The following is a 57671-nucleotide window of genomic DNA, read 5'->3' as shown; positions in this document are numbered from 1 at the left end:
ATTATTTGATGATAAATACCAGATAAAACCTATATTAAAGCTTGCTGGACAGTTAATACCAGCAACGATATTAATCACATCTGGCCTAATTATCGAAAAGATTACGTTACCATTTTTTGGCGTAATCGATCTGGCTGGCCCTTTTAGTATTGTTATTACGTTCTTATGGATAGTAGGAATAACTAATGCAATTAATCTAATCGACGGATTGGACGGCCTTGCATCTGGGGTATCAACGATCGCACTTATTAGTATTCTTATAATGGCGATAATGGACCAAGAAATACTTGTAGTCTTTTTAGCTGTTGCGCTAATAGGAAGTAATCTCGGCTTCTTATTTCACAATTTTCACCCAGCGAAAGTCTATATGGGAGATACAGGTTCCTTATTTCTCGGTTACATGATTTCTGTTATATCGATTTTAGGTTTATTTAAAAATGTAACATTATTCAGTTTTATTATTCCGATTATCATATTAGCTGTTCCGATATTCGATACTATTTTTGCCATCATACGAAGACTTTTAAACGGTGAGAAAGTTATGAGCGCTGATAAAAAACATATTCACCATCAACTACTTGCAGCTGGATTCAGTCATCGGACAACGGTTTTAATTATATACGGGTTTAGTATTATATTTGGTGCCTTGGCTATTACTTTTTCCAATTCAGGTTTAGGATTTAATTTAATTATTGCTTTTATCATCTGGTTTTTACTACACCTCTTTGCAGAACTTGTAGGCTTAGTTGGTAAAGGTCAACGTCCAGTACTTCGGTTGATGAAAAAACTTTTTGGTGAAAGAAGGCAAAACAAACAGCAATCCTAACACACAAAAATTAGGGTTGCTTTTTTTGAGGCTCAATAATTTTAGGTTCAACCGTCAGAAAAAATAGGTATCATAAGAAGTATTATAAATGGCAGCGTCCAACACTTAATTTTTATCACACATTGCTTTTTGGGACAGGGGGACAGGTTCCTTGTCCCAGGGACAAGGAACCTGTCCCCCTGTCCCAACCAAAAGTCTGTCCCAAATTTATATAACATATTGCTTTTTTAAAAAATTTCCTTATAATGAGATAGGAAAAATATTAAACAATGAAACTTTTAAAATGTGTTTTTCGTCTAATAGATTAGCAATGCTGTGAATAACTGTCATGAGTTTAGGAGGATCAAAAATGACTATAATTGCACTAGTCATTACATTTGTTTTATCACTAATATTAACCCCAATCGTAAAAAAGTTTGCATTTAAAATCGGGGCTGTCGACCACCCCAATAGTAGAAAAGTTCATCAAAAGGTAATGCCAAGACTAGGTGGGTTAGCTATCGTGGTCAGCTTCTTGGCCGGAGTTTTAGTCTTTTTACCTGACACCATACAGGCTTGGCCAGTTATAACTGGTGCCCTAATTATTGTGTCTATTGGTGTTCTTGACGATATTAAAGAAATATCTCCGCGTACTAAATTAGCTGGTCAAATAATAGCAGCCACCATTACGGTAGTTGGTGGTATTCAAATTGACTATATTACGTTACCGTCTGGAGAAGTTTTACAATTTGGATATTATGCTATACCAATTACAATGATTTGGATTGTTGGTATTACGAACGCAATTAATTTAATTGACGGTTTAGACGGATTAGCGGCAGGTGTATCGTCTATTGCACTTTTGACTATATCCGGTCTTGCACTTTCGATGGGAAATCCATTAATCGCATTACTCGCTTTATTAGTCTTAGGTAGTACATTAGGATTTTTAGTATTTAACTTTTACCCGGCAAAAATCTTTATGGGTGACAGTGGTTCATTATTCTTAGGCTATATGATTAGTGTTTTAGCTGTTATGGGGCTATTTAAAAATGTAGCGATGTTTTCATTGATAGTTCCGATTATTGTACTTGGCGTACCGATTCTGGATACGACATTTGCAATTATCCGTAGAATTGTAAAGAAAAAACCATTATCAGCTCCTGATAAGTTCCATTTACATCACTGTTTAATAAAACTAGGATTCTCACATCGCCAGACAGTTGTTCTTATTTATACATTAAGTGCATTGTTTGGAGTTGCAGCACTGATCTTTACACGTGCTACCCTTTGGGGGTCTACATTACTACTGATTGGTATCCTAATACTAGTAGAATTAATCGTTGAAGTAACTGGATTGATTAGTGATAAGTATAGACCACTCTTGCATTTAATTGATGGACGTAAGAAATAAAAGTGATAAGTCAACCTCTAAAAAATTATATATTGCGGGTTGACTTTTTCTTTTTTTGCAAAAGAGCTTATATCACATAAAAGAGTTTGCACGTGGTACAATATAGAAAATAATGTTTTTCCTAAAAACACATGTGTATAAAATTGCTAGTTCTTTCTTTACTATGATAATATAGTCTAGCAATAAGAAAGATTACCGAAGTATAGTGAAGTGAGAGTTTTTTCAAAAGGAGAGAATAATATGCTTGTAAAAAAAGCTATAATTCCAGCAGCTGGACTAGGGACAAGATTTTTACCAGCTACTAAAGCACAGCCAAAAGAAATGTTACCGATAGTAGATAAACCGACTATTCAATATATTGTAGAAGAAGCAGTAGCTTCCGGGATAGAAGACATTATTATTGTCTCTGGTCGTGGAAAAAGAGCGATTGAAGATCATTTTGATATTTCATACGAATTAGAAGAAACTTTAGCTAAAAAGGGGAAGACGGAGGTTTTAGAAGAAGTCCGTGCAATTTCTAATTTAGCTAACATTCATTACATAAGACAAAAAGAACCTAAGGGACTAGGGCATGCGATTTCGGTAGCTAGCAGGTTTATTGGGAACGAACCATTTGCAGTACTTCTAGGTGATGATATTGTTCAATCCGAAGAACCATGCTTAAAACAATTAATTGACGTTTACGATAAACATCAATGTTCGGTTGTTGGTGTACAAGAGGTTCCTGAGGAAATGGTTTCTAGCTATGGAGTAATAGATCCGAAAGAAATACATGCAGATGACCCGCATACCGTCGTAGTAAAGTCATTAGTGGAAAAACCTTCTGTTGAGAATGCGCCATCTAATTTAGCAATTATGGGAAGGTATATCTTAACACCGGAAATCTTTGCAATCTTGGAAGACTTACCGCCTGGTAAGAGTGATGAAATTCAATTAACCGATGCAATCGCTAAGTTGAATAACATTCAGCCAGTATTAGCGTATAATTTCTATGGTAAGCGATTTGATATCGGAAATAAACTTGGATTCGTCAAAGCTACTCTAGACTTCGCTTTAGAACGTGATGATTTAAAAGATGATGTATTTGCTTATATTGAACAACTATACAGTAGTAAAACTAATGGGAGGAAGCTTCAATGAAAATCGCAGTAATTGGGACAGGCTATGTTGGCCTTGTTACCGGTGTTTCCCTAGCTGAAATCGGGCACGAGGTTACATGTCTTGATATAGATGAAGCAAAAGTAGACCTATTACGTAGTGGTAAGTCTCCAATCTATGAAGAAGGATTAGAAGAGCTATTACGTAAAAATATAGATAATGGAAGAATTAACTTTACAACAAGTTATGAAGAAGGACTAAAAGATAAAGAAGCTATTTATATAGGTGTTGGTACACCACAATCCGAAGATGGCTCAGCAGATTTACGCTATATTCACGCCGCAGGAGACAGCATAGGAGAGCATTTAAAGAATGATGCTATTATTGTGATAAAGAGTACAGTTCCTATTGGTACAAATGAATATATTCGTGACTATATTACAAGTCGCCTTAAACATAATGTATCGATTCAAATTGTATCCAACCCAGAATTTTTACGCCAAGGGTCAGCAGTACATGATACCTTCCATGGTGACCGAATCGTGATTGGTTCAGAAAATCAAGATGCACTAGAGAAAATCGAAGAAGTTAATAAGCCATTCGGTATTCCAATTTTAAAAACAGACCTAAGAAGTGCAGAGATGATTAAATATGCATCAAACGCATTTCTCGCAACTAAAATTAGTTTTATCAATGAAATTGCCAACCTTTGCGAGCATTTAGGAGCAAACATTGAGAATGTTACGAAAGGAATGGGAATGGATAAGCGCATCGGGGAATTTTTCTTAAATGCTGGAATCGGCTATGGAGGCTCTTGCTTCCCTAAAGATACGAATGCTTTAATATCCATTGGAAAAAGTGTAAACTATCAAATGCCTATATTACAGAGCGTTGTAGACGTGAATGAAAATCAAAAACGGATTATCATTGACAAGCTTAAGAAACGCTTTGGTTCATTAAACGGATTAAATATTGCATTGTTAGGTCTTTCATTCAAACCGAATACAGATGATATGCGTGAAGCACCTTCTATTCCTGTTTCTAAAGCATTAATCCAAGAAGGAGTAAATGTGAAGGCATATGATCCGGTAGCGATGGATAATGCGAAAAAAGTAATTCCTTCAGAAGTACAATTCCAAGATAGTATTGAATCTGCAGTTGAAGGAGCAGACTGTCTAGTAATTTTAACGGAATGGAAAGATTTCATAACGTTTGGTTTAGAAAATTACAAAGTAAAACTAAAGAATCCTATTATTTTTGATGGTAGAAATTGTTTTAATGTACAAGATGCAACTTCTTTAGGAATAGAATACTATTCCATTGGAAGACCGTCCGAAATTAATAATTAATACTATTTAAAAAAACACTTCAAAACCGCTAATAGAGGGTGTTGAAGTGTTTTTTGTTTGCGACTAGTTATATTGGGTGAAATGTGAAAGAGAATTTATAAATATTGATAGTAGAAATCCTCGAAATTTAGCGTAATTCGTTGTATAATAACGGAGTATGTATTCGAAATTGAAATAATGAATGTATCTAATGAAAAAGAGAAATCATAAGGGCGAGAGATAAACAGGAGGAAGTTAGATGAACACAAATGGGAACTATTGGCAGAAAATTACAAATAAAATAGAAATATTCTTCCTTATTTATATATTACTTCAACCATTTTTAGACCTTGTATCTTACTTTGGTACATCCGTATCAACCATTGTACGAGCATTGATTATGGTGGTAGGATTTGTATATTTATTGCTTTACCCAAACAAGAAAATTAGATGGGGAACAACTATATATGTAGTATTCCTAGGGATTTTTATGGTGATTCATACGATTAATAATTATATGATAAAAGATCCATATAATTTAATGCAGGAATTCACGTATGCTGTTAAATCAGCCTATGTCGTCGAAATGTTAATTGTGTATGCAGCAGTGTTTTTATCTCTTTCCAAAAAGATGGACTGGCAAAAAATTGTCCAACGTAATATGTTTATTAACTTTGTCATTATCAGTTTGGTAATGTTAATGGCTGTATTAACAGGTACTGGTAAACAGAGCTATGAAAGATACGAAAAATGGGATTTCTTCCCAACTGAAGGACATTCTGGCTGGTTTTACTCAGCAAATGATTTAGGAGCATTGTTAGCAATCGGGTTTTCTGGAATGTTACTGTACGTTCTTAATACGAAAGATGTGAAGAAGAAATATCTTCTCGCACCATTCATTCTATTAGTTGCTTGGGCTATGCAAGAAATCGGGACTAAAGTGGGTATTGGTGGAGCATTAATACCACTTACTATTGGTACGGTAATCGCTTTAATATATGCGTTGTTTACTAAGAAAGGATGGGCAAACGTCCTAATATTAGCAGTGTCAACCGTACTATTATTTGTATATCTACCTGCTTCACCTGCAGGCGAAAATATCAATATTAGCTATTACAAAGAAGTTCCAGTTGACCCAGAAGTACCAATTGATGAGGATGACTCAGTAGAAAAAGAGCCTGAATATGAATTAGATACGGAAAACCTTCCACAGCGTTTATTAAGTGGTCGTGATCGATATTTAGCTGATATTCAAGAAGACTGGGCAGTTGCACCAACCTCACAAAAGATTTTAGGAATGGGTCCAGGTGGTAACTATGAAGAAAGCTTAAAAATCATTGAAATTGACTACTTTGATTGGTATTACAGCTATGGTATTTTAGGAAGCATTTTATTATTCCTTCCATTACTATATTTTGGAATTAGAGTACTCTATTCCTTTATAAAATATAGATTGAAACAAATTACACCGACCTTACTTATGGTAGGTGTAGCAGTCTGTTTAAGTCTTGGAATTGCCGCTTTTGCAGGTCATATTTTACTAAACCCTGCATCAGGAATTTATTTTGCCATTTTCTATGCATATCTGTTGGTTATTAGTGCGTATCCAAAAGATAACTTATTATAATTATGATGATTGATAAATTAGGTTTCACAGTGTATGCTTTGTTATAATAAGAATGATATCAAAGCATACATACATAATGTGGGGATAGCTAGGTTTAACTTTGTCGCCTGCGAACGGATTGGAGCATTTACCATGAAGCAAAAGAAAAAACTCCTAATGATTTCTTCAGTGGGGGGTCATTTGACTCAACTTCTATCGCTGGAAGAATTATTTAAAGAATATGATTATCATCTGGTTACAGAGAAGACCGATGTTACGTTAAAGTTAAAAGATAAATATCCTGTATCATTCCTTGTGTATGGTGCAAGAAATTATCTTTTTCGCTATCTATTCAAATTTTCCTATAACATTATAAAATCATTAATGATATTCCTGCGTGAGAAACCTGATATTATCATTACGACTGGCGCTCATACTGCTGTTCCGATGTGTTATATTGCAAAGTTGTTTAGAAAAAAGGTCATTTTTATCGAAAGTTTTGCGAAATCAAAAAGTCCTACTTTGTCTGGAAGAATGATCTATCCTATTGCCGACTTATTTATCATCCAATGGGAATCGATGAAAGAGTTCTATCCTAAAGCAGTATATGGGGGGACAATCTATTGATACTGGTATTGTTAGGAACACATGAACTTCCATTTCCTCGTCTCTTAGAAGAGGTTGAACGTATTAAAAAAGAGGGTAAAGTGGATGATGAAATCTTGGTACAAAATGGTCATACGAAATTCAGTAGTGATTATTTAACCTTAAAACCTTTTGTTAGTTATGATGAAATGGATAAATTATATGATGAAGCTCGAATTATTATTACTCACGCTGGTACAGGCTCTGTTATAACTGGACTCAAGAAGGGAAAAAAAGTTATTGCTGCACCGCGTTTAAAAGAATATGGAGAGCATAATGATGACCATCAGCTTGAACTAGTTCAAGCTTTTGAATCTGCTGGTCATATTTTGACATGGAATGATGGGGATAAAATGGAGGATGTGATAGAGGCTTTAAATGAATTTGAGCCAAAGCCATTTGTATCCCAAAAAGAGAAAATGCTAGGACTATTAAAAGAATTTATTGATAACAACTGATTATATCAGCATAGAGGTGTAAGACATGGATTCACCTTTCGTAACGGTTTTTATGCCAGTATACAATTGTGAAAAGTATATTAAAGACTCCTTGGAGAGTATTTTGAATCAGACCTATAAGAACATGGAGATTTTGTTGGTCAATGATGGCTCTACAGATAACACAGTTCATCTGATTGAACAATATGATGACAATAGAATTAGGCTTATTCACAATCCGCAGAATATGGGAATTCCATATACGAGAAATATCGGACTAAAAGAAGCTAAAGGAAAATATATGATGATCATGGATTCTGATGATATTGCCTTGCCAAATCGAGTAGAGAAGCAAGTAGAATATTTAGAATCCCATCATGATATAGATGCAATTGGCACGAACTATATTCGCTTTACTGGCTCTTCGGAAAAGAAAATAGCACCAACTTTCACTTCACCAGAAGCAATGAGGATCAAGCTATTATACTTTAGTCCAATTTCCAACCCATCTTCTGCCATTCGATTGGAGACATTAAAAAAACACAATATCACGTATAATGAAGAATTTTTTGTAGCACAAGATTATGAACTATGGACGCAGCTTTCGAAAGTTGGAAAGCTCACGATTTTACCCGAGTTTCTACTTTATTATCGAACTGGGCATGAAAATATAACGAAAAAGTCCAATGAAGAGAAGCTTCAGAAACGGAAGGAACTAATCTCTAAAATCCGCGGAGGACTTTTAGCGTATTATGGGATTCATTTTACAGATGAGGAATTACTAGCTTATAATGAATTTTTTGTACATAATTATGGTGCAAAGATCAGAAGTAAAGAGACAGTGATTCAAACGATTAATAAAATGAAGCGATGGAACGCAAATGAGAATACCTCTTTAGATAGGGGATTATTTATTCAGATATTAGACGATTCTATACGCATTGCATTATCTAATCATGATATTTCTTTTATGGAAAAACTAAAGCTTTTCCGAGAATTAGTAACGAATAAAACGATAAAAAATATAGGGTATATCTTAGTTAAGCATGTCTATTACCGATTAAAAGCAAAATAAACCTTGAGTCTCTGCATCCGCGGAGATTCTTTTTTTGTGTAGATGACTTTAGGACCATGTTCTTAGAACGACGCCCATTCTTGAATGTTATATTAGAAGAAAGTATAATTGAATAGTTAATAATGGGCTGTTTTTTAACGAAGAAAAGGCAGTTAGGAGAAGGTATTATGGAAAATCCTCTAGTTTCGGTAATTATACCGGTATATAACGTAGAACATTATATAAAAGAATGTTTAGATTCAGTTTTGAAGCAAACGTATAATAATATTGAAGTCATTTTAATTGATGATGGTAGTAAAGACGGGAGCACGGAAGTACTAAAGGAATATGCAGAAACAAATGAAATCTTCAAGCTTTACGTTCAAGAAAACGCCGGACAATCTGCTTCAAGAAATAAGGGTATAGAGCTAGCAAAAGGCAAATATGTTTACTTTCTTGATGCCGATGATTTCATATTACCGGAAACAATTAGCAACTTAGTAACGCGTGCTGAAACCCATGAATTAGATATTGTACTGTTTGCCGCAGAGCCGTTTACCGAAGATGAAAACGTAAAAATCTTTAAATGGCAGTATGATTTAAGTAAATATTATCATTCTAGCAAGGTCTATCAAAAGAATGAACATCTAGAGTTGTTACAAAAAGGCTTTAATGTATCACCATGTCTATATCTAATCAAAAAAGATGTGTTAATTAATCATAATTTACGTTTCAAACCAGGCATTCAACATGAGGATGAGCTTTTCTCATTAAAGCTATATTTAAATGTTAATAAAGCAATGTATGATCCGTATTTTTATTACAAGAGAAGATATCGTAGTGACTCTGTCATGACTACCCATCAAAATAAGAATATGCAGCGTTCGTTTGATTCCTACTGGGTCGTGATAAAAGAAATGGAGAAACTATTACTTAATTATACCAAACCATTAGAGCGAACGTTGATTAAAAGAAGAATTGGAAAGCTCTATAGTATACTTGCCAAATCGGATCTTGATGCAAGCTATAAAAAAGTAAAACTAAAGGAAATTAACGAATTAAATCATTTAGAAAAGCTTTATTATAATGTAAAGGGAAATATGAAAAAAATGATTAAGAAAATAATTGTACGTTAGAGTGTGACTCTAAAGGAGTAGTTCATGAAAACAAAAATTATGAAATTATTAAAAAGACCATTTGTACGAAATGTGATGATTATGGCGACGGGAACAGCTGCAGCACAGGCTGTTTCACTCGTTTTATCACCTATTATTACACGTCTTTATGGGCCAGAAGCTTATGGTCTTATGGGAGTATTTATGGCTATTGTAGCAATCGTTGGACCAATTGCAGCACTAACGTATCCGATAGCTATCGTTCTTCCGAAAGAGGATAAAGATGCAAAAGGCATTGCGAAGCTTTCGTTAGTAATTAGCACTTGTTTTGCAATACTAGCATGCTTATTACTATTAATATTTAAAGATCCAATTGTAAAACTATTCAATATGGAACCTGTAGCACCATTTGTCTTATTGATTCCAGTAGTTATCCTGTTTGCTGGAATTTTTCAAGTGACAGAGCAATGGTTAATTCGAACAAAACAGTTTCGTGTTTCTGCACGTGTTGCTTTTGTGCAGGCACTTTTATTACAAGGTGGTAAAGCAGGAATTGGTTTCTTTCATCCAGTGGCATCGGTACTAATCGTACTGACAGCAATTGGAGAAGGAGTAAGAGCGGGGTTGATGATGCTATTTGCTCGAAAGTCACTTAATTTTAGTACAGCGGATTTAAAAGATAAATCAGTCGATATGAAAACACTAGCAAAATCTCACCGGGATTTTCCGATGTATCGAGCACCCCAAGTTTTATTAAATGCTGTCTCACAAAATATACCTGTCTTAATGCTGACTACGTTTTTTGGTCCAGCAGCAGCAGGGTTTTATGCGATTGGTAGAACAGTTTTAAGTATGCCTACCCAGTTAATAGGTAAGTCCGTAGGGGATGTATTTTATCCACGCATTTCGGAGGCATCGAACAATCAAGAAAATTTAACACGCTTAATTAGAAAAGCAACCTTTTCATTAGGAGCAATTGGATTCGTTCCTTTTGCCTTAGTAGTAGCATTTGGTCCTTGGTTATTCAGCTTTGTATTCGGTGCAGAGTGGCATGTAGCGGGTGAGTATGCTCGTTGGATGGCATTATGGGTTTACTTTATGTTCGTTAACCAACCAAGTGTCAAAGCCTTTCCAGTTTTAGCGAAACAAGGATTTCATTTAAGTTTTACTATTATTACGTTAATCCTTCGAACAAGTGCTTTATTTATAGGATATTATATGTTTAATAGTGATTTAGTTGCTGTCGCATTATTTGGTATCGTAGGAGCGATATTAAACATTTTACTCATTGTTTTTGCATTGCGATTCAGTAGTAAATTTGATAAAGAACGAGGTGTGGAATAATTATGGCTAATGTATTTGTTTGTGGCGATATAGTAAACTACGGTCATAGTGATGGAATAATATTGTCTGAGGATCTTGCTACAATTGTTAAAGGCTCGGACTATTCCATATGTAATTTTGAAGCACCTGTTGAAGGGGCTGGAAAGCCTGTACCCAAGTCAGGCGGTCATCATTATCAACGGGTAGGGACTGTAAAGGGACTGAAGGAACAAGGATTTGACCTGCTATGCTTAGCGAATAATCATATGATGGATTATGGTGAAGAAGGTTTATATGTAACGATAAATGAAGCAGAAAATGTAGGAATTGAGACGATTGGTGCTGGAATGAATGTTACAGAAGCATATAGACCGGTCATCAAGCAATTTCAGGACGTAACGGTTGGTTTTATTAATGCTTGTGAAGCACAGTTTGGTGTTTTAAACTATGCTACTACACAAGACCAAGCGGGTTATGCGTGGATCAACCATGCCGAAATCGATAAACAAATTCTTGAGCTAAAAGCGAAATGTGATGTCGTTGTCGTGTTAGCCCATGCGGGACTAGAGCATTATTCCATTCCACAAAAAGAATGGAGACAGCGCTATAAGCATTTCTGTCATTTAGGTGTAGATGTGGTCATTGGATCTCATCCGCATGTCCCACAAGGATATGAACGATATGCGGATAGTGTCATTTTTTACAGTTTAGGCAATTTTTATTTTGACTCAGTTAATTTTAAAGATAAAGAAGACCAGACTTACTCCGTACTATTGAAAATAGAGAAAAATGAACCGGTAGAATTTGAACTAGTGTATTCTCATAAGAAAGATGGACTAGTTCAACTGTCGAATGAAAGCAATCGCATTAATATTAATGAATTGAATGAGCTATTAGAAAATGAATATGAAAAACTACATGAAGACATGTCGTTACACGTGTACAATCAAATTATTAAAAGAAACTTTATTTATTCACTAGGTTCCACAGCATATGATGGTGGCGTAGTAACAACCTTAAAACGAATCATTAATATACTACTCGGTAGACAGAAAAAAGTAGACAAAGCGCTACTATCTTTACATTTAGTTCGAAATGAAACGTATCATTATGCGATGGTAAATGCACTAGAAGCAATCGCGAACAAAAAATAGGGACGGTTAAACGATGAGTGATTTTTTATTTTCTAATAAACAAGTGGAAAACGGAAAACTAACCAAAGACATTCAGGCTATCTATGACAAAAATCCACCTTTCGTTCAAGAATATCACGGTGAGTGGGGATCGCTTGCAACGAGCCGAAATATTTATAGAGCATTTCAACCATTGGAAACGGAAAACCATCTGGTGGTGGTAATTGGGGGGCCAGTGCTTACGTTTCAATCAAATGATTTCCTTACTATTCAAGAGAATAGTACAAAAGGTACAAAAGCAATTTACGACCGTTGGTTAGAGCAATCTATCAAATGGGATGAAGATTTAGACGGACCTTACGTAGTTCTCATCATCGATAAAATAAATGGAGAACTATTATGTGTGACTGATATTATGGCTTATATCCCGGTATTCCATTATCAAAATGAGGAAGGCTGCTTTCTTGGCACTCATATAGATGCTTTGGCTGTGGCCGCTGGTCAAACAGATAACCCAGACCTTGTTTCTCACGTGGACTTTATTCTACATAGTGTCGTAACATTTCCTTATACAGCATATAAAGGAATATTCCAGCTTGCGCCTTCGTCAGAACATGTTGTAAAAGAGGCGGATTTACAGTCGACACCTTATTGGAGTCCGGAAGAAAAAAACCCTTATACATCTTTGAAGGAAGCTGCTAAGGATATTGATAAAGCATTAACTACATACGTCGATCGAATAACAGAAGGTATGGACACAATTGGACAATTTATCAGTGGTGGAGAAGATTCAAGACTATTAAGTGCTTTACTCCCTAAGAAAGCGAAACGTGAAGCCTTTATTTTCCTCGATAATTTGAATCGTGAAGGTAAAGTAGCTGAAAAAGCAGCGGATGCTTATGGGGCCAATCTCAAATTAGCCACGAGAGATAAGCTTCATTATCTTGATATTTTACCTGCTTGCGTCAACATGGTTGGGAACGGTGCACAATATTTTCATGCCCATACATTCGGATTTCATGAATCGTGTCATCTGAATGACTTCGAGGCTGTGTTTGGTGGTTTATTTTCAGATGCACTCTTAAAGGGGGCTCGTATTAAGAAAGTGAGGGGAACGAAGCGTTTCCCATTCCTACCACAAATTAAAAATACAAGCTACTCAGCCGGAGCGGAAATCAGAAAGCCTGAATTTAACAAAGAAATTCTAGAAAAACTGACAAAACGAAGACAGCTTCATTTAGAGAAGGTAAAGCAATTTCGGGATGATTCAGCCGACGAGTGGTTTGAAATGTGGCCAGTGTCTATGAATATGAATATACCAAATCTCCATGTGAATCGTAGGCTATTTAGAAGCTATGAACCATTCATGACAAATGATATTGTGAAAATTAGTGCAGCAGTTCCACAAGAATGGAAACTAAATCGCAAACTATTTCATAAAGCAAGTAAACGGAGATTACGTCCTACGAAATGGTTAGCCCATAGTGATGGAAGGCTGCCATATTTCCCTTGGTATATCAACAGTGTGATTCAGTTTTGTTATTTTGTTTATGAGAAAATCGGCCGAAAAGCTGGATTTGTAAAAGGAAATCAAGGTCCATGGGGCGAATGGGACGTAGTAATGAATAGTAAAGAATGGCAAGAAAGTGTAAAAAAATACGCAACTGGTGCAGATGGACTGTCTGAAGTGTTTATGAGTAGTGATATTAAATTGCTATTTGAAAAAAGCAGCTTGAATTATGTGCAGCGGATTAATCTACTTCAGACGTTGTATAGTTTTTGGCGAAATAAGCAGTGATGTTTAGGATTACCTAAGAAACCGAACGAACAGCGTTCTTTAATTAGAATGCGAGGTTGTTCGGTTTTTTTATTGATAGTGGTGTGTTTAATGACGGTATTGCAATTAGGGAGCATCTTTTGAGAAAGGTCGCATAATGATAGATTCATGCTCCTATTGCGATATATTGTTCACACCTGCCCCCCCCTCAGTCACACCCCATTTCTCCATAATCTTACATATATTTCCTACTTAAAAAACATGTCGAATTACTCTTGAAAACGATGATAGAATAGTAGATACTAGACTTGTATTCTATAAAAAAATAGAGGAGGTGAAACTAGAGTGAAAAACAAAAAGTCTATGATACTATTACTTTCTTTGGCTCTTTTCAACTTTAGTTCACTAGATGTAGAAGCGTCCGAGGAGGACAATCAAGTTGAATCTATGACACCGGAAGTCGTGGTAGAAGAGGAATTAGTAGATTCACCAACTGATTCTGAAGAAAGCCAACCAGAATTAGACGTACATACTTCAGAGGATGAAAGTATCATAGATGAAGAGATTCCTACTGAAGTAAATGAAACATCGATAACAATAGCAAGCACAACTACTTTTGAACTGGGAGACTATAGTGAAGCAGTTGCAGCCTTTAAGAAAAAATTAGTTCAATTAGGTTTCGCTAATTGGCCAAATCCAAGCCAATATTATGGAAATGAAACCGTTGAAGTGGTAAAGGACTTTCAATCTACTTATGGGTTGTCTGTAACTGGTTCAGCGAACCAAGCTACGCAAGACAAGGTTGATGAGTTATTAAGTCAGCCATTCCAATATGGCGTAACTCTTCCAGGTGTTCGCCAGTTTAAATTAGGTTTAATAGAACTAGGTTTTGGAGACTGGAGTAATCCTACAAATGAGTTTGGTTGGACAACCCTTCAAGCAGTGAAGAAATTCCAAAGCTATTACGGGCTTACTGATTCAGGTGTTATGGATCAAGCTTCTTTAGATAAGCTTGACGAAGAACTTTCAAGTCCGAAAATCGGAAGCTATACGAATACTGTGCAAAACTTAAAAGAAGACTTAGTTTTCTTATTATACGCAGATTGGAATGGACCTAGTCCGTATTATGGACCAGAAACCGTTGGTGTGGTCAAGGAATTCCAAAAAGCAAACAAATTAGTCATAAATGGAATTGCTGATTCTGTGACACGTAATAAGATTTCTAGTCTAATGGAACAACCAATGAAATATGGGTTAATTCGTAAAGACGTTCAAATCTTTAAAGAGAAATTAGTAGAGATTGGTATGGTCAATTGGAAGGATCCATCTGCTTGGTACGGTCCAGATACTAAAGCAATAGTAGAAAAGTTCCAACGCTATTACGGTCTTACTGTTAGTGGTGTAATGAACGAGGAATCACTAGACAAGCTTGAAACGGTACTTAACAGCCCGCAATTCGGTGATTACAACAATGAAGTACAAAGCTATAAAGAAAAGCTTGTAGAATTAGGTTTCGCTAATTGGAATGGTCCTAGTCAATACTTCGGATCTGAAACGATTGATGTTGTAAAAGATTTCCAACGCCATTATGGATTAATTACTAATGGTATCCTTGATGAAATAACAGTTAACCAAATCGAAAAAGCATTAAATGATATCATGCAATTAAATGATGCAAGTAATGCCATTTTAGAGATGAAGCTTAAGTTAGTGAATCTTAAGTTTGCTGATTGGCCAGATCCATCTAACTGGTTTGGCCCAGAAACCCAAGCCACTGTGGAGGAATTCCAACGTTATTACAACCTACCTGTTTCTGGGAAAATGAATCCTGCTTCATTGTTCAAGCTAGATGAAGTGTATAATAGTCCACTTCAATCAGGTAATAGTAGTAAGAAAATCCAAGACGTGAAGAAAGACTTAGCATCTATCGGTTTTGTAAATTGGAAAAACCCTGGTACTGACTTTGGTCCAATGACGAAAGAAGCAGTTGAATATTTCCAGCGTTATTATGGATTAAAAGCACATGGAATTATGGATGAACCTACCCTAGCTAAAATAAAGGAAGTAAAAAACAGTCCAATCCAATATGGCAAAGCAAATAATCAAGTTCTTCAAGTAAAAAGAGATTTAGTAAGGCTAAACTTTGCTGATTGGAAAAATCCTTCTAACTGGTTCGGGCCAGAAACAGAAGAAGTAGTAAAAGCGTTTCAACGCTACTTCGGGTTAGTACCAAATGGTATTGTCGATGATGTGACATTATCCGCAATTCATGACGAACTAGAATCTAGTAGCACTCGTTATGATCTGACTCTTTCACAAGCATTAGATATGCAAATGAAAGTGAATCCACAAACTGATAAGTATCGCAATGAACCTGCATATGTGAGTGCAAGTTACATTACGATCTCTACAGGTGGTAAGATTATCGAAAACGGTGTTCGCCTTCGTACTACTCCGAAATTGAATACAGACAGTAACATTGCTTATACAGTGAATGATGGTACTGCTGTAACAATCTTAGATACAAACGTCACAGGTGACACGTACAACGGAAGTTCGAAATGGTACAAGATTCAGTACATGGGTAAAGAACTGTATGTTCATAATTCACTAGCTAATGTTAGCTCTAAAATTGGAATAACTAAAGACTCTGTAAACATTCGAGCTGGAGCAGGTACTGCTTATCAAATTTATACAAAAGTTCCAAAAGGCACTACGTTAACAATTGTAAAAGAAGGTTCTGGCTGGCATCAGGTTAGTATTGGAGCTTGGAGAAATGCGACAAGAGAAGATGTGAAGTATTATTTAGATCCAACTAACTTCATAAATGATGAGAAGCAAAAATTCCAATTCCTAGATTTATCAAAGCCAAGTGGTGTAACTGTATCAACATTAAATAATTACCTTAAAGGTAAAGGGATACTGGAAGGGCAAGGACAGGCATTTTATGATGCAAGTCGCAAAAATGGTGTAAACGACTTATACTTAGTTTCTCATGCTCTTTTAGAAACTGGTCATGGTAGTTCACAGCTTGCTCGTGGTGTGAAATATAATGGTGTTACGGTATACAACATGTACGGAATTGGAGCTTACGATAATTGTGCACTAACATGTGGTGCAAGAAAAGCTTATGAAGAAGGCTGGACTACACCATATAAAGCTATTGTAGGAGGAGCAAAATTTATTGGTGATGGCTATATCAATGCTGGCCAAAATACACTATATAAAATGCGCTGGAATCCTGCCGCAATGGAAGCAAACGGAAGTGCAAGTCATCAGTATGCAACGGACATTGGTTGGGCGTATAAACAGATTAGTAGTTTATATAACCTTTACCAAGAGGTAGGTAATTATCGATTGATGTTGGATTATCCGATTTATAAGTAAGATGCTTAAAGAAGCTTAGATTTATCTAGGCTTCTTTTTTATAACAAAAAAAATAAGATGTTCTAATATTCAAGGACATCTTATTTCTCTGTAAAAATATTTATTGCTAATTCAGCTGTACGTAATGCAGTTATACGATGTTTTTCGTAGTTATCTTGTAAACTTTCCTTAAAATCATCAGGATTCTTAAGTAAAGATGCAACTTGATTAAATAATGTCCTATCATCCCAATCATCATTCGCAACATGACCTATAATTGGTTGATTAAAAATTGAAGCAAAAGCATCAATCTTTGGATCGTAAGAAATCGCGACAAATGGTGTTTGATTTAGTGCGGCAAAGATGAGCGAATGGAGGCGGACCCCAATGAGTAATTCAGATTTACCGATTAAGGCGATTTTTTCCTCGGTTGTTAATTGATGAGGAGCAATAAACGCTCCTTTCTCCATTATGCTCATAATCTCAGCAGAAGTTAACTCATCATGCTCTCCATGCATCGGTACAAAAATAATCTTATAGTTCATTTCGGCAATAGAATCTAGTGCCTTAGCTATCTTCATCTTAAATTGAAATTTGGTCGGCCAATCTCTCACACTAACCGCAATATATTTGTCAGTAACCCCATTATTTTCAGGCCAGCTTGTAGTAAATCTCGTATAATCCAAACCTAACACTGGGTCTGGAACTACATAGACTTGTTTTTTTATCCCAATCTTTTCTAAAAACTTCTTGGAAAGTTCATCTCGAACGGTAATGAAATCAACCTTATTGAATGTCCAACGAACTAATAATTTATTATGAAGTAGTTTAATCGGACCCATTCCTTGTGCATAAATAAAAACAGGCTTTTTATGCCATCTGGCAATTTGAATAATCCCTGTATAATAAGGAACAGAACGTAGACCAGTTTCATCTTGGATAAGACTTCCGCCACCACTGATTAACCCATCTGATTCTTTTATAGCCTGATATATCGATGTAAAGTCAAACCGGTTTATGGCGTGAACCCCATAGGTTATACTCGTTTCTTCCGGATTAAATGATAATACGGTAAATTGAATGTCTGGTTCTTGTTTCCTCATGGCCTCGATAATGGAAAGGAGAATGGCTTCATCTCCGACATTGCCGTAACCATAATAACCAGATAGGACGATATGCAAAGTAAAACACCTCGTTATCTAAATCAAAAGCTAGTTGCTATTTAAAAATGTCTATTAAATTGTACCATAACGCATTTAAGGTTACCTACTAATAGTGCTACTGTTTTACAGTTCTTTCTTTACTAGAAAAGGAATGTCTGTTTTTCGAATTACTTTATACAGCAGCAGTTGGATGAAATAGATAAACCCAGCTAGGATAATGGCAGTGACACAATAGAGCAATGTTCCTAACCTTGACCAATTCTCAAAATCCAGTAAGAGAGAAGGCACTCCTATGATTGCTCCCATTACGACACTTGAAGCAATTACTTTTATCATCTTACTGTTCACCATGTTAAATGCTATCGTTTTGTAGATAAAATAATAATTTACAATAAATAAGACTATATAGACAAGTAATGTCGAAATTGCTGCCCCATCGAGCCCATACCCCTGAATAAAGAAGATATTCGCTACAGTTTTAACGACGACACCAAAGATAATAACGTAAGCGGCTGTTCTGGTTTTATCCATTCCTTGTAGAATTCCAGTACTTACTATAGTTAAAGAAGTAAAGATGGAGCTAATGTTAATAATCGCTAACATCGAACTACCTTCCATATCGGTAAATAGCGCAATATTGATTGGAATCGTAATGACAAATAGCCCAATCGCAGCTGGCCATCCGAATAAATGGGTAATGTACTGCGTTTTTTCTATAAGATTTTTCGTCCCGATTTTATCGTTTTCGGTTAGTTTCTTCGTAATAGCGGGAACTAGTGGTAGCACAATGGACGTTGCAAATACGGTTGTTATTTGGACTAATGCAAGTCCTCGTCCGTAAATCCCATATAAATAATTAATATTATCGACATCATTCATTTTTAACGCATATGGAATCGTGATGGAATCGACAAAGTTAAACAACGCCATCATGACGGCACCAATAGCGATTGGAATTGAGATTTGCAGTATTTTCTTACTCCAATTTAGAAAAATTTGGTAAGAATATGCATGTTTTGATCGGATTCGATTGTCCGAATTTGTATATTTTATTCTGAGATATACAAGGGAAGCAATTGCACCGATAACTGATCCAATCATGATTCCACCAGCAACTATATTCTCTTCATAACCTCGGCCAACTAAAATATAGGCAACTAAGATAATTAAACTAACTCGAAACAATTGTTCTATAACTTGAGAAACTCCAGTCGGTTGCATATTTCCAAACCCTTGAAAGTACCCACGATAAATCGCCATATACGGTGCAACTAACAGGGTTAAGGAAACGATAGTTAGTGCTAGCTCAGTTGATTTGCCTCCTAAAGCATTTGCGATTACACCGGAAAAACAATAAATCAGGCTAAAGCTGATTATCCCAAATATGATGGCAAGAATGCTAGCAGTTCGATAGATTTGTTGAATACTATTATGGTTGTTAGATGCAAGTGCCTCAGCAATAAGTTTAGATATTGCTAGAGGTATACCAGCAACGGATAAATATAGTGCCACCATATAGACCGGGTACACGAGGCTAAAGATACCCAATACCTCATCCCCGGCAATATTTTGTAGAGGAATACGAAAGACGCTCCCTATTACTTTCGATAAGAGGGAAGCAATTGTTAAAATTAATGTACCCTTAATTATTGTACTTTTACTCATATAAGGAGTAGCTCCTTTTTATAATCAATATCCATCATTATATGCTATAAAAAAAGAGTTAACAAACGGGAAAGCCCGCTGTTACCTCAGGGGAATTAGATTTCTTTACAAAGTCTCCATTAGTCCTATCCTCATTACCATAGAATATGACAAGGTATCAGTTAAATGATTCGGCACCATTTACACCTACTAAAATATCGTTGCTGGTTACTTTTCTTAGTACTGAACCATTTAATTCTTTCTACCTTTTACTTTTATTTTAGGATAAAATCATAGTTATAAGTAGTTAACATGATTTAGATAAAATGCTTTATTTTAATAATCAATGATAGAGTCTATAATTAAATAGTGGGAATCTATCATAAAAAAGTTATTATCAGGTCTATTTTTTAATATTAGGTAGCCTTTCAACTAATAGATATTATGACTGACTCATCTTTAGAGAGAATAAGAATAAACACAGTCCTAAATGATTATATTCATTGTCCTGGTAAAAAGGTTCAAGAATATTCATGTTGTAAAAATTTTGGATTAGAGATCTAACGTATGTTAATAATGTAGTCATGCAGTACTAAATATTTTTGCCAATTTTAAGTAAAGTAGTGTACATAAAAAAATATAAAGTAAGGTGAAATAGAAGTGGATAAAAGAAAATTATTTGTTCAGTTTCCAAGACTTTATAATCTTTATTCTGCTCTTCAGTTTTCCAAACGCTATCTGAAAAATATGTATTACAAGTCATTAAATGAAAAAAAATACCCTACTGTTCTCGCTAAGATGTATAAAAAAAGAATGGGACAGGATTTAGATTGGAATAATTTAACTACATATAATGAAAAAATGCAATGGGTGAAACTATATGATAATGATCCATTGAAGGCAGTTTTAACAGATAAATATCAAGTACGGGATTGGATTAAGAATACAATTGGAGAACAATATTTAATTCCCTTACTGGGAGTGTGGGATAATTTTGATGAAATTGATTTTGAACTGTTACCGCAACAATTTGTATTAAAAACAAACAATGCATGTGGGACAAATTTAATTGTAAAAGATAAAAATAAGTTGGATAGAATTAAAGCAAAAAAGCAATTTAATCGATGGATGAAAATAAATTTTGCATTTGTTGGATTTGAAATGCATTATAAGGACATTAAACCAAAAATAATTGCTGAAACATTTATGGAAGATTCAAATGGTGAGTTAAAGGATTTTAAATTTTTATGTTTTAACGGTGAGGTTCATTATTGTTGGGTAGACATCGATCGATTTAATGACCGCCGTAGAAATGTATATAACCTAAATTGGGAATTACAAGAGTGGACACAACATCAGTTTAAAAATACAGATTTTCCAGTCCCTAAACCTAATAATTTTGAATTGATGGTGGACTTGGCAAAGAAGCTTTGTCAGGGTTTCACGCATGTTAGAGTAGACTTTTATAATGTAGATGGAAAAATTTATTTTGGTGAAATGACATTTACTAGTGGAAGTGGATTTGTAAAAATAACTCCAGAACAATACAGTGTAATACTAGGTCAAATGTGGAAGCTCCCTATTAATGAATAACTGGGACAGGGGGACAGGTCCCTTGTCCCACTCCTCTATTATGCTTCATATTCTAAACAAACCTTCTTGGCAATTACCGTGTCTACATCTTCAGGTGAATCTCCAACGATTAGATTGGAAATAGTTAGAGTATCAGCATGTTCTTCATTCTTACCAGATCCATAAGTATAATCACGAACACTACCTCGTACATAGTCTCTTAAGCTCCATTACTATACGCAATTGCTCTACCTAGATAGGCAACATGTCCTATCATTTCTGCTCTCCGCTTTAACGAACTCTGGATAAATAATTAGGTATCAGTCTATTTTAGTTTTTTGGGAAAGTGATACTGACGCCTTTTATTTGGTGAATTATTGGATAAATTTATAAATAACATGTGAATTGATGTATTGTGTTTTGCAAGATTTTTCCGACAAATCTTGACAAATCATTCCCTTTTATGGGATTATGGTCCTAGCACAAAAAAGAAAAAGGCAAAACTTTCGAAAGAGAGTGACGCAAAGCTGCGGGTCTAAGGTACTATTTTTGGGTATTATGACAGCCGGGTTGCCAACGAATAAATCCCGTTCTGCTTTGCTCTTTTTTTGTTGTGCAAAGTTTTTTTAATTGGGAGGGGATTTTTTGAGAAGATTCATCAGTGGCATGCTGGTAGTGTTATTAGTGTTAAGTAATATCTATACTCCAAATCTAACACATGCCCAAGAAGTCACCGAAACAGGTGATTTAATCAAATTAACCGAGGACATCACAGATTGGTCGTATGATGAAACAAATATCTATGCCATCACTGCACAAGGCAATCTAAAGGTGATTTCAAGAGCTACATTTGAAGTCACAAACACGTTAGCAATTGGAACTGACTTAAGTGATTTAGAGTTAGATGCCAATACACTATGGATAGCAGTTAGAGGAGAAAGCAAGGTTGTTAAGGTAGATTTAACTAATCTAGAAGTAGTAGCTATTACTTTAGAGGGTACTCCTTATAGTATAACGGTTATCGATAACAAATTATATTATTCTAATAGTGACCAACATAGTAGAATCGTAGAAAAGGATTTAATAGACTCTACGGAAACTACTCTGGTGAACCCGGACAATGACTCAATTGCACATTCGTTTTATGAACCAAGTCTAGCATCTGAAACAGGTGTATTATATGTCGCAGAATCGGGCCATACAAGTTCAAACATCTATAAACTTTCACAAACAGATTATTCCATTCTTTCTCAATCTACATATGATGAAGGGTATGGAGTAAATGCCAAGGATAAAAATATTGTAATGGATTCCGATGAAATTTTTTATGGCGGAATTAGTTTTGATAAAAATGATTTAGCAATTATAAATGGTACTTATGAATTTACTTCATATCCCGGCACAGTTCTTGATGTAACAGCAGATTTTGTTTTTACAAAAGAAGCAATATATGACAAGGATGAGTATTTTAAAGTTAGCGATTTAGATATCGATGTGGATTTAGTCCTTGCGCCTGCAAATTCCGAAGTATATCTATATGATTCATACAACAAGACACTACATAAAAAAGACTATAGTAGCTTACCTACAACACTAACATCTAAGGTCTATGAAGTTAAAAATTATAAGCTTCCTATTAACCAAAGTGTGACAGATTGGGTTTTAGATGAAACTAGTAAAAAAATATATGCAATTTCACTAGAAAGCAATGTGCTGTACACAATTGACAGTCTTACTATGGAAGTTTTAGATACACAGTACATCGGCTCTCGCCCTTCAGATATTGATTTAGTTAATGGGAAATTATATGTCTCTAACTATGGAAGTACTTCTGTAGCTGTTATTAATTTAGCAGATGGAAGTATGACCAACGTTATCACGAAACAAAATCCATATCGTATTGCGGCTGATGGATCATTATTGTTCTATGTAACAGAAGATCAAAGTACTTGGGTTTATCAAATTGACTTAAGTACAGGTAGTGAAATTAGAGTCGGTGAAGAAATCCAAACTAACAAATATCAAATCTTAAGTGAGCCAGATATTGCGTATGATTCTTTAAATAAATTAGTGTATATTGGTGAGTCTAACTCCACTGGCTCAAAATTATATTCGTTAAATATAGAAGATTTGACCTTAACGCCTTCTAGTGAAAGTTTTTCATTACCAACTCGTAAACTATTATTAGATGGTGAAGCGTTATATTATGCAGAACATCAATTTTCTAAGTCCGATATGATAACTCAGTATAACTTTAATGAAGATGTCATTGCTACGTCAGCAGAGTATATCGTATCGCCAACAGGAGTGTATTCAAAAGCTGATTATACTAATCTTGCTACATTCCCGTTTACTGTGGAACATGCTATTATTAATGATGCTGGAAATATAATTGTTTATGTAGAAGATAATCAAGCAGTTTATAAGTTTGCTAGTGTTGATGCAATTAATAATCTAGGGCCAACTAACTTATTAGTTTCCTTGGATGAAAACAATGATTTGGCTATTTCTTGGGATTCAACCACAGCTGATGCATATGATGTGTTTTATAAAACAGTGGATATGGAACTATATGCTGAGGATCTACGCGTCGATGTAGTGGACAATTACGTAATTATTCCGCAATCGGAATATAAAAAGTGGGCAGGCCAAACAGTGACATTTTCCGTTCACTCACGTCTTGGTTCAGATGTTTCCAGTCTAGTAACCTATGATTTCACTTTTGAACCACTAGTTCCGACTAATTTATTAGTACAAAAAGATATTGAAAATAATATAGTGATTAACTGGGATTTAGTAACAGCAGAGTCTTACAATGTTTACTATAAGACTGCTGATATGATGGAGTTTGCATTACTTGAAGAAAAATTAAATACTAATCAGACTTTAGTAGCGCCAGTAGTTTATGAACAATGGATCGATCAAACCGTAACTTTTGGAGTGAAAGCATTAACTGGAGATAAGAGCTCTGAAATGGTAACAACTGACTTTTTAGTAGACGAAACAGCTCCTGAGGAAAATGATACCCCTGGTTCTATTGAAGATGGTGATAGTTCAGATGGTACAGTTCCAGAAGTTCCAAGTGATGATAATACAAATGGAGAAGTGGATGTTGATCCTACCGATTTAATTGATCTCGATAATCCCAAAATCATAAAACGATTTACAACCTTCTATCGTCATTATGAATATAAAGAAGAAGGCGAAAATGTTGCATTAAACCTTCATAAGTCCGTAATTAATGAAATGAATGAAACCGGTGATGAGGCATTTTATGTAACGTCAGACCTTGGTTCATTTAAGTTACCGGTTAACACAATTGATCAATTTACCAATGACGAGGATTCCTATATCCAAGTGACGATTAGGAAGCTTTCTGAAGAAGTGACAGAAAACATTAATAAATGGGCAGAACAAAGCTTTATGGAGTTGGTTACACAACCAATAGATTTTTCTGTTGAAATGTATGAGAATGGAACAAATACAACGATTACTTCATATGGCAAGGAGTTTGTAGAACGTAGAATCCCAATAAGTGATCCATCAGAATTAGATGAAATGATGGTGATCACATTAGACCCAGTAAATCAATCGTACCAACCAGTACCAACAACTATAGAACAAGATGAGGAAGGTCAATATTGGGCAGTTTTCCATCGTAATGGAAATAGTATTTATGTAGTGGTGAAATCAAAGAAAAAGAATTTTACCGATGTTGAAGGTCACTGGGCAAAGGATAGTATAGAAGCTCTTTCAGGGAAGTTGATTCTTCACGGAGTTAATGATACGGAATTTAAACCAACCAATATCCTTAGTAGATCCGAGTATGCAGCAATGCTATCTAGGGCATTAGGATTAGTACCAAATTCTAATGAGCAAAAACAATTTAATGATTTAATTTCTTCCAAGTGGTATTACAATGATGTACTTGCTGCTTATGAAGTGGGAATCGTAAGTGGGTATACAGATGGCAACTTTGGTCCAACAGACTCCATTACACGCGAAGAAATGATTGCTATGACTGTTCGTGGACTAGAGTTAGTTAATGGAGAGCAAAATACCAAAGTAGAAAGTTTAGCCAATTTTACGGATAGTGCTGAAGTTGGAAGATGGGCATTGAGAGAGGTTTCTATTGCAATTGACGCGGGACTAATTCATGGTAGGACCATAAATCAATTAGCACCAAAAGGAATAGCAACACGTGCTGAAGCAGCAGTTGTAATTGAAACATTAATGCAGAAGTTAGAATTTTAGAAGATATTTAAAAGTCAAATAAGCTAAGTAAGATTTTTAATCTTACTTAGCTTATTTTTTTGAATGGGACAGGGGGACAGGTTCCTTGACCCAGGGTCAAGGAACCTGTCCCCCTGTCCCAATTTTGTTATTTGTTTTAAGGTGGGCTGGGGGAAAGATGTTTTTTCTTTGTGTGTTATGTCTTTTTGACATAAATTAAGGCTAAAAAATGAACTTTTGGCACTTTGACATTCCTTTTACTATCACATATTTTGTATCTACAAATGTGCTTGTAGGAGGAGAGAAGTATGCCTAGAAGTTCACGTAAGCAAAGTCGTAGTGGGATTTATCATGTGATGATGAGGGGAATCAATAGGCAAACTATATTTGAGGATAATGAAGATAGAATAGTATTTCTAGAAACTTTGGCCAAGTATCGTGACGTATGCGATTTTAAAGTGTTTGCTTACTGCTTAATGGATAATCATGTTCACTTACTCTTAAAAGAACCAGAAGGAGAGAGACTATCTGATTTTATTAAGCGGATTAGCTCCAGTTATGTCTATTGGTATAACCAAAAATATGATCGGATTGGTCATTTATTTCAGGAGCGGTATAAAAGTGAAAGTGTGGAGTCACGTAGGTATTTTTACACTGTCTTACGCTATATTCATCAAAATCCTGTGAAGGCTGGACTTGTGGAAGATGTATTTGGATGTGAATGGACTAGTGTGAATGAATACATCCATCGGGTTTATGTTATAGACACAGAGTATGTGCTCCCATTGATTTCAGAAAATAGGAAGCAAGCTGTTAATAGATACATAGAATTCATGAAACAACCAGAGGAAACGGAATGTCTCGATGAGAGCGTAATTGTAAGGGTGAAAGATGAGCAATTAATTAGTTATATGAAGGAACAGGGGATTGAGATTAGTAAGCTTCAACAAATGAATAAAGCTGATCGAAATGCTATTCTAGCTGAATTGAAAACATTACAAGGCGTATCCATTAGACAACTATCCAGACTAACCGGAATTTCCAAAAGCGTAATCCAACGAGCATGAAGGCGGTGAGGTGGGACAGGGGGACAGGTCCCTTGACCCAGTGATTTTAATATTTAGGATCCTCCCCCTATAATAATCAACGGTAGGATTCAGTTGATTCAGCAATTAAAAGACCATTAATATTTTTAATTTGAGAAATAGGAAGGATTCAGTAACTTTTCCTAGAATATGTATGTATATAAGACCGGGACAAGGAACCTGTCCCCGTGTCCCAGGGAGTGAAGAAATGGATTGGAGACCTATGATTGATCCGGGTGATGAAAGGGTCCTGAACCTTTTAACGGATCTTGATATAAGGAAGATTCAACAGTTGGAAGAAAACATGAGTAGGACGACGTTAAAACGGGAGAAATTAAGTTGCGAAAAAGAAATACTTAATATCTACTTAAAAGCCATTGAACGAAATAAAGGTAAGCAGATGACTTTAGGTGATTGGTTAAATCAAGAGGAATTGGATAAAGTGAATGAATTAAAAGAGAGAATTGTAGATTCTGATAAACCCTATCACTATGAGGCTATGGCCTATGAAGTTTATCTTGAAAGTATTAGTAGGCAAACCAATTTTGATCAAGAGAAAGATGTTAGAGCATGTATTGAAATTATGAAAAATACAGAGTCAAATGAAGAAGCGGAAAAGCTTGCAATTGAAATATTAACTTTACTAAGATTAGCAAGATAAATGGGATAGGGGGACAGGTTCCTTGACCCTGGGACAAGGAACCTGTCCCCCTGTCCCAAAAAATTGTCATTTGTACTCCTCTATTGTATGATTTAATTGGCATTCGTCGAAAGGAATGCTTTTTTGTCTACTGGAGGAGATTTTTGTGCTTTTTAATTCCTTTGAATTTATATTTGTATTTTTACCAATTGTTTTTACTGGTTATTTCTTAATTAATAGAATGAACGTTACGCTAGCCAAAGTATGGTTATTGACAAGTTCGTTATTCTTCTATAGCTGGTGGAATCCTAATTACTTACTGTTAATATTCTCCTCATTGATTGTGAATTTTATTATTGGAACCCTTCTAGCTAAACAGTTCAAGCAATGGGTAAGAAAATCGATATTAACCATAGGAATCCTATTTAATGTGGGTTTATTAGGATTTTATAAGTATTATGATTTCTTTATTACGAATGTGAACCTTGTATTTGGTTTTGATTTCGTTATTTTACATCTTGTATTGCCACTAGCAATTAGCTTCTATACATTTCAGCAAATAGCTTATTTAGTAGATTCATATAGATTTGAGACAAACGGTTATAACTTTTTAAACTATGCGCTATTTGTAACCTTTTTTCCACAATTAATCGCAGGTCCTATCGTGCACCATCAGGATGTCATGGCGCAATACGAAGACCAGCAAAAGAAAAAAATTAATTACCGGAACATTGGGCTTGGCCTATTTATGTTCGCTATCGGTTTATTTAAAAAAGTTGGGGTTGCGGACACGTTCTCAGTATGGGCTAATAATGGATATGATATGGCGGAAGGAATTACGTTTGTGGATGCATGGGTTACGTCACTTTCCTATACGTTTCAGCTCTATTATGACTTTAGTGGTTATTCCGATATGGCGATAGGTCTTGGCTTATTATTTAATATCGTTCTACCTATTAATTTCAATTCGCCGTATAAGGCAACCGGTATTATAGACTTTTGGAAAAGGTGGCATATTACGTTAACCAAGTTCTTAACAAGGTATATTTATATTCCACTAGGTGGAAATCGAAAAGGGATAACTAGAACCTACATTAATGTCATGATAATCTATTTAATCAGCGGATTTTGGCACGGTGCTGGATGGACATTTGTATTTTGGGGGTTTCTCCATGGGGTAGCGAGTGTTATCAATCGTATATGGACTAAAGCTGGTTTTAGAATGAACAAACTGCTCGCATGGTTTATTACGTTTCAATTCATAAATGCTACTTGGGTATTTTTCCGAGCACCTAACTTTGAAGTGGCAATCGATATACTAAGGGGCATGGTAGGGTTAAATGGTTTAGCGTTACCAGAGGTCTTACAAGATTTAAATTGGGTAACAGAAAATGTATCAGATTTTTATGTATTTACGATAGATGAGAATTTTTGGTTTGTTCTTCTTTTCCTACTAGGGGGATTCCTCATTGTTGTATTGGCAAAAAATGCGGCGCAACTAATGGAAAAACATAAGCCAAATGTTTTCTCAGCACTATTTGTCTCTGCTTTACTAGTTTACTCTGTATTCCAATTGCAGAAGGTAAGTGAGTTCTTATATTTCAACTTTTAAAAATAGTAGTATTCCAACTTTAGGTGGTTATTCTGGATGAAAGATAAATCATATGTGTATACGATATTAGCAATTGTGTTGACTAGTGTTCTATCAGTTGGTACCTTTAATTTCCTTATTGATCCGCTATGGACCTTTGGGGCAAATCATGAATATAACGATGTACAAACGGTTATCAATGAAAGACAGCAAAAAACAAACTCCATTTACTTTCGTGAGTTTGAATATGATACTTTATTGCTTGGCAGTAGCCGTAGTACTTACATCAATCAATATGATTTTGAAGGGATGAACGTGTATAACTATGCGGTTGCAGATATGTCCTTTAAGGAATATAACAGTTTCATTGAGTTCGCTAAAGAGATAAAGGGCGGAGAATTTGACCGTGTTATCATTGGGGTGGATTTTTTTAAATCAAGTAAAAAGCAAAGTTCAACCAATATAACCATTGATTCCTATTCGAACAAGACGACCGAATCATTTTATCGATATAAAAATTTAATATCGCTAGATACGTTAGAATATTCCATAGAGAATTTTCAAATGTCTCGTGAGGATAAGATTGTTGAGGACCGTAATTACAATCGATTCAATGTTGCCGATGCGAAACAAATTGATCCAGATATCAAAGAAAAGCAAACATTAGAGAAAATCCAGAAGTTCAAAGATGAATTTTTTGGGGATAATTATGACTATAATCCAGCGTTTACAGAGTCTCTAAGAGAACTGAAAGAAAACAATCCCAATACTGAGTTTATCGTGTTTACGACCCCTGTTTATACAGGGCTATATGAGGCGATGGTTGAAGAAGGGCAGCTGGACGATTACCACCACTGGATTGAGGATATTGTCTCAGTTTTTGGAGGGGTATATCATTTTATGTATCCAAATTCTGTTACAGACAATATGGATAACTACTTTGACGGCCATCACTTTTACCCACATGTTGGTACCATGATTGCAAAAAGAATTAGTAATAGCACGGAAGGTGTACCAGACGATTTTGGGATTTATATAGATACAAAATCTATTCCTTGGGAGTAGAATTCCCTATGAGAAGAAATTTTTTCATTGGGATTTTTTTTATGTCTTATTCCAATAATACTTAAGTTTATTTCGTACAGAATCATGGTAAGAAATCGTGCTATACGTTAAGAATTTCCCGGATAGTTTTGTTAACGTATACTAGAAATAGAATTTAATATTATTATAAAGGATTGATTAAGATCGAAACAAAACAAAAAGCACCAACTATTGCATTAATTACAATTATTCACGATAAATATGGCAGCTTAATAATACCGCTAAAGAAAGTCATCCATCGAATCGAAGAATATTATCCATCTCGCTATGTAGCAGTTAGTGATGAAACATGTCCTGATATTATTGAACTATTAGGGAAACACGGATTTGGAATTTTTGTCATTGAGAAAAATGGTGCTGCCAATGCTAGACGGAAGCTAGTACAAATTATGAGCAACTATGAATATGATTTCTACCATTATTGTGACTTAGATCGTTTTGTAACCTGGATGTTAGATCATTCATCAGAACTACCATCTATTCAAAAAGACATCATTAACTATCATTATTTAGTAATCGGTAGAACAGAAGTTGCTTTTCAATCTCATCCAATATCATGGCAGGAAACAGAAAAGATTACGAATCACATGTTTTCTTTAGAAGTTGGATCAGAAATGGATATAACAGCGGGATCTTGCAGTATGAGTAGGGAAGCATTATTAGAAATCGCTGTTCAATCAAGTGCTAAAATGACCGATGGCGAATGGCCATTAATCGCTCGTAACAAATTTGGAAAAGAAAATATAGGTTACTATAAGGTCGATGGATTAAAATACTTAGAACATAATAAAGCAAATATGAAAGATGAGGTAGAGGAATGGTGTACTAGGGTACGGCTTTCCCATATCATTTGTCAATCCATCATGGATTTAAGAAGAGATTCATAATTGGTAAATCTATGAAAATCTATATGAAACTACTATTTTATGATAAAATTTTTTCAATGAATGATTAATAGACACTAGGGGTTGCGAGATATGAGAAAACTAAACGTGTGCAGCATCGTCGCTGTCCTATTATGGACTATTAGTGGACTTCCTACGATCGCTCTTGGAAGTGATGAAAGTAGTTTTACTTTTTATGAAACAACCAACAGTATACATTTAGATGATGTTTTAAATCGGCAAATTATTATTAAAGCTAAGGAAGATTTTAACCCTGCCGATTTCCAAGTAGAATTAATAGAGGTGCTAAAAGAACAAGGATTATATCTTGTAAAAGTACCTGATAATAAGGATTATAAATTGGTTTTGTACCAATTAAACGAAGCAGAAACAGTTGAAATGGCTGAACCAGATTACGAGCGTCACACAACCTTTTATCGACACGACCCATACATGACGATGCAATGGTACTTGGAGCCAATTGGGATGTTTAATGCTTGGGATATTACGAGAGGCTCTACCGATGTTACCATTGCAGTATTGGATACTGGTGTAAATGCAAGTCATCCAGATCTAGTTGGCAGAGTGCTAGATGGATATGACTTCATAAATGATGATAATGACCCTTTAGACGATCAAGGTCATGGCACATTTGTGGCTGGCGTTATTGCTGCCAATGCAAATAGAATGGGACCAGTAGGTATCAATCATCAGTCAAGAATTTTACCAGTAAAGATAATGAATGAAAATGGTGAAGCATCCATCTATGACGTAGTGGAAGGAATTTATTACGCAATCGAACAAAATGTGGATATTATTAATATGAGTTATCGAGCGACACAAAGCAGCTCTATTGAAAGAGAGGCAATTGTTAAGGCATATAAAGAAGGAATCACGCTTATAGGAGCTGCAGGCAACGATTCAAAAGCTGATAAAGTATACCCCGCTGCTTATAATGAGGTAATTGCTGTTACAGCAGCAGATGAAGATGGGAGTATTGCAGAGTACTCTAATTTCGGTACATGGGTTGATATAATGGCACCTGGAACAGATATTATTGGAACTAATCAAGAAGGCACCTATAGTGTCGGTAGTGGAACTTCATTTGCAGCACCTGTAGTTTCAGGAATTGCTTCATTACTACTATCGAAAAATCCAGACTTGTCTCCTAGCCAAATCAAATGGTTTTTAGAGGCCGGGGCATATTTTAGTAGAAAACAAGATTGGAATCAGCAAGCAGGATTTGGAATGGTTAATGCATACAAGTCATTAACGATACCATATCCATCGCTTATAGATGATACCGCTAATCAGTTCACTAATGCACTTGATATTTCAGATGGTGGAAATTTGATGGAGAAAATCGATGTCCCGACAGATCAGGATTGGTATCGATTAGAATTTTCACAGAATACTTCGATTTCCATTTCGTTAACCAATATCCCTTTACCTCTAGACTTAGTAGCTGAACTGTACCAATATGAGTCAGGTTCACTACAAAAGATACAAGTTATCGATTCAGCAGGGATGGGTGGAAATGAGCAACTTAGTATGGAACTAAATCCAGGGGTCTATGCACTAGCTATAAAGGACAATAATTACAATTGGTCACCATTTGGTTACCAGTTAGCAGTGGACATTGAGCAAGGAGCTACTAGGGATGGTTTGGAAGAGTCTGTGATTTTTCCGGATATAAAAGGAAGCTGGGCTGCAGAAGAAATTATGTTTTTATCCAACAGAGGGACGATTGTAGGATTCCCTGATGGTACATTTAAACTAAATGCTAATATTGACAGGGCAGCAGCTGCGACGGTTATTGCTAAGGAGTTAACATTACCAATGGAGTTAAGTAGTTTTCAAGATGTATCCAATAGCCATTGGGCATCTCAGTATATTGGGGCAGCAGCTAAAGCTGGAATTCTTACAGGGTATGGGAATAATAACTTTAAACCGAACTCCCCATTAACACGTGCAGAAATGGCGTCTATTCTTGTTCGAGCATACCAATTAAAAGGAGCAGACGCAAGATTATTTCGTGATGTAACAACCGCTCATTGGGCATATGAAGATATACAAAGTCTAGTAGCAAATGGTATAACAGCAGGTTATCCTGACGAAAGTTTTAAACCGAATGCGTATATTACGAGAGCAGAGTTTTCTGCAATGGTAGCAAGAATTATAGATGACTCTTTTAAAGTAAAGTAAAAAGTAAGAGGAACTCCTCTTACTTTTTTTATATTAGAAATAGTATTTAACCACAGAGTTTTAGAAAATATACTACTTACAACAGCGCCATACTTAACGAGCTGACTTTATATTGCCACGTCAATAATTAACAAATTTTGTTGTATTAAATATTTTAACGTAAACGGTTCGTTTCTTTTAATCGGCCGTTATTCTTTTTCGCCATGGCTTTTTCCATAATTTGGTTCATTCAACTATTTACATTTTATCTGAATTATATACTGTAATAACAATTCTTATTTGGTAGCATTATTATACTTAAATCGGGAAGTCTAAAAATGAATGATAAATAGGTAGGTGTATTTATGCGTATTCTATTAGCTCTATTTTTCTTCATATTATCAACTCTTGCAGCATGCAATACAGATAATTCTGCACCAAATATTGATCGATTAGATCCTTACCGGAATCAAGGGGATGAGGATGTTCATCTGGAGACAAGGGCGCTTCAAAAAACCATTCCTAGGTCGCAAGAAGAAAACAACGGGTCCAGTAATATCGAGAATATTAGTAATACACCTGATATACCAGTTCCTAGACTTTTATTTGAAACCTTTAAAGATAGATGGAATGCAATTACTGATATGCAACTGTCGGAACTGTATATTAGCGAAATCATAGGAGTCTCAACTGCTGAGGGAGTTTATCTTGCCCCACTAACGAATAATATGAATCTCTATATTATGGTAGAAAATGGAACTGTTACTTCGCTTGAGGTAAAAAGTGGTGTAGGCGAGAAGCAAGAGAGAATGATGATGCTAGCTGCTTGGGCACAAATTATTATGATGTTACATCCGGAGCATGAAATACATGACCTCGATGCATTCTTTAACGAAATCGGTGTCGGTCCAAATGGAGATTTAAGTAATGTCAAAGAGATGGTTTATCCTTACTATCACTTACAATATGAAATTTTAATTGAGGAAAATGAATATACTTTCCGAGCAAGCTTTAGAAAAGACATAAACTAGAGGGGAGGCTATTCATGAAAAAACTAAAATGGAAATTGTTACTTATTTTTGTTTTACTATTTATGATTTTACCACCTAGCAAGTCACTCCACTCCCAAACTGGAATGTTTAATATGTCGTATATATTCTTCGGTAGTCCAAGTGGTTATTTTAGTCAAGTGGAAAAAACAAAAGGAAGCTTGAATGTCGTAGCGCCTAATTACTTCGATGTAACTGAAACTGGAAATTTAGACGTAACGTGGACTCTGGATACTTCATTTATTAACCAGATGCATCAGCAGGGAATTAAGGTCGTTCCATTTCTCGCAAATCACTGGAACAGAACAGCTGGAATTAATGGATTAAATCGAAGGGAAGCATTAGCGAAAGAAGTTGCTGCAGCGGTTGAGAAATATAATTTAGATGGTGTCAATGTAGATATTGAAGGGGTTGGACGGGATTACAGGGATGAGCATACAGATTTTATCCGTCTACTAAGACAATATATTCCAAGTCATAAAGAGATATCTGTTGCAACTGCAGCGAATCCGAATGGATGGGCAACCGGTTGGCACGGTTTTTATGATTATAATTCATTAGGGAAATATGCTGATTATCTCATGATTATGGCTTATGACGAATCTTGGGAAGGAACTGATAGCCCAGTTGGGCCAGTATCTAGTATTCAGTTTTTTGAAAAATCAATACAATATGCCATAAATCAAGGGGTACCAAAAGACAAGATTGTTGTGGGATTGCCATTTTACGGTAGATTATGGAAAACAGATGGACCAACTTCTTTAGGGAAAACAATTGCTGGCATGGGCCTATCTAGTACTAGAGTAGAACAATTAATAAAGACCTTCAATGGTAATGTACAGTTTGATGAAATAAGAAAATCAGCTAAAGTAACGTTTACCATACCAGTAGGAAGAGAATATTATATTGGGAATACCACGTTAACTCCGGGGCAATATGTCTTATGGTATGACAATGAACAAGCGATAAAAGCGAAATTACGTATGCCAAGTAAATATGGAATTAAAGGAACAGGATCCTGGGCACTTAGCCATGAAACGGCGCAGACATGGGACTATTATTCGTTATGGTTAAACAGTATCTATTTTAGTGATGTGGCGGCTAATTATTGGGCTGAGGAAAGTATTAATGTCGTATCAGAAAAAGGCTGGATGACAGGGGTTTCGAATACGAAGTTTGCACCAACCAAAACATTGACTAGAGCAGAAGGGGCATCGATTATTGTCCGAGCTCTTGGCCATGCGAATGATACCCCATCATCATATACATTCACCGATACGAAATGGCATTGGGCGCGAAAAGATATTGAGGTTGCACGGGAATTAGGATACGTAAATGGAAAATCCAAAACATCCTTTGACCCGGATGCTAAGTTAACTAGGGAAGAGCTAGCTACATTACTATACAATGTTTTTAAGTATACAATTGATGAAAGTTCAGAAGTAACATTTACCGACATAAATCAAAATATGTGGTCTTATCAAGCAATCGTGGCGTTAAATCAAAAGGGTTACATTACAGGGTATCCAAATGGAGAATTCCGACCGAAGAATTCGTCGCTTAGAGCCGAAATGGCTTCTCTAATTAATCGCATGGCAAATGAATTTGAATCTGCACGATAATCAAAAAAGGGAAAAGTCTTTCACCACTATGGTGAGGACTTTCCCTTATTATTAGTATTATTGGATTCGGAAGTCTGGGTTCATAGCTCTAGCTAAAAATGCCGCAAATTGAGCTCTACTTACTTTTTCTAGAGGACCGAATTTAGTGTTTGTGATACCGGCTACGATACCAGCTTCATAAAGATTATTTAATGAACCTTCATACCAATCAGAATTCGGATCTTGACGAACATCGATAAAAGGATGATTAGTAGAAGCATCTGGGAAATCATAAATTCGTTGAAGCACTGTAACCATTTGGTTTCTAGTAAATTGTGAATCAGGACTAAATTTAGTACTAGAAGTTCCGTAGAATATTCCTTCATCTACTACGGTAGCAATGGCGTCATAATAGAAGTGGCTACTAGGTACATCCGTAAAATTTAAAGCTGGGCGATTACTTGTATCTAGGTTCGTTGCATTTACAACCATTAGCGCAACTTGTGCCCTAGTTAATTGAGTGTTCATACCAAAATTTCCATTTCCAATACCTGCAATGATCCCACGGTCTGCTAAATAATTTATCGACTCTGCAGAATAATGATTCTTCGGCACGTCTTTAAACCAGAATTTCAAGTAGCTTGATGAAACATAACCAGTCTGACCATTACTGCGTTTTACTGGGTACCAAACAAACTGATTACTGTTTAAAGGGTTCGTATCGTATACAAAAGATCCAGTAATCGTAATAATCTCACCTTGTGGAATTGTTGTGTAATTAGAACTTAGTGTATTTGGTTCGGGTCTTAATTTGACAGATGATGTAGTAATGGCTTTGTCCCCAACTGTTAAATCATGCTTTGACTTGGTAAATGGAAGGTCAAAATTGTATTTCATCGTGACAAAGTTAATGTTCTCACTACTATTACTATCATATTCAAAGTCAGCAGGAGTAAATGGTAACTCTTGTAATTGTACAAAGCTATAATCTGCGATATTTTGAATGACTTGTTCCTGATAAGCATCTAAGTTACGTTCACCAGTACTTTGATAAACAGGACTGTTTTTAGGCTTCGTGCCATTATACCCCATGATTGCAAAATACCAATGCTCTAGGAAATCACGATTTTTTAAATTAATCGTTGGTAAATCTCTACGATCAAACATAGAATCTAGAATTTCTACTCCAGCTTTAATATTATAAACAATATCGTCCATCAAAAGCTGTTCATCATATTGAGATTGGTTCGTAATCTGCATGATACCAATTCCATCATCATCGGAAATAATGACATTACCATTACTATCGAAATGTCTCCAATTCGTTTCCTCCCAAGCAATTGCTTTGACGATTTCTGGTGGTACATCATACTCCATTGCCATTTCAGTTAAAAGACAGTTCAATTTGCTTTGACCAGGATTTTCATTTTCACCTATTTCATAATCACAGCTGTTCTTTACATTATCTACTGCATCTGCAAACACAGTCGAAGGGATAATCAATAGAGCTATGATTAGTAGGAGTGATGAAAGAGCCTTGAATTTCAATCCCATGTTACGTATCCTCCTATAAAAATTTAGTTTGTTATATAGTTATAGATTACTAGATTCATAGTAAAAAATAAAATACAAAATGCATTCAATATTATCTTAACATCTTGTGTTATATTAGCTAAACATCAAAAAGTACTATTTTTGGATAGGATAGTTCATCTAACTAGAAAGGTTAAATTCTCCTTTGGGCGGCATCCATAAGGTAAAATAAAGGTGTATGGCTTATTAGTATTGGCTTTCATAGTAAGATTCTGTCTGAAGTTTACTCCTATGTTAAGTGGAACAATTCTTTCCACAAGTACTTCCTTTCACGGTTGACATTATCTTCGTTTAATAAAGTAATCTCTTAAAAGCTGGACATCAAAGTGATCAAACTCCTGCATATGATTAGAAGCTTGTCTTACCGTAGCAAAGGCTTCTACTGCTAAATCGTAAATTATTTCCCCAGCAGTATATCTCTATTTGATATTATTTCGCTTTTCCTTTTAGTTCTTCATCTGGGAATAAAGAAAATCGAGCTTCAATAGCATTTATTTGATCACCGGTTATATGGTAAGCTTTTAATACCCGATATTTCCTGTATGATAAACCCCTTAATAATATGAATAGGTTTTAGGCTGTAGCCTAGTTTTTAGAAGAACAAGGCTTTCTATTGTATTTTTTGGATATGCCTTGTATAATTTAGACCAGTTGCGAAATCTGTGGATTTTTGTAGCATGGCATGCTACTATTTATAGTGGTAGAATATGGGTAATATAAACTTTTAGTTGATTAAATTCTATATACTTGTTTTGACTTGTTATAGAGTGGGTGAGAGGTTGTTCGAGATGTCTAGTGAACAAAACAAAATAAATCGGGTAACAATCATGGATATTGATTTCGTTAATATTACAAAACAAGAATTGTTAACCAAACATATTTATCCCCGATTACAAATACAAGATAAATTTTTCATCGCAACACCGAACCCAGAAATTGTAATGCGAACAAGAGAAGACCAGCATTATAAAAAGGTGATACAGTCGGCTGATTATATTGTCCCTGATGGAGCAGGAATTGTACTTTCCTCAAGGTATATAAAGAATCCAATTTTAGAAAGAATACCTGGATTTGAGTTAATGGTCGATTTATTAGAATATGCCAATGACAATGGGTTATCTTGCTACTTTTTAGGTGCAAGGGATTATATTAATAATAGACTGATTGAGGTTATTAATAAGCGTTATGAACATATAAAAATTGCTGGTAACCACCATGGCTATTTTGAAGATGGGGAAGAAATTGCTAATAATGCTTCGGAAACCAATCCTGATATTGTATTTGTTGCGTTAGGATCTCCGAAACAGGAAGAATGGATTTATAACTATATCGATAAGTTTTCTAAAGGATTATTTATTGGTGTAGGTGGAAGCTTTGATATTCTTGCTGGAGAGTTAAAACGTGCTCCTAAAAGCTGGATAAAGCATAATTTGGAATGGCTATATCGGTTATTGAAAGAGCCATTTCGTTGGAAACGTATTTTGAAATCGGTGGAATTCATGGTACGAATGAGATTAAGAGGAAAATAAATAGAGGTTGCTTAAAAGGATGATCCCTTTAAGCAACCTCTTTATAGTCCAAGATGATTTTTTAGCATTTCTTTCGTCTCTGATAATTTAAATTCATCAAGTTGGTAATAGTACGTATTTCCTGGTTGATAATCATGTCCTTCCAATGAAAAAGTTTCAATGTCGATATTTTTCATAGCGGTACCGTAGGAGGATAGACTTTTGATTTCATTAAAGGTCATATTGGTCGTCATATTCTCTCCGACAGCTTCTAGAACATTGTCTATTTTAAAGAATGAATTTAACGATATTGTTTTTTTAATAACGGCTTTTAGGATTTCCTGTTGTCGTTTACCGCGCTCAATATCATTATCATATTTCCTCGTCCTAGCAAAGGCTAACGCTTCCTCACCATTTAATACCTGCTCTCCAGGTAATAAGTGGATTGCCCCTTTTGTATCATGAGAATCTTGTTCATACATTTCAAAAGGAACTTCTACAGTAACACCGTTAATCGTATCCACTACATCAATAAATGCTTCAAAATTTAATTTTACATAGTAATCGACTGGGATTTCGAGGAGATTTTCCACCGTCTCAATTGTTGCTTTAGCTCCTCCATACGCGTGGGCATGATTAATCTTTGTTTCATAGCCTACCTCTGGAATATACACTAAAGAATCTCTAGGAATGCTAACAAGCTTAACGCTTTTTTCCTTTTTATTTAAGGTAGCAAGTATTAGCGTATCAGAACGTGGGGTACCGTATGCCTCTCGTTTTTCGCTGGAATCTACCCCGATTATTAATATGGATACATTGTCTTCACCAGGATCAACAGTTTCTTCTCTAAGGTCTGACTTATCTCTGCCATCATCAGCAAAAGATTTGTCGATAACATCATTTGCTGTATTATATAATGAAACAAAATGCCAAATAACAAAAAGAAAAATCGCAAATATAGGAATAAGAAAAACACGTTTTCTGAGTTTCCTTTTCCTTCTTCTTGTTGGGTTTTCTCTCGGAGTGTAATTGCTTCGCATAGTAAAAATCTCCTTTGAGGAGGTTTGGACTATTTATCATGTCGTCCCTCGCAAAAATTCATTCATAAATTAGTGTAATAATTTTTAAATGGTAAATTGTGATAAGTTATTCATAACTTTAACATATTTAGGGAAAAATAAAATCCACCTCCTTATAAAAAGGAGGCAGAAAGATTTAATTTACATCTGTAGCAGAATTATCGAGATTCGTATTCGATGTTAAATTGGATTCAACTTCTAAATGTTCCTTTAACGTTTGTTTAGTCTTTGCCAACGCAGCTTCATCCAATTGCCAGTAGTAAACTGACTCTGGCATATAATCATAACCTTCTAGAGACATCGTTTCAAAACCGAGATTTCCACCACTTGTTGCATAGCTCATCAGACTAGTCATTTCATCAAATGGCATATTCGTCGTCATATTTGAACCAACTGCTTCTAGTACGTTGTCGAGTTTCAAAATGTTACTTACTGATAATGACTGTTTAATCGTTGCTTTAATGATTTCCATTTGACGTTTTCCACGTTCAATATCATTATCTAATTTTCTTGTACGTGCAAGTGCAAGTGCTTCTTCTCCATTAAGTGTTTGTTCTCCAGGTAGTAAATGAATTGCATTTTTTACATCGTTTGAATCCTGTTCCCACAACTCATATGGTACATCAACTGTTATACCACCTATTGTCTCTACAACCTCAACAAAAGCATGGAAGTTAACTTTTACATAATAGTCAACTGGCACATCTAGTAGTGTTTCTACTGTTTCGATTGTTGCTTTCGGTCCACCGAATGCATGAGCATGGGTAATCTTGTCGTTGTAGCCAACTTCAGGAATGAATACGTAAGAGTCACGAGGAATACTTACTAACTTCACACTCTTATCTTCCCTGTTAAGTGTCGCAAGGATTAACGTATCGGATCGGGAATGACCGATATTTCCACGTTTCTCACTTTCATCCACACCGATAATTAAGATTGAGATATTGTCCTTTTTCGGATCTACCTGTGTTTCTCTTAGATTTGATTTATCTCTTCCATCATCTTCATAGGACTGTGAAATGACCTCTTCAGCCTTCGCATAAAATTTAAGGAGGAATCCCCCACCGACTAGTAAAAGGATGAGTAAAGGCGCAAATATAATATATAGGATCTTTTTCTTCGATTTACTTTTTGTCTTTCTTTTTTCCATTCGGGTTCTCGCCGAGTTTTGTTTATCCATCGCAAGTGTTCCCTTCTATTAAACTATAAAAACAATCTATACTATTTTACAATAAAAATAGACTTTGTACATTAAAATCTGATTAAAATTGTGGGTCTTTCTTTTTTCGTAAATAATTAGACGGAAAAAAGATATAATACGTTTCACTTTGACTATTGTTTTTTTATATTTTCTTTTATGAGGGAAGTAGAGATTCCTTCAGTTCTTGGCAAATAAATTACGTCACAATGTTTCTTTAAGTCATCAAATTTACCTTTCCAATCGTCCCCCATGACGAAGGTGTCTACTCCATAGGTTTTAATGTCGGTCACCTTTTGTTCCCATGCGTATTCCGGGATAACCTTGTCTACGTAACGGATAGCTTCTAGGATAAATTTACGATGTTCAAAACTATAATGTGCTTCTTTTCTTTTAATTTTATTGAATTCATCAGTAGATATACCAACAATTAAATAATCACCAAGTTCCTTTGCCCGGCGCAAAATATTAATATGCCCGACATGAAGTAGATCAAATGTCCCGTATGTGATTACCTTTTTCATGTGATCACTCCACGTTATGCCTGGCAAAGTGCAAGTTAAACTTATGCCAGTGGTTTACTATTTTTTATCCTTTTCATTTTAACATAGTAGTTTTTTTCTGACACTAGAGAATTAGGAATTTGTTGGAAAATGTATAAAAATTATTCATTTTGCCACCTTTTACGGATTACTTTCGATTGTAATAGTGAAAGGAGGTGATAATACATGGCAGTAGCAGATATGACGAATTCACAGTTACGACTCGTTTTATATGATGGTGATGATCCAATTAGTGGTGAACCAGTTTATAAGGCGAAAACGTTCAACAATGTTAAGACAGAAGCAACTGCGGATCAATTATACGCAATCGCAAATGCATTTGTTGTATTGCAAGAACGCCCATTATTTAATATCGAGCGTAAAGACAGCTCTGACATTCGTGAAGTCTAATGGCGTAAAAACAATTCTTAAGTAGAAGAAAGGAGGTCAGTAAGTGAAGACGCTTGAATTAAAATTTGAAAATGAAGATGGGAAAACGGTGACGTACTCACTGGAAAAACCTATCGAACCAGTTGATCCTGCTGCAGTATCAGCAGCAATGGATGAAATATTAGCTCAAAATGCCTTCACAACAAGTGGGGGAGATTTAGTAGCCAAAAAAAGTGCTCGAATAGTAGAACGTAATGTTCAAGATATTGAATTAATTTAAGGATAAGGAGGTTGCCTGGAGGAGTGAATCCTCCAGGTAACTTCTTTTTTAAGTGTTATAAGTTGGAGGTGATGAAGTGGAAAAGTGGGTGTCACTCGTAACAGATGTTGGCTTTCCGATTGCAGTAACGTTTTATTTGTTACACAGAATTGAAGGCAAGCTCAACACTTTAATCGAGTCAATCCATGCTTTACCCGAAAGAATGAAGTAGGAAGGAAGGTTGTAATAACAGTTCCTTATCTTGTCCATACTAAAACCACTAAGGAGGGATGTAATATGGCTGATAAGGAAAATAAAACACCGTTTTATAAAAGATGGTGGTTTTGGTTAATTATCGCAATTATTCTGTTGTTTGCCCTTTTTGGCGGTGGTGATGACGAAGATCCTGTCGAAGAAGAAAATGCTACTGAGGAAATACAGGATGACGGTACAGATACTACAGATGAAACCGCTGATAACAAACAGGGTACGAATGATAATGCTGGAGAAGAGGCTGAAGCGGAAGAGCCTGCAACTCGAGACAATTCCAATGCGGAAGAAACAACACTTAATGCTGGAAGATTTATCGTCGGTGAGGATATCCCAGTAGGACGTTATGTGATAACTGGCGATGGAATGGGGAATTTATTCGTTTATGATGAAAATGGATTACCAGAAGTAAATGAAATTCTTGATAACACGGGTGATACTGGTGTGACAAGTATTACGACTAACTTGGAAGCAGGACAAGAGATTGAAATCTCAGGACTAAATTCGGTAGTGTTTAAACCTGCAGAGACTTCTTTATCGAATACACTTTCAGCAGGAAGCTGGGAAGTTGGATTAGATATTGAACCAGGTAGGTATAATGTTACAGCTCCAAGTGGTATGGGTAACTTTTTTATCTATAATGAAATGGGATTACCATCTACGAACGAAATCCTGGATGCTTCGGGGGAACTTGGGGTTAAGCAGCTTACTATTACGTTGGAGGAAGGTCAGGAAATTCAGATTAGTGGGTTGAATGAGGTTGATTTTGAGAGTAGATAATAATAAAAAGGGAAAGCTACCTATCTTGGTAGCTTTCTTAAGTTTGGACGTAACAAAAAATTACAAAATAAGAAATAAATAAAGGCAGACAACAAAAATTTTCCATATAAGTAAATGTAATTTTTTCATTAATTAAGTTCAAATAGAATAAATTCATCTCTTGCTTTGTTATAATTTTACAAATAAAAATAATAACTTTTGATATAATAATTGTCCGAGTTATTAGAAAGTTTCATAAAGGAGAATGAACGTGATTAATGTATTCATATCGGATCGACAGAGATTATTTATTGAAGGAATCCAATCATTGTTGGAAAAAGAAAAAGATTTTAAGGTAGTTGGTACTTCTTGTAATGGAAGAAATATTCCAGAAAAAATAATAAATTATAATCCACATGTAATTTTAATGGACATAAATCTTGTCAAAGACCAAATGCTGGTTGAAATCAAGAAACTTTACACAGAAGTTAAAATTGTTATTCTAGTCGATAACATAAATGAAGAAAAAATATATCAGTGCTTATTAGATGGTGCAGATGGCTTCGTTCTAAAGAAAATATATTCAGATACGTTATTCAATGTAATAAAGGATACTATTCGCGGCCAATATGTTTTATCTGGAGATATAGCAAGATTACTAGTCAAAAAAGTTCAATCTTTAATGTTCGATGATAAATTAATTTTAAAAAAAGAGCTAGAGAAAAGGGAGATTAATTTTACGGAGAGAGAATTGGAAATAGCTATTCTTTTTATGAAAGGTTACTCTAACAAACAAATAATGAAAAAAGTACATTTAAGTGAAGGCACAGTAAAAAACTATATAAGTGAAATCTACATGAAAATAGGGATTCACCAAAGAGCGGAGGCAATCAAATTTTTGAGTGAAATGGTATGATTCGCCAAAATTTGTCTGAAAATGACTATTTTCTATTATAGTCACTTAAAACATGACTTTATTTTTAGTAGTATAAAACAAAGGTTAAAAAAATAGGACCTTAAACTTACATTATCTTAATATGCAAAAGTTATGAAATGCGACTATAGATATTATAAATAATTTTAAAACAAGTAATTAAATATAGGGAATAGAGAAAAAGAATATATTCAATCACTAACAAGCAACTAGAAGTGTTAGTATAATGAAGAAGGGGGCTTCTAATGGTGACATTTCCAAATTAACTGTCATGAGTTAGGGGACAATTAAGGTTTCTTAAAATAAGGTTTATAAACTACTAGGTACTTTAGATAGGACTCAAGCTATTAGGCTATTGAACTCTTAATTATATTATTATCAATAAATGTAAAATAGATAACTGAATTAATATCAGTATTAGTGTCGTGGGGGAAAGAGGACTTTTATGAAAAAGATATTAATAATTTCACAAAATTTTTATCCGGAAATAGGTAGTGCCGGAAATCGCATGAAAAATATATATCTACTATTAAAGGAACGCGGATATAATGTAAAAGTCCTAACAACAGAACCTACCTATCCTAACAGAAAGTTTTATCAGGATAAGAAATTTTGGGATGATGAAGACTTAAATTTGGATCATGATGTTCATCGGATTAAAGTTAGTAATAAAAAGTACTCTAGAAGTTTATTGAACCGCTTATTTTATTATATTGAAATAGCTATTCGTATGATACTGTATATCATTAAAAATAAAGGTGAATTTACTACCGTACTTACTACATCACCACCTATTTTTGTAGCGATAGTAGGACTGTTTGCTAAAAGATTCTATAAAGCGAAACTAATCCTAGATATTCGTGACTTATGGCCAGAATCTTTAAATGGTGTAGGAGTATTTAATAATCCGTTTATCATGAAAGTGTTCAAGAAGATAGAGAAACTTTTGTATACAAAAGCCAGCGAAATAGTAGTAAATAGCAGGGGATTTATAGAATATATAGTTTCTCAACACACGGCGAGTAGCACCAATATAACTTATATTCCTAATGGAGCTAGAAATGATGAAATAACAAAAAGAAACCTAGATTCTTTTAAGGTGATTTATGCTGGTAATATTGGACTTGCTCAAGATGATTTCGTTCTTAAAAAGTTAGCGAAGGAATTATACAATAGAAGTATTGAACTAACTATCATTGGGTACGGTTTAAGAAGAGATAGTTTATTAGAATACTGTAAGGAAAATAATTTAGAAAATGTCTCATTCTTAAGTCCTACAACAAGAGACGAATGTTTAAATATAATCTCTACACATCAGGTTGGTATAGTAACACTAGAAGATAAAGATGTCTTTAAAACGGTGCTTCCTGGAAAAATAATTGATTATATGACATGTGGAGTACCTATTGTAGGTTCTGTATCCGGTTATTCAAAGGAAGTAATACTATCAGAACAAGTAGGGTTTGTTTCAGAAGAGAATGATGTTAAGGAACTAATATATTATATTGATACGCTTAAAGCAAACCCGTTATTAAGCAAAGAGATGAGTGAAAATGGAAATTTTTATGTGAGAAACGCTTTCCTATGGGAATCAAATATTAATTCTTTAGTAGAGATACTTTAGAGTCATTTTACTGACAAACTAATTAGGGTGGAAAACAATGAATAAAACTGTATGTATGTTTGTGTGGAACCACTTCACAAATGATGCTAGGGTGTTAAGAGAGTGTACAGCTCTCTCGGAAAATGGTTATAATGTTGATTTAATTTGTATCCATGACCCTAAAGATAAATACCTACCAAAGTATGAAGAAAGAAATGATAACTTCCGTGTATTTAGAGTTAGAAGATATCCATTTATACTAGAATTAATGCAAAAAGTGTATCGAAAATCAGTGCAAAATAAACTAATTGGGTTATCTGTATTAATACTATTGCTAGTTGCTATATATTTTAGCCCCTATTTTTTTGGAACCATAACGCTATTATCTATTTTACTTTTAAAAACTAAAGCAAAAGTAGTATTTGTAAGAGGGAGTATTATATTCCGAATGATTGCTAGAGGTTTTCAAAAAAAATATGATATTTATCATTCAAATGATTTAAATACTTTACCACAAGGGTATATTTGCTCCAAGATTCGTCTACGTAAAAAAAAGCTGATCTACGATTCGCATGAAGTTCAAACGAGTAGAACTGGTTACGACAGTGGATTTTATGGGAAATCGGAGAAGTTTTTAATAACAAAAATTGATTCGATGATTGTAGAAAATCATACAAGAGCAAAATTTAATGAAGATTTATATGGTTTTTATCCTAATGTTGTCCATAATTACCCCTTTAAACAAGATGAAAAAAAAATCAAAATAGCTCCTCTTCATGACATACTTGGCATTACAAAAGATGAGAAAATTTTACTTTACCAAGGTGGAATTCAGGCAGGAAGAGGTTTAGAAAAATTAATTCAGGCTGCCCCCCTATTTAATGAAGGAACTCTGGTTTTTATTGGCGATGGTAGAATTAAACCCGATCTTCTAAAAATGGTTGATGAGATGAATCTACATGGTAAGGTGAAATTTCTACCAAAAGTTCCAGTAGAAGAACTCCCAAGTTATACAAAGAATGCATACCTAGGTTTTCAAGTACTAAATAACACGAATTTTAATCATTATTCAGCGTCATCGAATAAGTTATTTGAATATATGATGAGTGGTGTTCCTGTGGTTGCTTGTAGTTTCCCGGAGATTAAGAGAGTGGTAGAGGGAGAAGAAGTAGGAGTTTGTGTAGACTCACATGATTATAATTCTATTGCTAAAGGGGTAAATTATTTGCTCGAACATAAAAGTTATTATGAACAATTACTCTTGAATACAACGAAAGCTAGAAAAATATATAACTGGGAAAATGAACAACTTAGCTTATTGAAATGTTATAAAAAAATGTATACTAACTGAATCAAAAACCATAGTAATTTTGTTAAAAACCGGAGGGGATAAGTTTGGTTACCAAGAAAAGAAACACAAACTATAAAAAAGTACAAAATCTTGAATCAAATATGCAGAAAAGTGGCAAAGGCATAGAACAAGAGAAAGATTTAGAGTTTGTTATTCAAAAATTAATAAACGAAAAAAATGAGTTAGAAAAAGAATTCGAAGAAATACTACGCTTTATCCTTGAAGATATGAAAAAACAAGAACAATTTATATCTAATGCTTTATTGTCGAATGAGGAACCTAATGATGAATTGGTATCTTACTATAAAGATAAACACTATGAGGCTAATAAGAAAATGAATGAACTTGAACAACAAAATAAAAAGCTGAAGAATAGGATCTACGCATTGGAAAATTCAACACTAGGTAAAATTACTTTGAAATACTGGGAATTGAAAAATAAAATTACGTAAGTAATCACAAACAAAGTATAAGGGGTAGATTATGACTAATAGATACTATAATTTATATAAAACGTATCGCAAAGATTTAGTAAGTTTAAGTAATCCAGATAAATATAGAAATGATGCAAATTCAAGGTTAGAAAAGAATGTTAAAGTTGGTAGGGGAAAAAATTTCATAGTCGACTTAGTTCATGAAAATTGGTTTTATGGTAAATTACCTGTATTTTTAAAAAGTAACAATAGCTCAATGGAAATTAACCATAAGCAAATTAAATCGGATTTCTTTTATTTATCCTTTAAAGAAAATAACTTAGATTTCTCTAAGGCTCCAGTTGAGTATAATTTTGGTTTAAAGGATTTAAAGAATTACTTTGTAAAATTCCTTGGTAATACAGAACGAAATGTTAGAGTGGAATTGTTTATTATTTATTACAAGGATAATAAGAAAGTTAATATTGATTCATTTTTAATAAATTCGAGTCGAGTTATTAAAGTAAATAATCAATATGATTCGGTCAGAATTGCTATAAGAATTGCAGGACAAGGTGTTACGAATATAGATTTAATTCAAATTATTGACATGGATAATTATACTGAAGAAATTGGTAAGATTAGTCAGTCAGAAACACAAGATGTTATAGATATAAGTGAGTATAATTGGATGTCGTTTAAGGAAATAAAAGACTTCAGTCAAAGAGAATGGTATCTAAAAGATAGAAAGTATATAAAGCATATTTCTTTTGGAAATAACATGAAACTTGAAGCTGATTTTGGAAAGAATGACTTTAAATATTTATCTTATATGGAAAAAAATGTGGATTTTAGTCGTTCACCTCTATCCAATGAATCTAATATATCACCAAATTATAATTTCGAAATTAAATTTAATGGAAAAAAGCAGGATACCATAAGGGTAGAGTTATTCATTGTATTTTATTCCAAAGGGAAGAAAGAACAAATTGAAACTTTATTGCTAAATGAGAAACGTCACGTTAAGTTGAAGTCATCTATTGATAAATATCGAATAGCAATTAAATTTTCTGGCGTAGGAAAAGTAGAAATCAATGATATTGTTATTAAACAAAAAAAGGAAATTGGATTTTTACCATTTTCTGTATTACGAAAAATTGGTTTTGATAATCCGAAGACGATAAATGAATCAAAAATTGCTGTGATTGCAGATGATTTTACTCTTGCCTGTTTAGGACCTGAGTCTAATTTGATTACTTTCGGTCCCGAGGACTGGAAAGCTATACTGGAAATAAATAAACCACATCTTTTATTTGTAGAGTCTGCATGGCATGGTAACGGTGGTAGATGGACAAGGAAAGTTTCCTATATAAATAATACCAATACCCTTCAATTAGAAGAATTGGTTAAGTGGTGCAAAGATAACAACATTCCAACTGTATTTTGGAATAAAGAAGACCCAGTTCATTTTAATTCTTTTATTGAAACAGCTAAATATTTTGATTATATTTTTACAACCGATCAAAATTCAGTAGTCAATTATAAAAAACTAGTTGAACATAATAATGTATATCCATTACCTTTTGCAGCTCAACCTGAAATTCATAATCCAATCCAAGAATATAAAAGATTAGATAAAGCAAGTTTCGCCGGATCATATTATGCCAACAAGTATTTGGAAAGACAGAAAGATATGAATATTTTACTTGAAAGTGCGGCTAAATACGGATTGGATATATTCGATAGAAATTATGGCAAGGATTTAGTAGAATTTTATTACCCAGAGAATTTGAGAAAACATGTTGTAGGCAACTTAAAGCCTACAGAGATTTCTAGAGCATATAAAGGATATAAACTAGCATTAAACGTAAATAGCGTGATAGATTCTCCGACGATGTTCTCACGGAGAGTATTTGAATGCTTAGCATCTAATACTCCAGTAATTAGTACGTATTCGAAAGGAATTGAGAATCTTCTTGGTAATTCCGTCTTTATGGCAAATGATAGAGAAGGATTCAATGAGATCTTTGATAATCTACTGAATAATACTTCTTTTTATAAACAAAAAGCGCACTTAGGTTATCGTGAAGTTATGCTAAGTCATACGTATAGTGAAAGATTGAAATTCATTTTTAGTGCAGTAGGAATTAACGTAGTTGAAAAACGTCCTGTAGTAGGGGTTCTCAGTATTGTTAATACAAGAGAAGAGTTTAATAATATTGTAGAAATGTATCTTAACCAAAATTACACAAATAAAAAGTTGTTTGCCATAGTTCCAGAAGGGCTTAAAAAGGTATTTAACTCAAGTTACCAGGAAAAGGATATTGTAATTTTTACTAAAAGAGAGCTTACTAATGACTTCCGAAAAAATGATATTTCTTATGTATCATTATTTAATTCAAGTAATAAATACGGGGAGAATTATTTAGTGGACTTATTATTGGCATCTAAATATTCAAAGGCACAAATCATTGGTAAAAGAGCATTTTATAGTTTAGATGACAAACAAGGAATTATTTTAAATGATTTAGAGAAAGAACATTGCTATGTCGAAAATCTAAAGGTTGATAGATCGATTATAAATGAAGAAATATTAAATAAGATTTCCAATAATGATATTCTAGAAATTGCCAATGGTAGTATAAAACTTTCTTCTTTCTTTAGCAAAGGCTATCGTTTATATTCAGCGGATGTATTTAACTTTATAGATAATAGGAAAAACATATCGGACATTAATAGTAAAAGTGTTATGATATAAAGTCTGAAGAGGTGAAGTAATGAATGATAAATTAAAACCCATCTACTCATTTGATTTAGATCCATCAGAATGGACTTTTATGAAGAATAATGATTTTTCAGTTTCACTTGATAGTAATGGAAAGAATTTTTTAATTGATGTTAACAAGCAAGACGAAAATGCATCTCATACTTTTTTGTTTTATAAAGAAATTAGTCCATTAAATAGTAATAGTGGAATGACGACTGCGGTTGTTTCGAAGAATAACTATAAAGCTGCTATGTATGGTGAAATTCAAGGCGGATTAGAAATTCAACTTATTGTATTAGGTTTCAATAAAGGTAATAGAGTTTTTACTGAATATGTTGGAATGGATATAGAGAAAAATTTAAACCTACCAGATAACGTTACTGATATAAAACTTGTGCTGAGGGTATCTGGGGTAGGAAGAGCAGAGATAAAGATTATTACAATAAAAGCATTTGAATACTCAGTAGAAGAAATAGACCGTGAAGCATATTTAGGTAATGAAGAAGCCGAATATTTAGTTCTTACAAATGTCTATCCAGAAAAGAATAACTTATATAGAAATATGTTTGTCCATAGAAGAGCAGAGCTATATGAAACTAGTGGTATAAAAGTGGACGTATTTCGTTTTAATAGCAATCAACAGTCATTAGGGAATTACTATTTTGAAGATATTCATGTTATGTCCGGGGGAAAACAACACTTGTCTAGTTTATTAAAAACTAGGAACTATAAAAAAATTCTTATACATTTTGTAAATAAGGATATGATTGAAGCTATTGAAGAAAGTAAAATTAAAATACCAATTGTAGTTTGGATTCATGGAGTGGAAACAGAAAAATGGTATAGGAGATGGTTTAATTTTAGCAGTAATTCTAAGGATTTAGAGAGAGCGATAAATAATATAAAAAATAATAAAATAACAGTCGATTTTATGAAGTCTATTTACGAAAGTGAAACTCTTGATATTAAATTTGTTTTCGTTTCAAAGTGGTTTAAGGAAGCAGTTGCTGAAAATGATACAAATGCAGTGGTGAACAATTATGAAATTATTCATAATGTGGTAGATGAACAATTATTTAATTACCAAGAAAAAGACCGAGAACTCAGGAAAAAAATATTAAGTATTAGACCGTATGCTTCTAGAAAATATGCTAATGATTTAACTGTAAAAGCAATACTTGAACTATCAAAGAAGCCGTTTTTTAATGAACTTGAATTTAATTTATATGGTCAAGGTCCACTTTTTCATGAAATCCTGGAACCTATAAAACACTTTAGTAATGTTAATATTTATAACTATTTCTTATCTCAAGATGAAATCGCACAAAAACATAAGGAAAATGGGGTATTTATTTGTCCAACACGGTTAGACTCTCAAGGTGTTTCCATGTGTGAAGCAATGTCTAGCGGCCTAGTTCCAATTACAAGTGGAGTTACTGCTATCCCTGAATTTGTAGATGAAGAAAGTGGTTATTTAGGTAGAAAAGAAAATTATATGGATTTAGCTTTAGCAATTGAAGAGCTTTATTACAATCCTGAAATCTTTCAAAAAAAATCCTATAATGCTGCAAGAAGAATGAAAAACCAATGTGGGAAACAAAAAGTAATTGAAGAAGAATTAGAAGTTATAACATCGTAAAACAAAGGGGGGATATTAATGAAAATAAACATATTAGGGAGTTGTGTAACTAGGGATGCCTTCGAAGTACAAAAGCATAATTTCTCTATTGAAAATTATTTTGCAAGAACTTCTATAGTAAGTATAATGACAAATCCGATTGAAGTTAGAGAGGATCAGTTCAACTTATCTTCAAACTTTCAAAAAAAATGTGTATTGAATGATGTTAGGAAACTTTTTTTCAGTACAGTAGAAGAGAGGGAATCAGATTATATAATTATTGATTTAATAGATGAAAGATTTAACCTATTGAAAATCAATGATTCTTATATAACTAAATCTAATGAGTTAATATCTTCTAATTTCATAGAATCAATAGAAGTTCAAGAGGAATTAATATCTAATGTAAATCATTTTAAATTTTGGGCAGCTTATGCAAAGCGATTCTTTACCAAACTACTGAAAATATATGATCCTTCAAAGATAATAATACACAAAACAAAATGGAGAGCTGAATACCTAGATAAATTTAGTAATGTAAAATCTTTTAGTAACGTAGATGGGATTGCAAGTAAAAATAGATTCCTAGATAAATGTTATCGTTTTATAGAGGACACATTTCCTCAAGTAAAAATAATAGATATGACTGAACGTGATTATTATGCAAGCGAAAACCATAAATGGGGACTGGCCCCGTATCACTTTGAAGATAGATATTATATGAACTTTTTGCGGCAGTTAGGAGATTATACTGGTCAATGGGTAGCTAATTACCATACATTAAAGACCAAAATGGGTGATGTAAACATAATTATCAATTATGATCCTCAAAGAACTTATTTAGATTCTGCGACAGCTAGTAATATAAGTAATACAAAAGTGCTCAAACTTGATGAAAATGGAATACCTTTATTAAAAGTTGGTAACAACGGGCAATATGGATATCAATATTATCCTATAACTATTGGTATTTATGGTTTAGAATGTATCTCAAAGTATTATAAAGAATCTAATCCATCTCTTCTGGAGAAATTTTACAGAGTATGTGATTACTTGATAGAAAATCAACTAGATGATGGTTCATGGCCTGTGAACTTCGACTATTATTATGGAGTAAAAGAGTCTGGGGTTTGTAGAGCTCCATGGGTCTCTGCTTTAGGACAAGGCTTTGGAATTTCTTGTCTCGTAAGGGGTTATAATATTTCTAAGAACGCGGAATATCTGCAAGCTGCAATGGATGCAACCAAGCCTTTTTATAAGGATGTATTGGACGGTGGAGTTAGAAGATCCCTATTTAATCAATTTACATTTTATGAAGAATACCCTACTGAGAAACCAACGCATATTCTAAATGGTTTTATGTTTTCATTACTTGGCCTTTATGATTTATATTTTGCCACAAAAAATTCATCTGTTTTAGAATTATATAAAACTGGTATAAGTACTCTTCAAAGTACTCTGTCTTTTTATGATTTAGGAGATGTATCTGCTTATGATTTATCTCATATTACTATTGCTGGAAATCCAACTAAATTTCATTATGGTTATCATTTAACTCATATTAGATTGTTAAGTGCAATTAATACAATAGAATGTAATGAGATTTTGTCTAAGGTTATGAATAGATGGCTATCATATGCGAATGGTAATAAATCTTGTCATAGGTTAGACCCAAAATTATTAAAGGTAAAATTAAATAATTGTGAACACCTTAACCTATTACAAAACTCAGCTAATTTTGTAGAGATTAATTATGAAATTGAAGAAAAACTAGAATATGCATTTTATTTATTTGAAGAGGAAAAAAAGGTTAAAACTCAACAGTATGGGGAGAGCAATAAATTTGATTTTTATGTAAGTAATGCGAGTAATTATAAAATTATAGCTTTTATCAGAGATCAGTTTAAAAATGCAATTTACAAGGAATTTAAATTTGGAACTCTTGACAATCTAAACAATAAATCGCAGCTAGATCCCGAGGAATTAAGTAAGCATACTGAAATACAAATTAGTAATGGGAAATTAAAGTTAAATATAGAAAATATTAACGTCAATTATAAGTTTGCCTACTATCTTAGTTTAAATGGAAAAAATATTTTAAAAGAATGGTACTCAAATAATAGAACTTTTGAATATGAGATTCTGAATAAAGGTAAATATACAGTTACTATTTTCTGTCAAGATGATTTGAAAAATAAAGTTCATTTTGAAAAGGAAATTTTCTTCTCTAAAAGCAAAGGAGAGTAATTATGAAACTAACAGTAATAGGTTTAGGTTATATTGGTTTACCTACTTCAATAATGTTTGCAAAGCACAATGTAGAAGTAGTTGGTGTAGATGTAATACCTGAAATAGTAGAATCATTAAATATGGGAAAGATTCATATCGAAGAACCAGGGTTACAAGAGGCACTAGAGGAAGTTGTTGAAAAAGGAAGATTTAAAGCATCTCTAGTACCCACAGAGGCTGATGCTTTTATTATTTCAGTACCAACCCCTAACAATAATGATGAATATAAATCAATGGATCCATCGTATGTAGTGAGTGCTGTAAATTCTATTATTCCGTTTCTTAATAAAGGTAATGTAGTAATTTTGGAATCTACTATAGCTCCAAGAACGACAGAGGATATCGTAAAGCCTATTCTTGAAGAATCAGGTTTTTCAATAGGGGACGATATCTTCTTAGTTCACTGTCCTGAGCGTGTTTTACCAGGTCAGATAATGCATGAATTAATCCATAACAACCGAATAGTTGGTGGTGTTACCCCAGAATGCACAGAAGCTGGTGCTATGGTATATAGTACTTTTGTACAAGGTGAGATTATTAAAACAGATGCAAAAACAGCAGAAATGTCAAAATTAATGGAGAATACTTTTAGAGATGTAAACATTGCATTGGCAAATGAATTAACAAAAGTGTGCAATGAATTAAATATTAATGCATTAGATGTAATAGAAATGGCAAATAAACATCCGAGAGTTAATCTTCATTCACCAGGCCCAGGTGTTGGAGGGCATTGCTTAGCAGTAGACCCATACTTTATTATTGCTAAAGCACCTAAAGAAGCACAGCTTATCAATCTATCAAGAACAATCAATACTTCCATGCCTTATTATGTAGTGGACAGCATTAATGATCTTATGGAGCAAGTTGATGGAAAGGTCGTTACTTTATTTGGTCTAGCTTATAAAGGGAATGTAGATGATATTCGTGAAAGTCCTGCTATGGATATATATAAACTAATAAAAGACCAAAACAAATATGAAGTAAGAGCATACGATCCGCATGTAGAAAATGACTGGGTAGAAAATAGTATGGACGATGCTATTAAAGATTCTGACTTAGTTGTTATATTAACTGATCATAATGAATTTAGAATAATGGAATGGGATAAATTTTCATCTATGAAAAATGCTAGAATCCTTGATACTAAAAACATCGTTTCTACAAATAATGTTGGATTTGAGTATATTAATTTTGGAAATCTTCATAAGTTCATTAAAAAAGAAAAAGTATTGGTATGATTACGATATATTCAATTCTGAAAGAACAGTTGACACATAGTGGATTAATATTTCGCCTTGCATTCTATGAAGTTAAAAGTAAATACCAAATGCACTACTTAGGAATATTATGGCAATTCCTAAATCCTTTAATTCAAGTAGCCGTATATTGGTTTGTATTTGGTGTAGGCTTGAGGCAAAGTGAAAATATTGGAGATATTCCTTTTATTATTTATTTACTCATAGGTTTAATACCGTGGTTTTTTATAAGTTCAACTATTACTCAAGGTTCAAATAGTATCTATAGTAAGGTGAATCTCGTTTCAAAAATGAAGTTTCCAGTAAGTATATTACCTTCGATTACCATAATATCGAATATGTTTAATTTCATTATTATGTTAATAATATTACAACTTATCCTTATGTTGTATGATATTAACTCTGGCATTTATCTATTACAGCTACCATATTATTTATTTAGTATGTTTATATTTGTATTTGCTTTTACATTATTATCATCTACTATTTCGGCATTAATAAGAGATTATCAATTATTAGTTCAATCTTTAATGAGAATGTTATTCTTCTTAACTCCTATTTTTTGGAGCCTAGATTCATTCCCTAATAATTACCAAAGAATAATAGAACTAAATCCATTCACCTATATTATAAATGGGTTAAGAGCTACCTTTTTAGCGGAGGGATGGTTTTATGAAGATTGGATTTATATGGTGTATTTTTGGTCCTTAACCCTAGTGATATTATTTATCGGGTCCATTCTTCATAACAATTTTAAAAATAAATTTATTGATTACTTGTAAGTTGGAGGCTTGTTATGGAAAAGCCAATCGTATCAGTTAAAAATGTAACCAAAAAATATAGCTTATTCAAAAAGAAATCAGATCAACTATTAGAACTTTTTGCATTTAATAAAAGAAAGAAGTTTTCAGCACTAACAAATATCTCATTCGATGTTTTTCAAGGAGAAACTATAGGTATTATCGGGATTAATGGATCTGGTAAGTCTACTCTATCTAGTATACTTGCACAAGTAACCCCACCTACTTCTGGCGACATTAGAATTGAGGGAGAAACTTCTTTAGTATCTATATCAGCAGGGTTAAATAATTCATTAACCGGTTTAGAGAATATTGAATTAAAATGCCTTATGCATGGTTTAAATAAACGAGAAATTGAGAAAATAACTCCTTCTATTATAGAGTTTGCAGATATCGGGGACTTTATTAATCAACCTATTAAAAACTATTCTAGTGGTATGAAGTCTAGATTAGGTTTTGCTATATCAGTTCATGTTCAACCTGATATTTTGATAATAGATGAAGCATTGTCCGTTGGTGACTCTACCTTCTACCAAAAATGTATGGAAAAATTTGATGAATTTAAAAGAGAAGGTAAAACAATATTCTTTATAAGTCATTCTCTTTCACAGGTTCAATCTATCTCAGATAGGATCATATGGTTAAACTTTGGCCAAATAGAAATGATTGATAATAAAGATATTGTTGCTAAGGAATATACTTCATTTGTTAACTGGTTTAATAGTCTTGATAAATATCAGAAAAAAGAGTACCGTGATGGGATGTTACAAACACAAGTAGATTTAGTTGCAAAAAGTGATAATCCTTCCAAAAAAACTATTGGGAGACTAAAAAGGAAAAGGGAAAAATTCAATAAACTAATATTGTTTATTCAGTTTTCCTTGATAATACTTTCCTTTATAATAGCGACTATTTTAATGTTTATCGGCAATCCAATTATTGCATTCAAAGAAGCTAATGAGCCAGAAATAGTTGTAACAGAACAACCTTCTGAAGAGGAAACTGCTAATCCTATTGAAAATATAATCATAGATCAACCAGGTATGATTATTGCAAATACAGCCGTTCTATATCAGGATATGGAGCTCAGTAATATTATAACTGAGCTCCCTTTTTAATGTTTTTGAAAACCCCTTGCTATGCGAGGGGTTCTGGAAAGCTTTCAGCGTGGGACAAAAAAAGCCTCACTTC

44 protein-coding genes and 1 riboswitch (1 of these 45 running past the window's edge) are annotated in these 57671 nt (G+C 34.1%); of the genes, 38 read left to right on the top strand and 6 right to left on the bottom strand.

From position 1 onward, the window contains the following. From AB1K81_RS17390 to AB1K81_RS17330, 13 genes are all read left to right on the top strand, one after another. Window positions 1-826 carry the 3' portion of a glycosyltransferase family 4 protein gene (locus AB1K81_RS17390; protein ID WP_412977948.1) on the top strand. 263 nt of this gene lie to the left of the window's left edge, so 826 of the gene's 1089 nt are visible here — the last part of the coding sequence; the start codon falls outside the window, past its left edge; its stop codon occupies window positions 824-826. A 349-nt stretch (window positions 827-1175) separates the two neighbouring features. Further along, window positions 1176-2219 (top strand): glycosyltransferase family 4 protein, encoded by a 1044-nt coding sequence (locus AB1K81_RS17385; RefSeq protein ID WP_412977947.1) that lies wholly within the window; start codon window positions 1176-1178, stop codon window positions 2217-2219. A gap of 240 nt (window positions 2220-2459) precedes the next feature. Further along, complete coding sequence (gene galU, locus AB1K81_RS17380) at window positions 2460-3359, top strand: UTP--glucose-1-phosphate uridylyltransferase GalU (RefSeq protein WP_412977946.1); 900 nt, start codon at window positions 2460-2462, stop codon at window positions 3357-3359. Beyond that, complete coding sequence (locus AB1K81_RS17375; RefSeq protein ID WP_412977945.1) at window positions 3356-4666, top strand: UDP-glucose dehydrogenase family protein; 1311 nt, start codon at window positions 3356-3358, stop codon at window positions 4664-4666. Before galU ends, AB1K81_RS17375 begins: the two co-directional genes overlap by 4 nt. 238 nt (window positions 4667-4904) lie before the next feature. Then, window positions 4905-6272 carry an O-antigen ligase family protein gene (locus tag AB1K81_RS17370; RefSeq protein ID WP_412977944.1) on the top strand — a complete coding sequence of 456 codons (1368 nt, stop codon included), beginning with the start codon at window positions 4905-4907 and terminating at the stop codon, window positions 6270-6272. A gap of 132 nt (window positions 6273-6404) precedes the next feature. Then, window positions 6405-6878 carry a PssD/Cps14F family polysaccharide biosynthesis glycosyltransferase gene (gene pssD, locus AB1K81_RS17365; RefSeq protein ID WP_412977943.1) on the top strand — a complete coding sequence of 158 codons (474 nt, stop codon included), beginning with the start codon at window positions 6405-6407 and terminating at the stop codon, window positions 6876-6878. Next, window positions 6875-7354: a PssE/Cps14G family polysaccharide biosynthesis glycosyltransferase gene (gene pssE, locus AB1K81_RS17360; RefSeq protein WP_412977942.1), complete on the top strand. Its 480-nt coding sequence runs from the start codon at window positions 6875-6877 to the stop codon at window positions 7352-7354. The genes pssD and pssE overlap by 4 nt, the downstream gene beginning before the upstream one ends. A 25-nt stretch (window positions 7355-7379) precedes the next feature. Beyond that, the gene (locus AB1K81_RS17355; RefSeq protein WP_412977941.1) at window positions 7380-8408 is read left to right on the top strand and encodes a glycosyltransferase family 2 protein; all 1029 of its coding nucleotides are present in this window, start codon (window positions 7380-7382) and stop codon (window positions 8406-8408) included. Window positions 8409-8575: 167 nt separating this feature from the next. Next, window positions 8576-9523: a glycosyltransferase family 2 protein gene (locus AB1K81_RS17350; protein ID WP_412977940.1), complete on the top strand. Its 948-nt coding sequence runs from the start codon at window positions 8576-8578 to the stop codon at window positions 9521-9523. Between the two features lie 24 nt (window positions 9524-9547). Beyond that, complete coding sequence (locus AB1K81_RS17345; protein WP_412977939.1) at window positions 9548-10846, top strand: lipopolysaccharide biosynthesis protein; 1299 nt, start codon at window positions 9548-9550, stop codon at window positions 10844-10846. Between the two features lie 2 nt (window positions 10847-10848). Next, complete coding sequence (locus AB1K81_RS17340; RefSeq protein ID WP_412977938.1) at window positions 10849-11979, top strand: CapA family protein; 1131 nt, start codon at window positions 10849-10851, stop codon at window positions 11977-11979. A 13-nt stretch (window positions 11980-11992) separates the two neighbouring features. Next, window positions 11993-13756, top strand: a complete 1764-nt coding sequence (locus AB1K81_RS17335) for an asparagine synthase-related protein (protein WP_412977937.1) — start codon at window positions 11993-11995, stop codon at window positions 13754-13756. Between the two features lie 324 nt (window positions 13757-14080). Beyond that, the gene (locus AB1K81_RS17330; protein ID WP_412977936.1) at window positions 14081-17122 is read left to right on the top strand and encodes a peptidoglycan-binding protein; all 3042 of its coding nucleotides are present in this window, start codon (window positions 14081-14083) and stop codon (window positions 17120-17122) included. Window positions 17123-17202: 80 nt separating this feature from the next. Here the strand turns inward: AB1K81_RS17330 and csaB are convergent, their stop codons facing one another. Beyond that, entirely contained in the window at window positions 17203-18282 is a 1080-nt protein-coding gene (gene csaB / locus AB1K81_RS17325) for a polysaccharide pyruvyl transferase CsaB (protein ID WP_412977935.1), read from the bottom strand. Window positions 18283-18387: 105 nt separating this feature from the next. After that, window positions 18388-19929 (bottom strand): putative polysaccharide biosynthesis protein, encoded by a 1542-nt coding sequence (locus AB1K81_RS17320; protein WP_412977934.1) that lies wholly within the window; start codon window positions 19927-19929, stop codon window positions 18388-18390. Between the two features lie 639 nt (window positions 19930-20568). Here AB1K81_RS17320 and AB1K81_RS17315 point away from each other — a divergent pair. The 10 genes from AB1K81_RS17315 to AB1K81_RS17270 all read left to right on the top strand — a co-directional run bounded on the left by AB1K81_RS17315 (window position 20569) and on the right by AB1K81_RS17270 (window position 35872). Continuing rightward, window positions 20569-21501, top strand: coding sequence for an ATP-grasp fold amidoligase family protein (locus AB1K81_RS17315; RefSeq protein ID WP_412977933.1), 933 nt, complete (start codon window positions 20569-20571; stop codon window positions 21499-21501). Between the two features lie 465 nt (window positions 21502-21966). After that, a riboswitch (cyclic di-GMP riboswitch) is annotated at window positions 21967-22058 on the top strand. A gap of 67 nt (window positions 22059-22125) precedes the next feature. Continuing rightward, entirely contained in the window at window positions 22126-25734 is a 3609-nt protein-coding gene (locus tag AB1K81_RS17310) for an S-layer homology domain-containing protein (RefSeq protein WP_412977932.1), read from the top strand. 287 nt (window positions 25735-26021) lie between these two features. After that, window positions 26022-26780, top strand: coding sequence for a transposase (locus AB1K81_RS17305; RefSeq protein WP_412977931.1), 759 nt, complete (start codon window positions 26022-26024; stop codon window positions 26778-26780). Between the two features lie 226 nt (window positions 26781-27006). Next, on the top strand, window positions 27007-27459 hold the full coding sequence (locus tag AB1K81_RS17300) for a hypothetical protein (protein ID WP_412977930.1): 453 nt from the start codon (window positions 27007-27009) through the stop codon (window positions 27457-27459). A gap of 145 nt (window positions 27460-27604) precedes the next feature. After that, a complete protein-coding gene (locus AB1K81_RS17295) occupies window positions 27605-29050 on the top strand; it encodes an MBOAT family O-acyltransferase (RefSeq protein WP_412977929.1) in 1446 nt (481 codons plus the stop codon). 36 nt (window positions 29051-29086) lie between these two features. Beyond that, window positions 29087-30094, top strand: coding sequence for a hypothetical protein (locus tag AB1K81_RS17290; RefSeq protein ID WP_412977928.1), 1008 nt, complete (start codon window positions 29087-29089; stop codon window positions 30092-30094). A 173-nt stretch (window positions 30095-30267) separates the two neighbouring features. Continuing rightward, window positions 30268-31020 (top strand): hypothetical protein, encoded by a 753-nt coding sequence (locus AB1K81_RS17285; protein WP_412977927.1) that lies wholly within the window; start codon window positions 30268-30270, stop codon window positions 31018-31020. Window positions 31021-31110: 90 nt separating this feature from the next. Beyond that, a complete protein-coding gene (locus tag AB1K81_RS17280; RefSeq protein WP_412977926.1) occupies window positions 31111-33222 on the top strand; it encodes a S8 family serine peptidase in 2112 nt (703 codons plus the stop codon). A gap of 344 nt (window positions 33223-33566) precedes the next feature. Then, window positions 33567-34232, top strand: a complete 666-nt coding sequence (locus AB1K81_RS17275) for a hypothetical protein (RefSeq protein WP_412977925.1) — start codon at window positions 33567-33569, stop codon at window positions 34230-34232. Window positions 34233-34246: 14 nt separating this feature from the next. After that, on the top strand, window positions 34247-35872 hold the full coding sequence (locus tag AB1K81_RS17270; RefSeq protein ID WP_412977924.1) for a glycosyl hydrolase family 18 protein: 1626 nt from the start codon (window positions 34247-34249) through the stop codon (window positions 35870-35872). A gap of 57 nt (window positions 35873-35929) precedes the next feature. Here AB1K81_RS17270 and AB1K81_RS17265 read toward each other — a convergent pair whose 3' ends face one another. Next, window positions 35930-37405, bottom strand: a complete 1476-nt coding sequence (locus AB1K81_RS17265; RefSeq protein ID WP_412977923.1) for an S-layer homology domain-containing protein — start codon at window positions 37403-37405, stop codon at window positions 35930-35932. An 827-nt stretch (window positions 37406-38232) separates the two neighbouring features. Between AB1K81_RS17265 and AB1K81_RS17260 the strand changes: the two genes are divergently transcribed. Further along, window positions 38233-38973: a WecB/TagA/CpsF family glycosyltransferase gene (locus tag AB1K81_RS17260; protein ID WP_412977922.1), complete on the top strand. Its 741-nt coding sequence runs from the start codon at window positions 38233-38235 to the stop codon at window positions 38971-38973. Window positions 38974-39014: 41 nt separating this feature from the next. Here AB1K81_RS17260 and AB1K81_RS17255 read toward each other — a convergent pair whose 3' ends face one another. From AB1K81_RS17255 to tagD, 3 genes are all read right to left on the bottom strand, one after another. Continuing rightward, window positions 39015-39992, bottom strand: coding sequence for an LCP family protein (locus AB1K81_RS17255; protein ID WP_412977921.1), 978 nt, complete (start codon window positions 39990-39992; stop codon window positions 39015-39017). A 175-nt stretch (window positions 39993-40167) separates the two neighbouring features. Beyond that, window positions 40168-41211: an LCP family protein gene (locus tag AB1K81_RS17250; RefSeq protein WP_412977920.1), complete on the bottom strand. Its 1044-nt coding sequence runs from the start codon at window positions 41209-41211 to the stop codon at window positions 40168-40170. A gap of 152 nt (window positions 41212-41363) precedes the next feature. Continuing rightward, complete coding sequence (gene tagD / locus AB1K81_RS17245; RefSeq protein ID WP_412977919.1) at window positions 41364-41753, bottom strand: glycerol-3-phosphate cytidylyltransferase; 390 nt, start codon at window positions 41751-41753, stop codon at window positions 41364-41366. Window positions 41754-41957: 204 nt separating this feature from the next. Between tagD and AB1K81_RS17240 the strand changes: the two genes are divergently transcribed. From AB1K81_RS17240 to AB1K81_RS17175, 14 genes are all read left to right on the top strand, one after another. Then, window positions 41958-42182, top strand: a complete 225-nt coding sequence (locus AB1K81_RS17240) for a DUF1659 domain-containing protein (protein WP_412977918.1) — start codon at window positions 41958-41960, stop codon at window positions 42180-42182. Window positions 42183-42225: 43 nt separating this feature from the next. Then, a complete protein-coding gene (locus AB1K81_RS17235; protein WP_412977917.1) occupies window positions 42226-42441 on the top strand; it encodes a DUF2922 domain-containing protein in 216 nt (71 codons plus the stop codon). Window positions 42442-42517: 76 nt separating this feature from the next. Next, window positions 42518-42652: a YvrJ family protein gene (locus AB1K81_RS17230; RefSeq protein ID WP_412977916.1), complete on the top strand. Its 135-nt coding sequence runs from the start codon at window positions 42518-42520 to the stop codon at window positions 42650-42652. A gap of 65 nt (window positions 42653-42717) precedes the next feature. Next, the gene (locus tag AB1K81_RS17225; protein WP_412977915.1) at window positions 42718-43470 is read left to right on the top strand and encodes a hypothetical protein; all 753 of its coding nucleotides are present in this window, start codon (window positions 42718-42720) and stop codon (window positions 43468-43470) included. Between the two features lie 250 nt (window positions 43471-43720). Then, on the top strand, window positions 43721-44365 hold the full coding sequence (locus AB1K81_RS17220; RefSeq protein WP_412977914.1) for a response regulator transcription factor: 645 nt from the start codon (window positions 43721-43723) through the stop codon (window positions 44363-44365). A gap of 463 nt (window positions 44366-44828) precedes the next feature. After that, window positions 44829-46007 carry a glycosyltransferase family 4 protein gene (locus AB1K81_RS17215; protein WP_412977913.1) on the top strand — a complete coding sequence of 393 codons (1179 nt, stop codon included), beginning with the start codon at window positions 44829-44831 and terminating at the stop codon, window positions 46005-46007. A gap of 37 nt (window positions 46008-46044) precedes the next feature. Next, window positions 46045-47337 (top strand): glycosyltransferase, encoded by a 1293-nt coding sequence (locus tag AB1K81_RS17210; protein ID WP_412977912.1) that lies wholly within the window; start codon window positions 46045-46047, stop codon window positions 47335-47337. Between the two features lie 44 nt (window positions 47338-47381). Next, entirely contained in the window at window positions 47382-47789 is a 408-nt protein-coding gene (locus AB1K81_RS17205) for a hypothetical protein (protein WP_412977911.1), read from the top strand. A 31-nt stretch (window positions 47790-47820) separates the two neighbouring features. After that, entirely contained in the window at window positions 47821-50508 is a 2688-nt protein-coding gene (locus AB1K81_RS17200; RefSeq protein WP_412977910.1) for a CgeB family protein, read from the top strand. A 19-nt stretch (window positions 50509-50527) separates the two neighbouring features. Next, on the top strand, window positions 50528-52156 hold the full coding sequence (locus AB1K81_RS17195; protein WP_412977909.1) for a glycosyltransferase family 4 protein: 1629 nt from the start codon (window positions 50528-50530) through the stop codon (window positions 52154-52156). A gap of 18 nt (window positions 52157-52174) precedes the next feature. Continuing rightward, entirely contained in the window at window positions 52175-54382 is a 2208-nt protein-coding gene (locus tag AB1K81_RS17190; RefSeq protein ID WP_412977908.1) for a DUF6270 domain-containing protein, read from the top strand. A gap of 2 nt (window positions 54383-54384) precedes the next feature. Beyond that, window positions 54385-55662, top strand: coding sequence for a nucleotide sugar dehydrogenase (locus AB1K81_RS17185; protein WP_412977907.1), 1278 nt, complete (start codon window positions 54385-54387; stop codon window positions 55660-55662). Then, window positions 55659-56462, top strand: coding sequence for an ABC transporter permease (locus AB1K81_RS17180; RefSeq protein ID WP_412977906.1), 804 nt, complete (start codon window positions 55659-55661; stop codon window positions 56460-56462). The genes AB1K81_RS17185 and AB1K81_RS17180 overlap by 4 nt, the downstream gene beginning before the upstream one ends. Before the next feature lie 14 nt (window positions 56463-56476). Continuing rightward, window positions 56477-57598: an ABC transporter ATP-binding protein gene (locus AB1K81_RS17175; protein WP_412977905.1), complete on the top strand. Its 1122-nt coding sequence runs from the start codon at window positions 56477-56479 to the stop codon at window positions 57596-57598. Window positions 57599-57671: the final 73 nt, after the last annotated feature.

Source organism: Ornithinibacillus jepli (genome assembly GCF_047228935.1).
GTDB lineage: Bacteria > Bacillota > Bacilli > Bacillales > Amphibacillaceae > Ornithinibacillus.
Note: the sequence above shows the minus strand (reverse complement) of the source record. Positions and strands in the feature narration are given on the sequence as shown.

Bases quoted from the DNA above. Each gene is read 5' to 3' on its own strand.
- pssD (WP_412977943.1), top strand. From the start codon at position 6,405: ATGAAGCAAAAGAAAAAACTCCTAATGATTTCTTCAGTGGGGGGTCAT.
- tagD (WP_412977919.1), bottom strand. From the start codon at position 41,753: ATGAAAAAGGTAATCACATACGGGACATTTGATCTACTTCATGTCGGG.
- AB1K81_RS17200 (WP_412977910.1), top strand. From the start codon at position 47,821: ATGACTAATAGATACTATAATTTATATAAAACGTATCGCAAAGATTTA.
- AB1K81_RS17300 (WP_412977930.1), top strand. From the start codon at position 27,007: ATGGATTGGAGACCTATGATTGATCCGGGTGATGAAAGGGTCCTGAAC.
- AB1K81_RS17260 (WP_412977922.1), top strand. From the start codon at position 38,233: ATGTCTAGTGAACAAAACAAAATAAATCGGGTAACAATCATGGATATT.
- AB1K81_RS17180 (WP_412977906.1), top strand. From the start codon at position 55,659: ATGATTACGATATATTCAATTCTGAAAGAACAGTTGACACATAGTGGA.
- AB1K81_RS17195 (WP_412977909.1), top strand. From the start codon at position 50,528: ATGAATGATAAATTAAAACCCATCTACTCATTTGATTTAGATCCATCA.
- AB1K81_RS17370 (WP_412977944.1), top strand. From the start codon at position 4,905: ATGAACACAAATGGGAACTATTGGCAGAAAATTACAAATAAAATAGAA.
- AB1K81_RS17355 (WP_412977941.1), top strand. From the start codon at position 7,380: ATGGATTCACCTTTCGTAACGGTTTTTATGCCAGTATACAATTGTGAA.
- AB1K81_RS17190 (WP_412977908.1), top strand. From the start codon at position 52,175: ATGAAAATAAACATATTAGGGAGTTGTGTAACTAGGGATGCCTTCGAA.
- AB1K81_RS17250 (WP_412977920.1), bottom strand. From the start codon at position 41,211: ATGGATAAACAAAACTCGGCGAGAACCCGAATGGAAAAAAGAAAGACA.
- AB1K81_RS17255 (WP_412977921.1), bottom strand. From the start codon at position 39,992: ATGCGAAGCAATTACACTCCGAGAGAAAACCCAACAAGAAGAAGGAAA.
- AB1K81_RS17335 (WP_412977937.1), top strand. From the start codon at position 11,993: ATGAGTGATTTTTTATTTTCTAATAAACAAGTGGAAAACGGAAAACTA.
- AB1K81_RS17210 (WP_412977912.1), top strand. From the start codon at position 46,045: ATGAATAAAACTGTATGTATGTTTGTGTGGAACCACTTCACAAATGAT.
- AB1K81_RS17280 (WP_412977926.1), top strand. From the start codon at position 31,111: ATGAGAAAACTAAACGTGTGCAGCATCGTCGCTGTCCTATTATGGACT.
- AB1K81_RS17185 (WP_412977907.1), top strand. From the start codon at position 54,385: ATGAAACTAACAGTAATAGGTTTAGGTTATATTGGTTTACCTACTTCA.
- AB1K81_RS17265 (WP_412977923.1), bottom strand. From the start codon at position 37,405: ATGGGATTGAAATTCAAGGCTCTTTCATCACTCCTACTAATCATAGCT.
- AB1K81_RS17305 (WP_412977931.1), top strand. From the start codon at position 26,022: ATGCCTAGAAGTTCACGTAAGCAAAGTCGTAGTGGGATTTATCATGTG.
- AB1K81_RS17175 (WP_412977905.1), top strand. From the start codon at position 56,477: ATGGAAAAGCCAATCGTATCAGTTAAAAATGTAACCAAAAAATATAGC.
- AB1K81_RS17215 (WP_412977913.1), top strand. From the start codon at position 44,829: ATGAAAAAGATATTAATAATTTCACAAAATTTTTATCCGGAAATAGGT.
- AB1K81_RS17320 (WP_412977934.1), bottom strand. From the start codon at position 19,929: ATGAGTAAAAGTACAATAATTAAGGGTACATTAATTTTAACAATTGCT.
- AB1K81_RS17275 (WP_412977925.1), top strand. From the start codon at position 33,567: ATGCGTATTCTATTAGCTCTATTTTTCTTCATATTATCAACTCTTGCA.
- AB1K81_RS17225 (WP_412977915.1), top strand. From the start codon at position 42,718: ATGGCTGATAAGGAAAATAAAACACCGTTTTATAAAAGATGGTGGTTT.
- AB1K81_RS17385 (WP_412977947.1), top strand. From the start codon at position 1,176: ATGACTATAATTGCACTAGTCATTACATTTGTTTTATCACTAATATTA.
- AB1K81_RS17350 (WP_412977940.1), top strand. From the start codon at position 8,576: ATGGAAAATCCTCTAGTTTCGGTAATTATACCGGTATATAACGTAGAA.
- AB1K81_RS17290 (WP_412977928.1), top strand. From the start codon at position 29,087: ATGAAAGATAAATCATATGTGTATACGATATTAGCAATTGTGTTGACT.
- galU (WP_412977946.1), top strand. From the start codon at position 2,460: ATGCTTGTAAAAAAAGCTATAATTCCAGCAGCTGGACTAGGGACAAGA.
- AB1K81_RS17375 (WP_412977945.1), top strand. From the start codon at position 3,356: ATGAAAATCGCAGTAATTGGGACAGGCTATGTTGGCCTTGTTACCGGT.
- AB1K81_RS17340 (WP_412977938.1), top strand. From the start codon at position 10,849: ATGGCTAATGTATTTGTTTGTGGCGATATAGTAAACTACGGTCATAGT.
- AB1K81_RS17240 (WP_412977918.1), top strand. From the start codon at position 41,958: ATGGCAGTAGCAGATATGACGAATTCACAGTTACGACTCGTTTTATAT.
- AB1K81_RS17345 (WP_412977939.1), top strand. From the start codon at position 9,548: ATGAAAACAAAAATTATGAAATTATTAAAAAGACCATTTGTACGAAAT.
- AB1K81_RS17270 (WP_412977924.1), top strand. From the start codon at position 34,247: ATGAAAAAACTAAAATGGAAATTGTTACTTATTTTTGTTTTACTATTT.